At 37.5% G+C, this 57,671-nt stretch carries 53 protein-coding genes; 12 read left to right on the forward strand and 41 right to left on the reverse strand.

All coding sequences use genetic code 11. From position 1 onward, the window contains the following. Nucleotides 1-142: 142 nt before the first annotated feature. From B2R82_RS09170 to zapA, 6 genes are all read right to left on the reverse strand, one after another. Nucleotides 143-1,093 (reverse strand): nuclease-related domain-containing protein, encoded by a 951-nt coding sequence (locus B2R82_RS09170; RefSeq protein ID WP_286924557.1) that lies wholly within the window; start codon nucleotides 1,091-1,093, stop codon nucleotides 143-145. Between the two features lie 542 nt (nucleotides 1,094-1,635). Continuing rightward, nucleotides 1,636-2,049: a DUF350 domain-containing protein gene (locus tag B2R82_RS09175; protein ID WP_010860124.1), complete on the reverse strand. Its 414-nt coding sequence runs from the start codon at nucleotides 2,047-2,049 to the stop codon at nucleotides 1,636-1,638. A gap of 21 nt (nucleotides 2,050-2,070) precedes the next feature. Beyond that, complete coding sequence (locus B2R82_RS09180; protein ID WP_286924558.1) at nucleotides 2,071-4,437, reverse strand: endonuclease MutS2; 2,367 nt, start codon at nucleotides 4,435-4,437, stop codon at nucleotides 2,071-2,073. An 18-nt stretch (nucleotides 4,438-4,455) separates the two neighbouring features. Then, entirely contained in the window at nucleotides 4,456-6,165 is a 1,710-nt protein-coding gene (gene polX / locus B2R82_RS09185; RefSeq protein ID WP_286924559.1) for a DNA polymerase/3'-5' exonuclease PolX, read from the reverse strand. 59 nt (nucleotides 6,166-6,224) lie between these two features. Then, the gene (locus B2R82_RS09190; RefSeq protein WP_054770922.1) at nucleotides 6,225-6,764 is read right to left on the reverse strand and encodes a CvpA family protein; all 540 of its coding nucleotides are present in this window, start codon (nucleotides 6,762-6,764) and stop codon (nucleotides 6,225-6,227) included. Nucleotides 6,765-6,769: 5 nt separating this feature from the next. Further along, a complete protein-coding gene (zapA, locus tag B2R82_RS09195; protein ID WP_286924560.1) occupies nucleotides 6,770-7,030 on the reverse strand; it encodes a cell division protein ZapA in 261 nt (86 codons plus the stop codon). Nucleotides 7,031-7,165: 135 nt separating this feature from the next. On the opposite strand from zapA, the gene rnhC reads away from it, so the two are divergent. Continuing rightward, nucleotides 7,166-8,089, forward strand: coding sequence for a ribonuclease HIII (rnhC, locus tag B2R82_RS09200; protein WP_286924561.1), 924 nt, complete (start codon nucleotides 7,166-7,168; stop codon nucleotides 8,087-8,089). 380 nt (nucleotides 8,090-8,469) lie between these two features. On the opposite strand, the gene pheT is transcribed toward rnhC, so the two are convergent. From pheT to B2R82_RS09215, 3 genes are all read right to left on the reverse strand, one after another. Continuing rightward, on the reverse strand, nucleotides 8,470-10,887 hold the full coding sequence (gene pheT, locus B2R82_RS09205) for a phenylalanine--tRNA ligase subunit beta (RefSeq protein WP_286924562.1): 2,418 nt from the start codon (nucleotides 10,885-10,887) through the stop codon (nucleotides 8,470-8,472). Nucleotides 10,888-10,900: 13 nt separating this feature from the next. Beyond that, nucleotides 10,901-11,938 (reverse strand): phenylalanine--tRNA ligase subunit alpha, encoded by a 1,038-nt coding sequence (gene pheS, locus B2R82_RS09210; RefSeq protein WP_286924563.1) that lies wholly within the window; start codon nucleotides 11,936-11,938, stop codon nucleotides 10,901-10,903. 590 nt (nucleotides 11,939-12,528) lie between these two features. Then, nucleotides 12,529-13,293, reverse strand: a complete 765-nt coding sequence (locus tag B2R82_RS09215) for a TrmH family RNA methyltransferase (RefSeq protein WP_286924564.1) — start codon at nucleotides 13,291-13,293, stop codon at nucleotides 12,529-12,531. Nucleotides 13,294-13,472: 179 nt separating this feature from the next. On the opposite strand from B2R82_RS09215, the gene B2R82_RS09220 reads away from it, so the two are divergent. Beyond that, nucleotides 13,473-13,868 carry a (deoxy)nucleoside triphosphate pyrophosphohydrolase gene (locus B2R82_RS09220; RefSeq protein WP_286924565.1) on the forward strand — a complete coding sequence of 132 codons (396 nt, stop codon included), beginning with the start codon at nucleotides 13,473-13,475 and terminating at the stop codon, nucleotides 13,866-13,868. 68 nt (nucleotides 13,869-13,936) lie between these two features. On the opposite strand, the gene B2R82_RS09225 is transcribed toward B2R82_RS09220, so the two are convergent. The 3 genes from B2R82_RS09225 to B2R82_RS09235 form a co-directional block, all read right to left on the reverse strand. Next, complete coding sequence (locus tag B2R82_RS09225; protein ID WP_286924566.1) at nucleotides 13,937-14,920, reverse strand: sensor domain-containing diguanylate cyclase; 984 nt, start codon at nucleotides 14,918-14,920, stop codon at nucleotides 13,937-13,939. A 13-nt stretch (nucleotides 14,921-14,933) separates the two neighbouring features. After that, the gene (locus tag B2R82_RS09230) at nucleotides 14,934-15,725 is read right to left on the reverse strand and encodes an alpha/beta fold hydrolase (RefSeq protein WP_286924567.1); all 792 of its coding nucleotides are present in this window, start codon (nucleotides 15,723-15,725) and stop codon (nucleotides 14,934-14,936) included. A 159-nt stretch (nucleotides 15,726-15,884) separates the two neighbouring features. Next, nucleotides 15,885-17,234 (reverse strand): FAD-binding oxidoreductase, encoded by a 1,350-nt coding sequence (locus B2R82_RS09235; protein WP_286924568.1) that lies wholly within the window; start codon nucleotides 17,232-17,234, stop codon nucleotides 15,885-15,887. A 189-nt stretch (nucleotides 17,235-17,423) separates the two neighbouring features. Between B2R82_RS09235 and B2R82_RS09240 the strand changes: the two genes are divergently transcribed. From B2R82_RS09240 to B2R82_RS09250, 3 genes are all read left to right on the forward strand, one after another. Then, nucleotides 17,424-18,839, forward strand: coding sequence for a LysM peptidoglycan-binding domain-containing protein (locus B2R82_RS09240; protein WP_286924569.1), 1,416 nt, complete (start codon nucleotides 17,424-17,426; stop codon nucleotides 18,837-18,839). 152 nt (nucleotides 18,840-18,991) lie between these two features. After that, nucleotides 18,992-19,153 carry a YfhD family protein gene (locus B2R82_RS09245; RefSeq protein ID WP_283869106.1) on the forward strand — a complete coding sequence of 54 codons (162 nt, stop codon included), beginning with the start codon at nucleotides 18,992-18,994 and terminating at the stop codon, nucleotides 19,151-19,153. A 12-nt stretch (nucleotides 19,154-19,165) separates the two neighbouring features. Then, entirely contained in the window at nucleotides 19,166-19,357 is a 192-nt protein-coding gene (locus tag B2R82_RS09250; RefSeq protein ID WP_054770918.1) for an H-type small acid-soluble spore protein, read from the forward strand. 184 nt (nucleotides 19,358-19,541) lie between these two features. On the opposite strand, the gene B2R82_RS09255 is transcribed toward B2R82_RS09250, so the two are convergent. Beyond that, entirely contained in the window at nucleotides 19,542-21,701 is a 2,160-nt protein-coding gene (locus B2R82_RS09255) for a bifunctional diguanylate cyclase/phosphodiesterase (protein ID WP_286924570.1), read from the reverse strand. 202 nt (nucleotides 21,702-21,903) lie between these two features. After that, nucleotides 21,904-22,443, reverse strand: coding sequence for an RNA polymerase sigma factor (locus tag B2R82_RS09260; protein ID WP_286924571.1), 540 nt, complete (start codon nucleotides 22,441-22,443; stop codon nucleotides 21,904-21,906). Between the two features lie 210 nt (nucleotides 22,444-22,653). Between B2R82_RS09260 and sspI the strand changes: the two genes are divergently transcribed. Further along, entirely contained in the window at nucleotides 22,654-22,863 is a 210-nt protein-coding gene (sspI, locus tag B2R82_RS09265) for a small acid-soluble spore protein SspI (protein ID WP_286924572.1), read from the forward strand. 212 nt (nucleotides 22,864-23,075) lie between these two features. Further along, nucleotides 23,076-24,455, forward strand: a complete 1,380-nt coding sequence (locus B2R82_RS09270; protein ID WP_286924573.1) for an FAD-binding oxidoreductase — start codon at nucleotides 23,076-23,078, stop codon at nucleotides 24,453-24,455. A gap of 260 nt (nucleotides 24,456-24,715) precedes the next feature. Here B2R82_RS09270 and B2R82_RS09275 read toward each other — a convergent pair whose 3' ends face one another. The 9 genes from B2R82_RS09275 to argF all read right to left on the reverse strand — a co-directional run bounded on the left by B2R82_RS09275 (nucleotide 24,716) and on the right by argF (nucleotide 32,979). Beyond that, complete coding sequence (locus B2R82_RS09275) at nucleotides 24,716-25,228, reverse strand: GNAT family N-acetyltransferase (RefSeq protein WP_286924574.1); 513 nt, start codon at nucleotides 25,226-25,228, stop codon at nucleotides 24,716-24,718. Between the two features lie 42 nt (nucleotides 25,229-25,270). Next, nucleotides 25,271-25,978: an amino acid ABC transporter permease gene (locus B2R82_RS09280; RefSeq protein ID WP_286924575.1), complete on the reverse strand. Its 708-nt coding sequence runs from the start codon at nucleotides 25,976-25,978 to the stop codon at nucleotides 25,271-25,273. Between the two features lie 12 nt (nucleotides 25,979-25,990). Then, complete coding sequence (locus tag B2R82_RS09285) at nucleotides 25,991-26,695, reverse strand: amino acid ABC transporter permease (RefSeq protein ID WP_286924576.1); 705 nt, start codon at nucleotides 26,693-26,695, stop codon at nucleotides 25,991-25,993. Nucleotides 26,696-26,720: 25 nt separating this feature from the next. After that, entirely contained in the window at nucleotides 26,721-27,545 is an 825-nt protein-coding gene (locus B2R82_RS09290) for a transporter substrate-binding domain-containing protein (RefSeq protein ID WP_286924577.1), read from the reverse strand. A gap of 393 nt (nucleotides 27,546-27,938) precedes the next feature. Continuing rightward, nucleotides 27,939-28,214, reverse strand: coding sequence for a glutaredoxin family protein (locus B2R82_RS09295; RefSeq protein ID WP_286924578.1), 276 nt, complete (start codon nucleotides 28,212-28,214; stop codon nucleotides 27,939-27,941). A 13-nt stretch (nucleotides 28,215-28,227) separates the two neighbouring features. After that, nucleotides 28,228-29,229: an LLM class flavin-dependent oxidoreductase gene (locus B2R82_RS09300; RefSeq protein WP_286924579.1), complete on the reverse strand. Its 1,002-nt coding sequence runs from the start codon at nucleotides 29,227-29,229 to the stop codon at nucleotides 28,228-28,230. Between the two features lie 44 nt (nucleotides 29,230-29,273). Next, entirely contained in the window at nucleotides 29,274-30,605 is a 1,332-nt protein-coding gene (locus B2R82_RS09305; RefSeq protein ID WP_286924580.1) for an LLM class flavin-dependent oxidoreductase, read from the reverse strand. Between the two features lie 175 nt (nucleotides 30,606-30,780). Further along, the gene (locus B2R82_RS09310; RefSeq protein ID WP_286924581.1) at nucleotides 30,781-31,680 is read right to left on the reverse strand and encodes a LysR family transcriptional regulator; all 900 of its coding nucleotides are present in this window, start codon (nucleotides 31,678-31,680) and stop codon (nucleotides 30,781-30,783) included. 333 nt (nucleotides 31,681-32,013) lie between these two features. Next, nucleotides 32,014-32,979 (reverse strand): ornithine carbamoyltransferase, encoded by a 966-nt coding sequence (gene argF / locus B2R82_RS09315; protein ID WP_054770936.1) that lies wholly within the window; start codon nucleotides 32,977-32,979, stop codon nucleotides 32,014-32,016. A gap of 231 nt (nucleotides 32,980-33,210) precedes the next feature. On the opposite strand from argF, the gene B2R82_RS09320 reads away from it, so the two are divergent. From B2R82_RS09320 to B2R82_RS09335, 4 genes are all read left to right on the forward strand, one after another. After that, entirely contained in the window at nucleotides 33,211-33,663 is a 453-nt protein-coding gene (locus tag B2R82_RS09320) for a MarR family winged helix-turn-helix transcriptional regulator (RefSeq protein ID WP_286924582.1), read from the forward strand. 13 nt (nucleotides 33,664-33,676) lie between these two features. Beyond that, entirely contained in the window at nucleotides 33,677-34,675 is a 999-nt protein-coding gene (locus B2R82_RS09325; protein WP_286924583.1) for a serine hydrolase domain-containing protein, read from the forward strand. 329 nt (nucleotides 34,676-35,004) lie between these two features. Next, nucleotides 35,005-35,163 (forward strand): hypothetical protein, encoded by a 159-nt coding sequence (locus tag B2R82_RS09330; RefSeq protein ID WP_286924584.1) that lies wholly within the window; start codon nucleotides 35,005-35,007, stop codon nucleotides 35,161-35,163. Between the two features lie 384 nt (nucleotides 35,164-35,547). Continuing rightward, entirely contained in the window at nucleotides 35,548-35,865 is a 318-nt protein-coding gene (locus B2R82_RS09335; protein WP_286924585.1) for a hypothetical protein, read from the forward strand. A 172-nt stretch (nucleotides 35,866-36,037) separates the two neighbouring features. Here B2R82_RS09335 and B2R82_RS09340 read toward each other — a convergent pair whose 3' ends face one another. Further along, nucleotides 36,038-37,126 (reverse strand): M42 family metallopeptidase, encoded by a 1,089-nt coding sequence (locus tag B2R82_RS09340; RefSeq protein ID WP_286924586.1) that lies wholly within the window; start codon nucleotides 37,124-37,126, stop codon nucleotides 36,038-36,040. A 94-nt stretch (nucleotides 37,127-37,220) separates the two neighbouring features. Beyond that, the gene (locus tag B2R82_RS09345) at nucleotides 37,221-37,706 is read right to left on the reverse strand and encodes a dUTP diphosphatase (protein ID WP_286924587.1); all 486 of its coding nucleotides are present in this window, start codon (nucleotides 37,704-37,706) and stop codon (nucleotides 37,221-37,223) included. Between the two features lie 102 nt (nucleotides 37,707-37,808). Between B2R82_RS09345 and B2R82_RS09350 the strand changes: the two genes are divergently transcribed. Beyond that, nucleotides 37,809-38,204 (forward strand): sigma-w pathway protein ysdB, encoded by a 396-nt coding sequence (locus B2R82_RS09350; RefSeq protein ID WP_286924588.1) that lies wholly within the window; start codon nucleotides 37,809-37,811, stop codon nucleotides 38,202-38,204. Nucleotides 38,205-38,246: 42 nt separating this feature from the next. Here B2R82_RS09350 and B2R82_RS09355 read toward each other — a convergent pair whose 3' ends face one another. The 16 genes from B2R82_RS09355 to hflK all read right to left on the reverse strand — a co-directional run bounded on the left by B2R82_RS09355 (nucleotide 38,247) and on the right by hflK (nucleotide 57,476). Next, entirely contained in the window at nucleotides 38,247-38,507 is a 261-nt protein-coding gene (locus B2R82_RS09355) for a DUF1294 domain-containing protein (RefSeq protein WP_286924589.1), read from the reverse strand. 136 nt (nucleotides 38,508-38,643) lie between these two features. Next, on the reverse strand, nucleotides 38,644-39,003 hold the full coding sequence (gene rplT / locus B2R82_RS09360; protein ID WP_025114500.1) for a 50S ribosomal protein L20: 360 nt from the start codon (nucleotides 39,001-39,003) through the stop codon (nucleotides 38,644-38,646). Nucleotides 39,004-39,060: 57 nt separating this feature from the next. Further along, on the reverse strand, nucleotides 39,061-39,261 hold the full coding sequence (gene rpmI, locus B2R82_RS09365; RefSeq protein ID WP_004226312.1) for a 50S ribosomal protein L35: 201 nt from the start codon (nucleotides 39,259-39,261) through the stop codon (nucleotides 39,061-39,063). A 31-nt stretch (nucleotides 39,262-39,292) separates the two neighbouring features. Then, nucleotides 39,293-39,796 carry a translation initiation factor IF-3 gene (infC, locus tag B2R82_RS09370; protein WP_016994853.1) on the reverse strand — a complete coding sequence of 168 codons (504 nt, stop codon included), beginning with the start codon at nucleotides 39,794-39,796 and terminating at the stop codon, nucleotides 39,293-39,295. Nucleotides 39,797-40,207: 411 nt separating this feature from the next. Continuing rightward, nucleotides 40,208-42,139: a threonine--tRNA ligase gene (thrS, locus tag B2R82_RS09375; protein ID WP_286924590.1), complete on the reverse strand. Its 1,932-nt coding sequence runs from the start codon at nucleotides 42,137-42,139 to the stop codon at nucleotides 40,208-40,210. Between the two features lie 355 nt (nucleotides 42,140-42,494). After that, nucleotides 42,495-43,424 carry a primosomal protein DnaI gene (dnaI, locus tag B2R82_RS09380; RefSeq protein WP_286924671.1) on the reverse strand — a complete coding sequence of 310 codons (930 nt, stop codon included), beginning with the start codon at nucleotides 43,422-43,424 and terminating at the stop codon, nucleotides 42,495-42,497. Nucleotides 43,425-43,447: 23 nt separating this feature from the next. Beyond that, on the reverse strand, nucleotides 43,448-44,815 hold the full coding sequence (locus B2R82_RS09385) for a replication initiation and membrane attachment family protein (RefSeq protein WP_286924591.1): 1,368 nt from the start codon (nucleotides 44,813-44,815) through the stop codon (nucleotides 43,448-43,450). A gap of 18 nt (nucleotides 44,816-44,833) precedes the next feature. Then, nucleotides 44,834-45,304 (reverse strand): transcriptional regulator NrdR, encoded by a 471-nt coding sequence (gene nrdR, locus B2R82_RS09390; RefSeq protein WP_283869130.1) that lies wholly within the window; start codon nucleotides 45,302-45,304, stop codon nucleotides 44,834-44,836. Between the two features lie 237 nt (nucleotides 45,305-45,541). Continuing rightward, entirely contained in the window at nucleotides 45,542-46,564 is a 1,023-nt protein-coding gene (locus B2R82_RS09395; RefSeq protein ID WP_286924592.1) for a glyceraldehyde-3-phosphate dehydrogenase, read from the reverse strand. Between the two features lie 237 nt (nucleotides 46,565-46,801). Continuing rightward, nucleotides 46,802-47,404, reverse strand: coding sequence for a dephospho-CoA kinase (gene coaE / locus B2R82_RS09400; RefSeq protein WP_286924593.1), 603 nt, complete (start codon nucleotides 47,402-47,404; stop codon nucleotides 46,802-46,804). A 13-nt stretch (nucleotides 47,405-47,417) separates the two neighbouring features. After that, on the reverse strand, nucleotides 47,418-48,290 hold the full coding sequence (mutM, locus tag B2R82_RS09405) for a bifunctional DNA-formamidopyrimidine glycosylase/DNA-(apurinic or apyrimidinic site) lyase (protein WP_286924594.1): 873 nt from the start codon (nucleotides 48,288-48,290) through the stop codon (nucleotides 47,418-47,420). A 12-nt stretch (nucleotides 48,291-48,302) separates the two neighbouring features. Continuing rightward, nucleotides 48,303-50,930 (reverse strand): DNA polymerase I, encoded by a 2,628-nt coding sequence (gene polA, locus B2R82_RS09410; protein ID WP_286924595.1) that lies wholly within the window; start codon nucleotides 50,928-50,930, stop codon nucleotides 48,303-48,305. 225 nt (nucleotides 50,931-51,155) lie between these two features. Further along, nucleotides 51,156-54,065, reverse strand: coding sequence for an S-layer homology domain-containing protein (locus B2R82_RS09415; protein ID WP_286924596.1), 2,910 nt, complete (start codon nucleotides 54,063-54,065; stop codon nucleotides 51,156-51,158). A 797-nt stretch (nucleotides 54,066-54,862) separates the two neighbouring features. After that, entirely contained in the window at nucleotides 54,863-55,276 is a 414-nt protein-coding gene (locus tag B2R82_RS09420; protein WP_286924597.1) for a DNA polymerase I, read from the reverse strand. Nucleotides 55,277-55,488: 212 nt separating this feature from the next. Then, complete coding sequence (gene hflC / locus B2R82_RS09425) at nucleotides 55,489-56,499, reverse strand: protease modulator HflC (protein WP_286924598.1); 1,011 nt, start codon at nucleotides 56,497-56,499, stop codon at nucleotides 55,489-55,491. Next, nucleotides 56,499-57,476 (reverse strand): FtsH protease activity modulator HflK, encoded by a 978-nt coding sequence (hflK, locus tag B2R82_RS09430; protein ID WP_286924599.1) that lies wholly within the window; start codon nucleotides 57,474-57,476, stop codon nucleotides 56,499-56,501. The genes hflC and hflK overlap by 1 nt, the downstream gene beginning before the upstream one ends. Between the last annotated feature and the right edge of the window lie 195 nt (nucleotides 57,477-57,671).

A 57,671-nucleotide genomic window follows, 5' to 3' on the forward strand; every position in this document is an offset into this window, starting at 1 on the left:
GGGTCGCTGATATTACCTATATACGAACGCTGGAGGGATGGGTGTATTTAGCGAGTATTATGGATCTGAGCGATTTCCCTCCTTGTCTGAGTAGTATCCGATTCTCTCCTACAAATTTTTACCTCACCTAAGCTAGGATTTTTTAATTGCCCTTTAAATAATAGAATGTCTTATTATTACATCCTTCTTTTTTCTTAGAAAATTCCTGTAGCACCCTTTTTGTAAGATGTCGATTCGATAATGCTAAAAAATAGCGTGCAGTTTGTGTATTAATTTTCTCATCAATCAATAAACAAAAATCCTGCAATGCTTGATGATGTGCGAATTTGTCATACATGTTGCAAGCTGGACAAAACCAACTATACTTTTGCCGGATTACTTTTGATTGATTACAATGTCTGCAGAATATCCCCTGTTGAAGAGCTTTGGGGTCAATTTTGTAGTAGGAACATAATGGGGAAGGTTGAAAAGCACGATGATGCTTTAATAAGAGATTTGCTATTTGAGATTTTGGAATCGTTCCTTTGGATTTATTTTCATTTAAATGTTGTCTTAGAAAATAAGACAATTCACGCCTCATTAAAACTGGAAACTTTCCTTGTTCATAATAAATTTCAGCATTATTAAAAGGGAAAACAATAATTCCTGTCACTGCTATTTGGACCTCAAACTGCTTAAAAAAGGAATTTAATCCATAAATATAGTCCTCGAGTTGAATTTCTGGGTGATTAAAAATATGTTTGTCACCATTTTCTAATATACGAACCATCTGTCTCGGGTGATGCTTCAATTCAATCCTCCCACGAATATTTTTACTTTCAATCACTACTACATCATAAGGAGTAATAACTACAACATCAAGCTGAATAGGAATAGGCTCAAACAAGGTAATATTATGCAAAACATAGATTTCCAGTGTCTGTGATAACTTTTGCAATTCATTTATTATACATTGTTCACCAAAATCCCCTGCTTCTAATTGCTGTAATTCTTGCGAAACTTTTATATGTAGCGGATGACTTGAGTCCAAACGATGAATCATTGCACGTAATCCTGGTAGCATTGTTGCATGTTCAAATGGTTTTAATATCATGAAATTTTCCTTTCTTTTTGCTTAGACTATAGCAAGTTTTATCTTCATTGCAAATAGCCTTTTTTAAATTAAAAATTTAATCACTTTAAATTTGCTTAAAAGAATAAAATTAAGAAAATTTGTGGATATTTGACCCTCCCCAGTTAATTTTACAATGGACCGAAGCGGTTCTTAACCATACTTGAGCGACTTTTTACTTTTTTTGGGCGCCTCTTGACCATACCCGAGCGACTTCTTACTCTACCTGAGCACTTCTTGACCATACCCGAGCGTCTTTCTTACTCCACCTGAGCACTTCTCGACCATACCTGAGCAACTTTTTACTCTACCGGAGCCGTTCTTGACCCTACCCGAGCGATTCCACTCTCAAGCTGAGCAATTCTTTTCTTAACGCGCCACCTTAAAACATAACAAAAACGCATCCTCACAAACAGGATGCGTTTTCTTGTTTAAAGGGTCATCATATAATAGACACCGACTGCTAAAAATGCGATGCAGACAACGATTAGAATTTTCGCCAATTTTTCCATGTCATGACACTCCTATGCAATACTTGCCCCAATCACAAACGATAGACCTACTGAAATGGTGAAGGAAATAAAGCCGACTGAGCGATTATCATTCGCAATTTCTTGATCTACATTAAAGCGTGGAGTCATGAATTCAAATAAAAAATACGCCACAATCAGTAATGTAAAGCCAAAAAGACCCCAGCCAATCATTTCGCTTAATGTGCTGTGTCGAGCAATGGAGTAGCGGAAAATATTGCAAATCCCCAAAATTTTCCCTCCAGTTGCAAGTGCTACAGCAACATTGCCATTTTTTATTTCTTCCCAATTTTTATATTTCGTAACGACTTCGAACAATGCCATCGAGACGACTAAACATAACACAACAACACTAAAATATCCTGCCGTTTCGATAATCGGATATCGCCAAAAGCTAGAATTCAGCATTTTCTCCGTCCCCTTTACTGCTTATTTCAATTCCACAACCGTGACGCCAAAGCCACCCTCACCTGCTTCACCAAAACGGAAGGATTTTACACGCTTATGCTTTTTCAAATAGTTTTGAATTCCTTGACGCAATGCACCTGTACCAACACCGTGAATAATCGAAACACGCCCATAATTAGCTAGTAGGGCATCATCAATATACTTTTCTGTACGCAAAATAGCATCCTCGAAACGTTCACCACGGAGATCTAATTCTAATTTCACATGGCTATTTCGGTTTTTAACACCTGCAATACGTTGCACGGGTTCTTTTTCTGGCTTGATGTATTCAAGGTCACTATCCGAAATTTTCATTTTCAAAATGCCCATTTGCACAATCCATTCGGAATCAGACACTTTTTCCAGTAAAGTACCCCGTTGACCATAGCTTAACACCTTTACCTCATCTCCGACAACTAGGTTTTGAGCGCGAGCCTTCACTTGGGCTGCTTTCTTTAGCACTTTATTATTATCTAGAGGCGTCGCATCTTCTAAGCGTTTACGAGCTTCAATAAGCTCATGCTCTTTCACGACCTGGTCCGCATTTTTACGCATTTCACGCAATTCAGCTATGATTGATTCAGCTTCTCTCTTTGCCTCATCGACAATTTTACGAGCCTTTTCCTTCGCTTTTTTATCGAGTGCCTCTTTCCGCTCCTCATAAGCCTGTAGTTTGTCCTGCAGCTCTTTGCGTAAGGCTTCGGATTCCATCAGTAATTCATGAGATCGCTCTGCATCATCCTCGGATTGGCGTCGTGTCTCCTCAAGTGAAGCAATCATTGACTCCACTTCATGACGATCTGTGCCTGTAAAGCCTTTCGCTCTATCTATAATAGATTCTGGTAGGCCAAGACGGCTTGAAATTTCAAATGCATTGGAGCGGCCCGGAACACCAATAAGTAGACGGTATGTTGGACTCAAAGTTTCAATATCAAACTCCACACTTGCATTGGCAACACCAGGACGATTATACCCATAAGCTTTTAATTCTGGATAGTGAGTCGTTGCCATCACACGAGCTCCTCTTCCATGTACTTCATCTAAAATAGAAATAGCAAGAGCTGCACCCTCCTGTGGGTCTGTCCCAGCACCTAGTTCATCGAAGAGCACAAGTGACTCATGATCAAATTTTTGTAAAATGTCTACAATATTCACCATATGTGAGGAGAACGTTGATAGTGATTGCTCAATAGACTGTTCATCACCAATATCAGCAAATAACTGCTTGAAAACTGCTAATTCTGAACCATCAAGAGCAGGTACAGGTAATCCAGCCTGTGCCATCAAAGTACATAATCCAACTGTTTTTAACGTTACAGTTTTCCCACCAGTGTTTGGTCCTGTAATAACAATTGCCGTAATGTCTTTGCCGAATTCAATATCATTGGCAACTGCAATGTCAATCGGTAAAAGTGGATGACGTGCACGTACTAGACGAATATAACCGTCGTTATTCATTTTTGGCATTGTACATTTGTTTGCTTGCCCATATTTCCCCTTCGCTAAAATAACATCTATCTCACCAAGTACTTTCACTAAATTAAATAAATCAGGGGCTACTTCCTCTACCATAGCACTTAAAGCAAGTAAAATGCGTTCAATTTCAGCTTGCTCCTTCATTTTTAGTCGATGAATCTCATTATTTGCTTGTACAACCGAATCTGGCTCGATGAATAATGTTTGCCCCGAAGACGATTGATCATGCACAATTCCACCATAATGATGACGATACTCCTGTTTAACAGGAATAACGAAGCGATCATTCCGAATCGTTACAAGTGCATCTGACAGCATTTTTGCAGCATTACTGCCACGTATAAGGCTTTCAAGCTTTGAACGAACCTTAGCCTCCTCTGCACGCAAAGATTGGCGAATGGAACGTAAAGTTTGACTTGCTGAATCTAGCACGGAACCATTGTCATCAATACAATTGTTAATTTCGTGCTGCAAGCCAGTTAAAACAGGCATTGCCTCCTTTTTAGTGATGAAATGTGGAATCTCAATCACTGCTTCTGATTCAATATCCTCAATGAAATTACGAAGAATTCTACTAGCACGAATCGTACTTGAAACTTCCATCAATTCCATCGCTGAAAGCATACCACCGATTTGTGCACGTCTTGCGGCAGGGCGTACATCAAAAATTCCACCCATCGGTACATTGCTTTTTACACGTAAAATGGAAAGTCCTTCATCCATTTCCTCTAATAATTGTACAACTTTCTCATAGTCTGTCTGTGGTACAAGCTCATCAATAGCTGTTTTGCCAATGGATGAAGTACAGTATGTAGCCACTTGCTGACGTACTTTATCATATTCTAGTGTTTTCAATGCGCGTTCTGCGATCACTGAGAACACCTCCTCAACCTATTTATTTCGTCGAATAAACGCCTCAAATTGTTCCCGCGTCCATGTATTCACAATCATATCCTTTTTCAACCATGCTTTGTTTGCATAACGAACCCCTATATCCATAAAACGTAAATGAGCAATATCATGGGCATCGGTATTAATGGCTACAGGCACACCAGCTACCATGGCCATTTCTAAATGCTCCACACATAAATCAAGACGATATGGATTAGCATTTAACTCTAAAATTTTACCATATTCCTTCGCCCAAGCAATTAATTGTTCCATATCGGGATTATAACCTTGACGATCCTCAATAATGCGACCTGTAGGATGCGCAATCATATGCACATATGGATTTTGCATCGCCGTTAGTAAACGTGCCATTATTTTTTCCTGAGACTGTGTAAAGCTAGAATGGATGGAGGCAATCACAAAATCTAACGCTTTCAATACTTCATCTTCAAAATCAAGGGTCCCATCTGGTAAAATATCCATTTCTGTTCCTGCATATAAATGAAATTCCGAATGTGCCTTATTAAATGCTTCAATTTCAGCACGTTGCTTTATTAAACGTTCAGGCGTTAAACCATTTGCTACCTTTAAAAATTGCGAATGGTCCGTTATAACGCTATATTGATAACCTCGTTCGATTAAAGCCTCGCCCATTTCTGCCACAGAATAGGCTCCATCTGACCATGTTGTATGCATATGCAAATCTGCCTTGATATCCTCTAGTTTCACTAAAGTTTGAATATCCTCAGTTTTATCAAACTCCGTTGTACCAGTGCGTATGCTTGGCGGGATAAACGGTAAATCAAAATGGGCAAAAAACGCTGCTTCATCTTTAAAGGTCAATACGTTCCCGTCTTCCTGCTCAACACCATATTCACTAATCTTCTCACCACGTGCTTTTGCAATTTGACGCATACGAACATTATGTTCCTTAGAGCCTGTAAAATGATGTAAGGCAGTTGCATATTCCGCATCCTTTACTAAACGGAAATCCACACTTATTGGCTCGTCTAAATCTAATACGACAGAAATTTTCGTATCGCCAGCTGCTACCACTTCCTGTATCGAAAGCTTATTCAGCAGTTGCTCACGAACAGCCTCAACTACTTCTGTTACAACAATAAAATCAATATCCTTACTTGTTTCCGCAGCCCGACGGAAGCTTCCAGCAACTGAAAAACGTTCTACTTCCTTCATACTACCTAGAAGTGCTTCTATTTGTAAAACAACAGGCTCCAGTTGCCATATTGGTAAACGCTCTGAACGATTAGCTAAATTGGCAAGCTCCTTTAATATTTTTTCTTCTGTTTTCGCTGCAAAGCCTGCTAGCTCACGAACTTTACATGCCTCACATGCTGCCTTTAGACTTTCCGCAGAATCAATTCCTAGCTCTTGATGAAGCTTGGCTATTTTTTTCCCACCTAATCCAGGTAATTTTAATAAGGGTAGTAAGCCTTTAGGAACAACTTCTTCTAATTCCTTTAATAGACTTGATTGTCCAGTTGTCATTAAATCTTCAATGACAGCGGCAGTTCCTTTACCAATTCCTTTAAGTTTCGTTACATCCTCCATCTCACTTAATGAGCGTTCGTCTCCCTCTAGAGCCGCAGCTGCTTTTCGAAAGGCTGATACTTTAAATGGATTTTCCCCCTGTAATTCCATATATAATGCGATTTTTTCAAGTGTTCGAATAATTGTTTTTTTGTTCAACAGAAGTTCCTCCTATCGTAAAAACACTTCTCTCACAGCCGAGAGAAGTGCAAAGTTTACTATTGCATATAAATATACCACCAGTTTTGAAACATCTTTGTAATAATTGGTGTATGCTCCAAAATAAGACCACTTATCAATGACTTCGATATTAACCCTTGAATAAAATCAACTGGCAATAAAGCAAGAATGTATAGCAAAATAAACATAATTAAATAGTTTTCAATCATGCCAAACAATGCTCCAAGCCAACGATTTAAAGTATTTAACACTGGTAAATACGCTATAAAATCAAAAATCGACGCAATAATTTGCAAGGAAATTTTCACAGCGAAGAAAATAACAGCGAAGGCAATGACACGGTAAAATGTGCTGTCTAAATCCAGACTATCTATGACTACACCAAGACTACCTGAATCTGTTACACCTGGATATGGAATCCAAAACACAAATTTTTGTGCTAATGGCTTATAATAAATATACGCAACAATGATGGCAACTATAAAGCTGACAATATGCATCATCTGAACGATGAAACCTCGTTTTGCACCGATAATAAGTCCAGCTAATAGCACCGCCAATATGATTAAATCTAGCATTCACTTCAACCCTTTAATTTTTTCAATTCTTCTTCTAGTCGCTCCATCTGCTCTTTTAATAGTAAATAATCGTGAACAGTATTTACTGCTGTTAGAACAGCTAGTTTTGTACTATCAAGTGAGGGGTTATGTAAATTCATTTCGCGCATACGGTCATCAACAATTGAAGCGACAAGTCGCATATGTCCAATGGATTCAGAGCCGACCATTTTATATGTGTGACCATATATTTCCACAGAAATTTTATTCTTTTCTTGATTTTCCATAGTCGCACCCTCCTTTTTTCATCTTTATGTTCACGATTTTTTTAGTTGTGAACAGCATCACACAAAAAAGCTATTTATTATCATACCATGAATGATATAAAATTGTGAACAATGAGGACAGAAAGGGACGATTAAATGTCAAATATTGTGCTTTCAATATCACCAAATATACAAAAAGAAGTGATGGCCTTCTATGCAAGCCATTATATAGAGCGAAAGGCACCTGGTGTTATCTTTGCCGCAAAGCTTCCAGATACAGCAATCACCATGTACAAATCAGGTAAATTAATGTTTCAAGGGGGAGGAGCTGAACGAGAAGCAGCTCGCTGGGGCAGTAGCATCCCTAGTCCGCCAAAAGCTTCAGCCATAGGTGCAAAGGGAGATGTTTTGCCTGATGGCTTTGCTACAATGTCAGTGCTCGGCTCTGATGAAACTGGCACTGGCGATTATTTCGGTCCAATGACTGTAGCAGCTGTTTATGTTCCTGCAACGAAGATTGAGCTTGTCAATGAGCTTGGGGTAAAAGATTCAAAAATGCTAACAGATGACTATATGCGTAAAATAGCGCCAGATTTACGTGCTGCCTGTGTCCATAGTGTACTTGTACTGCGGAATGAGAAGTATAATAATTTACAGGCAAAGGGCTATTCACAGGGAAAAATGAAGGCAATGATGCACAATAAAGCACTTAACAATACTCTAGTGAAAATGGCACCAGAAAAACCACAGCATATTTTAATCGATCAGTTTGCTGAACGAGGCGTGTACTATAACTATTTAAAGAATGAGCGAGAAATCGTTCGAGAGAATGTGCTTTTTTCAACAAAAGCTGAGCAATTGCATGTTTCAGTCGCAACAGCCTCCATATTAGCTCGCGCGGCTTTCTTAAAGGAAATGGATCGACTTAGTGAACTGGCTGGAATTGAATTATTAAAGGGAGCTTCTGCAAAAGTAGATGCTTTAGCAGCACGTATTTGGCGTGGTCAAGGTGAGGATTTTTTACGCACTATAACGAAATGGCATTTTGCAAATACCGAAAAAGCAAGGAAAATGATTTAAATCATTTTCGCCCCGGCGTAATTGTAGCTGCCGCTCGTTAGCACATAATGTTGGTCACTCAGTCGCGAGTTGTTGTTGCTTTCGCACAGATAAAAACGTGTTGCTGTCACTTCGCTTTTGCACAGATAAATTGCCATAGGACGTGGCGTTCTTATACTGAGTTCTGCTATTTCAGTAGGTGTTTGGACACCACTGATAAGGAACCAAAACCGCATTCTCTCGCCACTGCTAGAGATGGGAGTCTTCTGTATCTACCGCTGCCACTACACTTACGAGCATAAAACATCTGCCGCTACCGCTATGCTTTCGATACAAGAAACATTTGCTGAATGAAGATAAAAAAAGACTGTCCCGTAAGACAGTCTTCCTAAATAATATTATTAACGTACTTCTGTACCTTCAATTGTTGCAATAGCTTTTAGCACCTTGTTATGTGCTGCAACAACTTCTTCATCTGTTAAAGTACGCTCTGGATCAAGGTAAGTGAGTGAGAATGCAACAGATTTTTTACCTGGCTCCATTTTTTCACCTTCGTAAACATCAAATACACGAACGTCTTTCAATAATTTTACGCTAGCTGAGTGGATAGCTGTGATGACTTCTCCTGCAGTTGTAGCACGATTCATGATTAAAGCGATATCACGAGACATTGCTGGGAATCGAGGTACCGATGTGTAGGTAAGCGATTCCTCTTGTTCAGTGGCATTTAATAATGCTACTAAATTCATTTCCATGACATATGTGTCTTTAACACCCCATGCTTTTTGTTCTGCGGGATGTAAACCACCAATAATGCCGACCTGCTCCCCATCTAAAAGAATGCTAGCTGTGCGTCCTGGATGCAAGCCATCGACTTGTGCTTGCACGAATGAAATGCGATTTTCTAAGCCTAGCTTACCAATAACGCCCTCAACAATGCCTTTTAAGACAAAGAAGTCAACTGCTTTTTTCTCACCCTGCCAAGCATGATCTAACCATTTTCCTGTTAAAACTGCTGCTACATGCTCTTCCTCATATGGCTGCCCTTCTTCTAGTTGACCAAGGAACACAGAACCAACCTCATAAAGTGCCACGCTTTCAGCTTGACGTGCTACATTATAAGCAGCTGCTTCAATTAAATGTGGAATCAGACTCTGACGTAAAGTTGAACGTTCTTCACTCATAGGCATTAACAAACGAGTGACTGGCTCAGCCTTCAATGCGAAGCGCTGTGACAATGCCTCAGATGTTAATGAATAGGTTACAGCCTGATAAAGCCCTGCTCCCTCCATAAAATTACGGACTACACGACGATGTGCTTGATATGGTGTTAAACCACCTACTTGCGTAGCACCCTCTGGTAATGTCATCGGGATTTCATCATAACCAAATAAACGAGCAATTTCCTCAACGATATCCTCTTCAATTTTAATATCTTGACGACGGGTTGGCGCATCAATTATTAACAAGCCGTTCGCTGCCTCTACACTGAATTTCAGACGTTCTAAAATAGAAAGCATATCCTCTAAAGAAATTTTCATTCCTAAACGCTCATTAATAAAGTCTGGGGACACAACAACACGGGCTGGTGTTTTATCCAGTTCATCGACAAGACATGTGCCTTCCAACACTTCCCCACCAGCAAGTTCAGCTAATAATGCTGCTGCACGTTCTGCTGCAGGTAAAACACGGTTAGGGTCAACACCCTTTTCGAAACGAGCAGAAGCATCAGAGCGCAAGCCAAGACGACGTGAAGTTTGGCGTACAGTTAAGCCATCGAAATAAGCAGATTCAATCACAACTGTTGTAGTAGACTCTGTTACCTCAGAATTTGCGCCACCCATTACACCTGCAATAGCTACTGGTTCCTTACCATTAGTAATCACTAAATCAGTCGCTTTTAATGTACGTTCTTGGTCATCTAAAGTCGTAATTTGTTCACCCTCTGTTGCTTTTCGGACAACGATTTCACCTGTTGCAAGGCTATCATAGTCAAAGGCATGAAGGGGTTGACCGTATTCCATTAAAATGTAGTTCGTTATATCAACAACATTATTGTGTGGACGAACACCCGCAGCCATTAAACGATTTTGTAGCCACATTGGTGATTCTGCAATTTTTACATTTTTCACAACTTTAGCAACGTACATTGGGTTTGCTTGCAAATCTTCTACTCGAAGCTTTAACCTGTCTTCCGCTTTTTCAGTAGATGTGTTATAGGAAATTTCCGGATATTTCACTTCTTCAGAAAGAATTGCACCAACTTCATATGCCACACCTAGCATTGACAGTGCATCTGATCGATTTGGTGTTAAACCTAGCTCTAGTACTGTGTCTCGTAAACCTAAAATAGCAAGGGCATCTGAACCAATTTCAGCATCAGCAGGAAGTACATAAATCCCCTCAGAATATGCTTTAGGAACAAGCTTCCCTTCGATACCTAGCTCTTGCAATGAACAAATCATACCATTTGATTCATGTCCACGAAGTTTCGCTTTTTTTATTTTAATGCCACCTGGTAAATGTGCACCTGGACGAGCCACAATAACTTTTTGTCCCGCATCAACATTTGGTGCACCGCAGATAATTTGTTGTAGCTCTGCTTCACCAACATCCACTTGGCAAATATTTAATTTATCCGCTTCAGGGTGTTTTTCTTTTGATACGACATAACCCACTACAACTTTATCCATTCCGTTAGCACGATCAATTACTGCATCCACCTCAATTCCAGAGCGCGTAATTTTTTCCGCTAACTGCTCAGGCACTAAATTCTGTGTACTTACATAATCTTTTAACCATTCTAATGATACTAACATTATTAATCCTCCCTTACGCCTCTGTTCGCTCGAATTGTGATAAGAAACGTGTATCACTTGTGTAGAAATGACGAATATCGTCGACACCATATTTTAACATTGCGATACGTTCTGCACCGATACCAAATGCAAAGCCTGAAACTTTTTTGGGATCATAGCCAGCCATTTCAAGCACATTTGGATGTACCATACCAGCACCTAAAATTTCAATCCAGCCTGTACCTTTACATACATTACAGCCTGAACCACCACATTTAAAGCAAGAAATATCCATTTCAACAGATGGCTCTGTGAATGGGAAGAAACTTGGACGTAAGCGAATTTCGCGATCGGCACCAAACATTTTCTTTGCTAAAGTATCTAAAGTACCTTTAAGGTCGCTCATGCGAATATTTTCGCCAATCACTAATCCTTCAATTTGCATGAACTGGTGTGAGTGTGTAGCATCATCATTGTCGCGACGGAATACTTTACCTGGGCAAATAATACGAATGGATTCACCTTTTTTCTCTTCCATTGTTCGAGCTTGCACTGGAGATGTGTGCGTACGTAATAATATTTCCTCGGAAATATAGAACGAATCTTGCATATCACGAGCAGGGTGCCCCTTCGGTAGGTTTAGTGCTTCAAAGTTATAGTAATCCTTCTCCACTTCAGGACCTTCTGCAATTTCATAGCCCATACCAATAAATAAATCTTCAATTTCTTCAATGACACGTGTCAATGGATGACGATTTCCTACTTTAATTTCTCGGCCTGGTAAAGTGACATCAATCGACTCACTTGCTAATTTTTCAGCAATTGCCGCTTCCTCAAGCACAGTTGCCTTTTCCTCTAAAACAGCTGTTACCTTTTCACGAACTGTATTCACTAAGGCACCCATTTTAGGGCGTTCCTCTGCTGATAATTTCCCCATCCCTTTTAATAAATCTGTAATAGGTCCTTTTTTTCCCAGATACGCTACACGCACATCATTTAACTCTTTTAAAGTTGCTGCTGCTTCAATTTTAGCAAGTGCTTCTTGCTCTAATTGCTTTAATTGCTCTTCCATGTGTAAATCCTCCTTGTTCAAATCAATTTCACTTTGGCATTTTTGTAGTTATCGCTTAGCCTTCACTACAGATTCTGAATTGTCCTATACCATGTTTCACTTCCGCTACAGGATAAATGTCAGCTTTTTAATGGCATAAAAAAACTCGCCCCTAAAAAAGGGACGAGGACATATTCGCGGTACCACCCTAGTTATTGCAAGACAAACGCCAAGCAATCACTTCATTGACATAACGACTAGATTAAAGCCGGCTTACCTTTACAGCATTTTGCTGGTCCCGGTAGCTGCTCGCGGGCTGAATTCAAAACTGCATTGGTTCTGCGCTGGCTCTCAATCTCCGGCCCACGCTCCCTGTCGTCCATTCACAATCTTTACTACTTCCCGGTCAAAGCATTCTCATATTCAAGTTTACAATTTAAAAGTGATTATACAATACTATACTCATGCAAATCAAGGGGCATCTTCCCATTATTAAGGATATTAATGATTCCAAAGTTTTTGAACCCTTCAATATGACAACGCATCCATTGATTTGAGCAATCTATCCTTCACTTTAGTTATTCTATCCATCATTTTGATAGTTCTATCCGTTATTTAACAAAACCATATAATACAATTCCTGTTGCCACCGCTACATTTAATGATTCTGCCTGTCCAAAAATAGGAATTATAATATTTTGATCGGCCATAGCAAGCAATTGTGGGTGGATGCCGCTGCCTTCATTGCCCATCATGATGGCAAAAGCACCTGTATGCTGAATATCGCTGTAGATAACCGCATCTTCATCTAATGCCGTTCCAAATACTGGTACACCATTTTCCTGTAGCTGCTCTATCCAATCCTCCAACTCACCTCTAAGTACTGGAATGTGAAAATGTGAGCCCTGTGCAGAACGAAGTGTTTTAGGATTATACATATCTGCACAGCCCTTGCCTAATATAACTGCATCCAAGCCCGCAGCATCTGCCGTACGAATCATCGTTCCTATATTCCCAGGATCTTGTACAGCATCAATCAGTAATACCTTACGCCATGAAGCCATTACATCTTCCTTTAGTAAAGGCTGCTTACAAACGGCAAATACTCCTTGTGAGGTCTCCGTTTCAGCAAACTCCTTCGCAACAGCTACAGTCACTTCAATGATGGCAATATCGTCAATTGGCCAAAGCATTGGTAAATCTACACCTTCACGCACAATAAGCTGCAATACCTGCTCTTTATTTTTTAATGCTTCCTCTACTAAATGGAATCCTTCGACTATAAATTCTCCAGAACGTTCACGCTCTTTACGTGTCGTCGCTAGTTTCTTCCAGTATTTCACTAATGCATTTTGCGTAGATTCAATTCTTTTCATCGTACCTCGTACCGCCCTTTTCCTATTTACTGTTTTTTATTATACAGTAGAAAATAACAATTTACATCGTCATGGAAACTCTGTTTTTAATGAAGACAGCTTTTATTTTAAGTAACAAAAATTTCAAACTACATGTTATAATCTACAATATTTCATAAAAAAATTTTAGGATGAAGAAAATGAAAAAACATATACACGTAGTAGGCGCAATTATTGAAAATGACAAGAATGAAATCTTTTGTGCATTACGAAATCCTCACATGGTACTCGCTAACTACTGGGAATTTCCTGGCGGTAAAATAGAAGTAGGGGAAACGTCGAAGCAGGCATTGGCCCGTGAAATATTAGAGGAATTTAATTGCTCTATAGAGGTGAATGAAAAAGTAGAAGATACCACATATGAATATCAAGAATTCATTGTGCGCCTAGAGACATTTAAAGCCACGATAATTAGTGGAGAACCACTTGCTTTAGAACATACTGAAATCAGATGGGTAGCTCGACACCAACTGTTAGAATTAAACTTCGCTCCAGCGGACATCCCTTCTATAAAAAAATTGCTAGCAGAAAAATAACAACAAGATGGCAATTAAGTAATTTTCTTAATCGCCATCTTGTTCATAAAAATCCCCTTTATCCCACTCTAAATACTTGTTAAATCTATACTATGTGTAACGCGGTTTCGACCATTTTCCTTAGAGGCATATAGAGCCTTATCAGCTCTTTGTAAAATGGTAGTCTCATTATCCGTTTTGATAGCAGTGGCAATACCGACGCTCACTGTAATTCGCCCAGTTTGCCACTTTGCTTGTTCTACAGCTTGTCGCAATTGTTCTGCAATAGCTTTTGCCTCGTTCTGATCGGTTTCTGGTAAAATAACAACAAATTCTTCTCCACCATAACGTGCAACGATATCTAAAGAACGAGCTTGATTTTTTAATAGTTGTGCTAATTGTGCAAGAACTTCGTCTCCTACTTGATGACCAAATGTATCATTTACCTTTTTGAAGTGATCAATGTCTAAAATAAAAAGTGAGAAAGGTGAAGCTGATTTTTCATTGTTGGACAATTGTTCTTCTAGTTTCTCTTGAAAATACCTTCTATTTTTCAAACCGGTTAGCTTATCTGTTTCAGATAATTCTATTAATGTTGCATTCATTGAAAGCAACTCAGCCTGTTTTTGTTCGATTTCTAGATGAATTTGCTCTAATTTTGCTAAAGCTTGTTTTTTCTCAGTATAGGCAGCTTCCATTTGTTTTTTTGTTGAACGTAATTCAAGTTCATAATCAATTCGCTTTTTCATCTTCACTAGAATACAATCTATATACTCCAACTTATTTTCTGTAAATAACTTAGCATTCAATAAAAACGGAATAGACAATCCATCATGATGCTTCAGGCTAATAAAAAGCTCATCGATATGATTGTTTAGATTAATGCTTGGATAAAAATAAGAATGAAATATTAATTTATTTGGAGTAGACATAAGAATTTCTATATGTTTATTTATCAAATCCGCCTGCTTATAGCCCATCCATTGAAGAAAGGTTTGATTTATATCTGTGATAATCCCTTCATGGTTGATAGAAAGAAAACCACAAGGCGCATAGTTCAATCGTTTTTCCATTTTACATTTCCTTTCACAAAAATTCTGTGATACAGTGAATTGTTTCGTCTGGATGACTAATATGTGGGTAATGCCCCTTCGCCTTCATTAACCGAAATGTACTATTTTTCAGGTGACTATGTAAATATTCCCCTACCTCAATAGGTACTATGCTATCGTCTGAGCACTGCATAATAAGTGTAGGGATATTCATTTTTGCTAGGTCATCACGGTAATCTGATAAGAAGGTCACTTCTGCAAATTCTCTAGCAATCACAGGATTAGCAGCGATAAATGTTTGCTCTAATTCCTGCGATAATTTAGGAACCTCAGGATTGTTCATTGCAATTGGTGCCATATAGCTTGCCCAGCCAACAAAATTCATCTCCATCATATCCAATAGCTCTGAAATGTCACTTTGTTCAAAGCCGCCACGATAATCACCATCATTTAAATAACATGGGGATGGTCCAATCATTATTATTTTTTTGAAATATGCAGGTTGTTCAATGGATGCTAACATGCCTATCATCGAGCTAATTGAATGTCCAACGAATAGAATATTGTTCAAATTTAATGCTTCGATAATGTCTAAAATATCTTGAACATATCCCTGTAAAGAACTATATTTTTCAGAGTTATACGCGTGTAAATCTGAATTACCCGAGCCAACATAATCAAATAAAATTACTTGATAATTATCTTCAAATGCAGGGGTAATGAACCGCCACATATCTTGATCACAGCCAAAGCCATGAGCAAAAATAATAGGCTGATTCCCTTTACCAATTATTTTTACATTATTACGAACAATTACATCAGTCATCGCATTTACTCCCTTAGAAATATATGTAATATCTTCATTTTGACGTGCAGAACACTAATTATCAAGATAATTATTCATGCAAAAGGACAGCATGCATAGCTAATTTTCAGCATGCTACCCTTTTTATCTTAATTCAGCAAATGATTTTTGTATCGTTGATTAAAGCCATTTTCGATTAGGTGGGATGCTTTGAGGAAAATGAAATACATTCAATGGATCATATTTTGACTTTACCTCTCTTAATCTACGAACATTTCGGCCATAATAAGCAGTCAGCCAATCTTTAATAAAGCGATCAGGGAAATTGACATAATCCCCAGTAGTATAAGGAGACAAAGCCCGTCTGACATTTTCCACCCATCGAATGTTTTTCTCTTCTTCTTTAGGTTTTTTCCAAGATGTATTGTACTCCTGTGCCATTAAAGCATTTCTATAATAATAAGCAGTACGATTGGGTGCAACTTGACCTACAGCGCCTCCTAAAGATTGCTGCCAAATCGTTGTATTTCTATTTGGTGGTTTTGCTAAGAATTCCTTCATTTGTACAATGGCGGCATGTGGAAATGGTCTTTCAATAAAAGAACCAGATCTTTTACGAAGAGCTGGCTGGTTGCCACTTGGAATATCAAAAAATTCTACAGCCTTTAAATATGGGACTTCCTTTATCCAAATATTTCTGGGTGTTCCTATTTTCCTTAAAGGCCGTAGTAATTTCTTTAATTCTGAAGCAGAACCGACGAACTCTCCTTGTGCAACAATCTCATCTATCTCCTTTGATTTAAGCTCAATCTGGGACGTTAAGCGTTCATCTGTATATGGTGCCCATTTTTGCCATGCATCAAAGGCACGTTCAAAATCCTCCCAACCCCATGTAATAGAAAAAATAGCAACATGGTTAATTGGATGTAGTTTAAAGGTAAGTGATGTTACGATACCAAAATTGCCACCTCCACCTCCACAGCTAGCCCACAATAAATCACTGTTTTTTTGCCTGTTTGCTTGAATGACTGTTGCTCCTTCATGACCACTTACACCCACCATCTCAATTTCAATCAAATTGTCACATGTTAACCCAAATGGACGAGATAGCATACCAATTCCTCCACCAAGTGTTAAGCCCACGACGCCTACACTACTTTCGGTTCCGGCAGGTATTGTTACACCTTGTTCTCCTAATACATGATAAACGCTCCCAAGATTTGCCCCTGCTTCAATTTTCACTGTCATTTCCTGAAGATTGAGTTGAATGTCATTCATGTCACTAATATCAATAACAAGACCTTTATTTAATAATGAATAATTTTCATAGCTATGTCTGCCACTTCTTATTCGAAATGGTTCATTATTTTCCCTTGCCCAGTTTAATGCATTTATAACATCCTTTGTATCTTGACAAAACACAATTACGCTGGGATATTTCGGATTATTTAAGTTATTATTTGTTCTTGCCTGTTCATATCCCGGATCATCAGGAGTAACAATTCTTCCAGTGAGCTTTACTTTTTTCAAAAGCCAGCTCCTTTCTCAAATAATGAATGCATATGCTCTATCCTATGCATATTGATTGGAAAGAATATGAACAATAAAATATTTATTATGCGTTGTTGAATCCACAGAAACAGAAGGCTCTTCAGAAAAATACTCATTTTCTTCCTTAATACATATGATGCAATATGAAAACTACTTTGGAGGTGTCCAATGATAATACATGTGGTGAGTGCTGGTGAAACACTGTGGCAAATTGCAAATCACTATTTTGTACCTATTCAGGAGATTATTCAATTAAATGGATTATCTAATCCAGACCAATTAGTAATCGGACAATCACTCGTTATTCCCTCTCCCTATACAACTCATACAGTGAAAAAAGGAGATACTCTATGGTCGATTGCACAACAATACAACGTATCAATTCAATCTATTATCTCTGTTAATCATTTAACTAATCCTGATTTGCTAACGCCTGGCACTCAATTAGTAATTCCACCCGTTATTCATATCGTCCAACCTGGAGAAACGTTATCCCAAATTGCTTATCAATATAGTACTACTGTTCAAGCTATTGCTGTTGAAAATGGCATTTCAAATCCAAATCTGATTTATGTAGGTACACACTTAATCATTCCAAGAGCAAAGCCTTTAATTGAGGTGAACGCCTATACGTATGAAAAGCCAAAAGAAGCTGTTCAATCTATAAACGCCATTGGCCATCTTCTTACTTATTTTAGTCCTTTTGCTTATATGATAAAGGAGGATGGAACTTTAGAGCCGCTTGATGATCAAGAAATGATTGCAGCTGCCAATGCAAAAAACATTACACCTATGCTAACCCTTACAAACCTAACTTCTACTGAAACAGGCTCTAACTTATCACATGTTATTTTATCAAGCGCAGCATTACGTGAAAAAGTGATTACTAATACTCTACAAGTAATGCAGGAGAAGGGCTATAAAGTTTTAAATATTGATTTTGAATACGTCCTTCCAGCAGATCGAGAAAATTATACTGCCTTTCTTCAACTCGCCGTTGACCGTCTTCATCCGTATGGCTATCTAGTATCTACAGCACTTGCACCAAAAACAAGTGCAGCACAGGTAGGAACACTGTATGAGGCTCACGATTATGAAGCACATGGGAAGATTGCAGATTTTGTAGTATTGATGACCTATGAATGGGGGTATCGACTTGGCCCACCACAAGCAATATCTCCAATTAATGAAATGAGGAAAGTTGTTGAATATGCATTAACTGCTATGCCTGCTGAGAAAATACTTTTAGGCTTCGAACTTTATGCTCGTGATTGGCTTTTACCACATGTAAAAGGACAAGAAGCAGAAACATTCAGTTCTCAAGAAGCTGTTAATCGGGCAATAAAATATGGCGCAACCATTCAATATGATCTAGTTGCACAGTCACCATATTTTCGTTATGTTGATGAACATGGGAAGCAACACGAAGTTTGGTTTGAAGATGCTCGAAGTGCACAAGCTAAGTTTGATATGGTGCAACAATATAACCTTAGAGGAATTAGCTATTGGGCATTAGGTTTCCCTTTCCCACAAAATTGGGTGCTATTAAATAATGACTTTTCTATAAAAAAGGTCTCGCTATAAAAACGCTTGTTTCTTTTAAGGTTAACGATTTCTCCAAAAATAATTCGTAACTGTTTTACATTAAATTTTTTCTGTTCCCTAGATTTCCCCTTGATAAAAATTCGATTCAAAAGCCATATTAAGAAATATCAAAAACGAAAGGAGAAACAATCATGGGAAGAGACAATAAACAAGGACAAAGCGCCAACAAAGGATCTTTACCTCAAACGCCAAAAAACCAAAAAATAGCGCCCAACAAAGTGAGTGAAGAATTTTCAAAAGAGTTTATGGAACTTATTCATTCCGTTACCAAAGAAGGTAAATCAAAAAAATAAGGGGGACTTCAAGTGGATTTTAAACGTGCACAAGAAATAGTCGCCTCACCATTAGAATATGAAGTCAGTTATAATGGCGTATCTATCTGGATTGATAAGCTTCATGACGATGGAAAAACAGCAACTGTTCATTTACGGCGTTCTTTAGAGGAGCGATCAGAGGTGGATATAGGAGAATTAAAGGAAGAGTATCTGATGCATTAATCAATTATACCCCAGCATCATTGCGTTCGGATTTTTTCGAGCCTCATCAAAATCCGTGACATCTGCTGGGGTTTATTTTATTTATGCACCCACTAAATAGGTTAAACGCTATAATTTTTCCTTTTTAAATTGTAGCGGATTATAATTGTTGAGACTAGCCTATTGTTATTCATTATCTTTATCTCTAAATAATGTAGTCTTCTACATATGTAAATTGTGTTAAAATGTCTAAAGCATGTATGTGTAATTCGTTAAAGTTATTAGAGATTTGTTCTGCTGAAATCGGCTTACTGAATAAATATCCCTGGATATAATCGCAATCTCCATCAATAAGGAACGCAAGCTGCTCAACTTCCTCAATTCCCTCTGCAACAACCTTCAGTCGCAAATGCTTGGCCATCGATAAAATCATGGACACAAGTGCTTCATCATTTGGATTATGCTGAATATTTCGAACAAACGCGCGGTCAATTTTTAAGCAATCAATCGGAAAATCCTTTAAATAAGAAAGTGAAGAATAGCCAGTCCCAAAATCATCCACAGCAATTTGAATACCTAATGCCTTTAATTCATACAGCAGCTGTGTCATTTGATCAATATTCATCGTCATACTTTCCGTGATTTCTAATTGTAAATGCTTTGGTTCTAATCGTGTACGCTGCAAAATTTCCTGTACCATCTGCACTAAATCCTGCTGGAACAATTGTCCAAGCGAAAGATTTACGGCTACCTTCATAGGTGGTAATCCTTGCTCCTCCCAAGCTTTAGCTTGAGCACAGGCGGTTTCTAAAATCCATTTTCCCAACGGAATGATAAGACCTGATTCCTCAGCAATGGCTATAAACTGATCTGGAGCCACAAACCCTCGTGTTGGATGACGCCAGCGTACAAGTGCTTCTACAGATTCAATTTTACCCGTTTTTAAATTTACCTGTGGTTGAAAATCCAAATAAAATTCCTGATTAGCTAGTGCCTTATGTAAATCCTGCTCAATTAGAATACGATCAGTAACTCCGTTAGACATATAAGGTTTATAAAATAAACATCTTTGAGGGAGCTGACTCGCTTCTCTCATTGCTAATTGTGCATGCATTAGTAGTTCTTCACCCGTACAATCTTCTTCATGTAGGGCAATACCTATATTAAGATTTCCATTAAGTGAAAATAACTGTACCTGTAAGGGCTGTTTCATCACATTTCTTAAATTTAAACAGAATTGTAATAGCTCTTCTCTTGTTTTGACATGATTAATATAAATAATAAATTGGCCTTCATTAAGTTTTGTTGCAAAATAATAAGGCGGTAATATTCCTTGTATCCTTTCAGCAACAAGCTTCATCATCTTATTGGAATAGCTAATCCCTATTGATGCACGAATTGCTGCTAATCGATCAATTTCGATGGCTATAATTGCCTTTTGATGGTTATTTGCATGTAAGCTTTCCTTTAAGGTTTTCAATAATAAGTGCTCATTTGGAAGCTGTGTAATATCATCATGGTAGGCTTGAAAATGAAGCTCTTGCTGTGAATGCTCCAAATCCTGCTTGATTTTCAAAAGCTGCTGATAAGGTTTTTCTACAGTTGTATAATAAATGGCCTTTAAGAAAAAATAGAATGCAAAAAATTGATAAATAAGTGCTGAAAATCCCCAAATTGATTGCCAATCCTTACCGATAACAAAGAAAATATCACTAAAAATTAAATAGATGGCGGCACAAATAAGCCACATTACACGTTTAGGTACCTTTTTAAAATATTTACTTAGAATTATTATTGTGACAATCTGGAAAACCGCAGATGATAAATAAACAATATCATTTATTTTATTTAACTGATTCTCAAACAGTAATTGCCTTGAAGATAAATAAACTAAAAAAAGGGTAAGTAATACTAATATTAAGGAACTTCCATATGTATAATAACGATATTTCATCGCTATATTTTGTTTTGGCTTTACAATAATAAATAAAAAGCCAATAGCCAAGCATAAACGCATTATGATATGTATACTCATTACCGCATAGTGCGAATGAACGGAATAGTTTTGTTGAATAACTAAACTAGCTAATTCCAAAAATGCGGTGATAAAAAACAAATTACCTATGTATAATGTTTGATTTGATGAGAGATGTGAAAAAACAAGCCAAGATTGAATGGCAATTGCCATTGTAAAAACAATAATGAGTATTTTTATAACTAAATTCAAATAAAGATAACTTTCTTCCTTAAAAATACCATATACCTGATTACTAAAACCTAATAGGGGTACCACTAGCAATAACGGTAATACTATATACCAAAACTCCTTCTTTTCAATTTCTAAATGATTAAACCAATTTTCCAATCCAAACCCTCCATACTAAGTATATATCTATAAATTGTATAGGTAAATTTATCTACCTATCGAAAATATCATTTTAAAAATTGTATATTTTTTTGACTTCTTACAAATCATAGCATTTTTCTTGGAAGTTGTATGCAAGTATTGAAAGTATGCTAATATTCTGTGTATTTAGATATTAGCATACTTTTGTTATTTTATCCCTTTATTTTACTATAGAGGACCTCAGCCCACGTAGTTTTGTCATGATTCTAGTACGCCTCTTTTTTATGGCTGATACTGATAAATGTAATACTTGAGCGATCTCCTCATAAGTATAACCTTCTACATAATAAAGTAGTAAGATAGCTCTTTCTTCCTCCTTTACTTCAGCCAATAAAGCTTCTAAAATCATAGGACTTTTCGGACTTATTTCAAAACCTTTAACGTAATTTATAGTTTCATCATCCATAGGTGCATGCAATTCTTCAAATGTCACCTCTTTTGTCAGCTCCTTCATCAGCTCTCCCTTAACGGTTGTATAAATATAAGCTGAAAATTTACCTTTCAATGGATCTACTTTACACCAAGCCTCCCATACTGCTATCGAAGCAAGATGACGATAATAATCATAATCTTTATAAATATGGAGCTTTAAAAAGATCGACGTTATCATTGGTTGGACTTTTTCTAATACTTCTTCAAATGACTGTTCAGGTGATAGCTTATTACATTGCGGCATCCCATTTTCCTTACGACTATGCACAGTCCTTTATTCCTAGGTGCCTTTATCTTACTTATTATACTACGAACATGGCGAATACCCTTTTTGTCGATATGATCAGAAATTTTGTATAAATCCATACTATAATTCATTCAGAATCGCTATAAAATAATAAAAAATCCTATCTTTATCTGTCCTTCTATACATATTTCTTCAAAGGCTGGACAAATTATCACTAAGGAGGCGAAATAGATGAATTTTCAAATAAGAGATGCGATCACGACAAACGTACATGGTCAAACAGCGGCTGAATTTAAAGATATTGTTGAAGATGCGATCAGTCGTGGGGAAGAGCATTTATTACCTGGGCTTGGTGTATTTTTTGAAAAGTGGTGGCAGCAATCTAGTCCTACTGAGCAGGATGCATTTGTACAAAAGCTAGAAAAAGCATTTGCTCACTGATTTCAGTAAACAATGTAGGCGATGCAGTTTAGTGACCAAACACTCAAAGGTATAGAGGAACAAAGATTTTCTAAATTCTTTTAAAGGGTGATTGGTCCACATTGTTTGGGCGGTAGCTACAACAACATCAAGGCAAAATGCTAAACATTTCATTCCATTTCCAAGAAATGCATGATAAAGTTTTACTTATCAGAAAATTTGGAGGGATTGGAATGACTGTTGCTGTAGAATTAATCATCAATCAACTAAAAGAGGCTTTATTAGAAGAACAAGTATCGACAAACGAAACAGTGCGACAGCTTCATGGGAAGGATGAGTCTCATCATGCAATGAGCTTACCAGATATCGTTGTCTTTCCCCGTTCCACAGCAGATGTCAGTGCCATCTTGAAAATCGCGCATGCGGAACGTGTACCAGTCGTACCTTTCGGAGTTGGTTCAAGCTTAGAAGGAAATGCAATTCCCATTGCCAATGGTATTTCTATCGATTTCTCTGAAATGAATGCTATTTTAGACATTCGACCAGACGACCTATTGGTGAAAGTACAGCCGGGTGTAACTCGTGATCAATTGAATAAAGAATTAAAAAAACATGGACTTCAATTCACTGTCGATCCTGGTGCTGATGCAACATTAGGTGGTATGGCTGCTACCAATGCTAGCGGGACAACCGCAGTACGCTATGGGGTTATGCGGGATCAAGTTCGTGATTTAGAGGTCGTACTAGCGGATGGCTCGGTTATTCATACTGGGAGCCTTGCCGCTAAATCATCTTCTGGTTATCATTTAAATAGCTTATTTGTTGGCTCTGAGGGTACACTTGGCTGCTTTACAGAATTAACGTTAAAGGTCTATGGAATTCCTGAATTTGTAACTGCAGGGCGTGCAGTTTTTGCAACAGTTGGCGATGCTGTTAGTGCAGTAACTGCATTATTGCAGGTCGGGATTTCAATTGGCCGTGTTGAGCTGGTAGATGAAGCCTCTATTAAACAGGCAAATATTTATAATGAAACGTCTTATGAAGAAAAACCTACATTATTTTTAGAATTCCACGGTAACGAAGCTGGTATGCATGCTGACATAGATTTTGCGACAGAGATTTTCAAGGATTTCGATTGTCTTTCAGTTGAATTCGAGCATGATACAGCAGCACGCAATAGGCTCTGGCAGGCTCGCCATTCCTTAGCCTATGCATATATTCATGCTTACCCTGGGAAAAAGCTGATGTCGACTGATGTATGTGTACCCATTTCAAAACTAGCTGAAACCATTTTATATGCGCGTGAGCAACTGGAAGGCGTTGGGCTGGCAGGTGGTATTGTTGGCCATGTTGGAGATGGTAACTTTCATGCATTGCTTATGCTTGATCCAAATGATTCTGCCGAACGCGCACAAGCAGACCGCTTTAATGAACATATTGTGCAATATGCCTTACTCCGAGGTGGAACATGTACAGGTGAGCATGGAGTTGGAATTGGCAAAATGAAATATCAATCAACGGAGCATGGTACATCCCTATTAGTGATGAAAAGCATAAAGGCAGCCCTTGATCCCCATAATATTATGAATCCAGGAAAAATTTTTACTATGTAATCTTGCAAAAAAACACGATCTCGTCATTAAGACGGGATCGTATTAGTTTTTATAGGGATCTCCCTCTTAATGTCATAGGGGAAGTAGCCTTATGACCGTAGGCAAAACATGTGTAAGGTGATGAGCAATTCCTTGAAAGTAGTTGCCTTAAACGAAATAGGTTACAGCAGTATTGAAGCTCCTCAGGAAGCAACGTACTGCTATGCCACGTCAATAATCATTTAAATAGATTATTTGTACTGAAAGCCACTTAAATACTTTTATAAATCATAACGGAAACCTTTTACAAGAATATCTCCCTTACGAAAATCCTTAGATTCATCACGTACAAAACCTAATGATAAGTAAAGATTAATGGCAACCTGCATGATATCACCCGAATGTAAATATAAAGCTTGATCCTGACGAGCGCGTGCGAAGGCAAAGCTTTCTTGTAGTAATTTTTTCGCAATGCCTAATCCCCTTCCCTTAGGATGCACGCCAAGTAAACGTACAATAGTAGAATATATAGTAAGCTCTGGCAAACCATAAGCCTTTTCAGAATCCGTAAATAGCTGAAGTCCCCCTAAAATTTCATCCCCCTGCTTTGCCACTAAAATTGTTGCTGCATCAGGATTACCTACGGATGCACGAATAGCACTTAAATATGAAGCCCAATCCTCTGGGTTATGATATTCTTTCTCATATTGTAAATAGCTCTCTACAAGAACTTCTACATAACGTGCATGGTCTTCCTCTTTCAATTGTTCAATCACTATTTCCACTACTGTCATTGTTTATTCCCCTTTCTTTTTTGTCGAACCATAGGTATTTCGTCAAATGCCGCCCTTATTATAGGCAGTCACTTTTCTTTCAAGGCGATGGGCAAGCCATTCAACGACGGCTGAAACGCCCCAATAGATAAGACCAACAGCGATAAATGCCTCCAAAAATTTTAAATTTTTAGAGGCAACAATATTCGCTACACCTGTTAATTCCTTCACTGAAAGAAAAAAAGCTAGCGATGTGGCATGTAAAAAGCCTATAAAAACATTCGTAAAATTAGGAATTGATTTACTAAATGCCTGAGGTAATATATACCGTCGCATTGCCTGAGAAAATGTTAAACCAACTGCATAAGCTGCCTCTAGCTGCCCCTTAGGTACACTTAAAATCCCTGATCGAATTATTTCGGAGGCATAGGCACCCGCACTCAATGTCAAAGCAAGTAAAACAAAAAATAATATAGGAATAGAGCTGGATTGAACATTTAACTTTAATGCTTTCGCAAGAAAATCCACTATGATAGGAACCCCAAAATAAACAAGCATTATATGCATAATAATGGGTGTACCTCTAAAAAAAGATACATAAAAATTTAACAACGGTGTGAAAAATTTAGTTTGCTGGAGTCGAACAAAGGCAACAATAACACCGATGATGATGCCCAATAAGACAGGTGTAATTGTCATAAACAAGGTTAACGGCAGTACCTTACTAATTTCTTTAAAAGCTTCAAAAATAAATGCAAAATCTATGGTCATAACTTTTACCTCCTAGCTAGATACAGCTTCCTTTGGCATATAGCGATTTAGATAGCGCTCATTAGTCTTTAAAGCCCTCTCTAGCAGCATCACAATGACATAATAGACAATCGATAGTGCCAAATAAATCTCTAGCGCTCTTGTGGTAGAGGCAATAAGTGTTTCTCCTCTCCCCACCATATCCATGACACCAATTGAAAATGCAAGAGATGTGTCTTTTAAGGAGCTAATCATCGTGTTCGCTAGATTGGGAAAGGCAACACGAAGAGCCTGAGGAAATACAATCCGCACAAAGGCCTGTGTACCATTTAAGCCTACTGAATATGCAGCCTCGATTTGCCCTCGATCCACCGTTAATATCGAGGCTCTAAAAATTTCTGCAAATGCAGCAGCATTACTGAACGTGTAGGTAATAATAACAAAATACATGGCATCCATTCTTGTTACATCAATATGCACAATCTTTAATAATGCAGGTATGCCATAAAACACTAAAAATAATTGTACTAATATCGGTGTACCACGAATAAACGAAATATAGATTGTTATTATTTGTCTCAAAACATTGATATGGAGTAGCTTTGGTAAAGCAATACCTATTCCAAGCAGTATGCCAAAAAGAATCGAGAACACTAAAATTTCAAGTGTTACCGGTAAATACTGAAGTAATATTGGAAGTATTTTTGCTATAAGCACGAAGTCAAAGTCATTTGCCATACTTCCTTCACCCTCTCTGTTTTATTTAAAAGTCCACGGTATAATCATCACCTAACCATTTTTTACTTAGCTCGCTAATAACACCTTCTTCCTTTAATTCACGAATAGCATCATCAAGTCGTTGCTGGAGGATAATCTCATCTTTATTTAATAAGAAATACACTTTTGAATTTAATAATGCGTCTCCCACTACCTTTTGCTGTGCTTCATTGTTTTCGTTATAATACTTCACTGCAAATGGTGTTGTTATAATAGCATCCACACGCCCCGTCACAAGTTGGTTATTAACATCAACTGAGCCTGATGAATAGATAATATTTGCACCTAAATCGTGTTCCTTATTGTATTTCTCAATAAAGACAGCTGAATTACTAGTTGGAGAAACACTCACATTTTTTCCCTTTAAATCGTCAATAGATTGAATATCATCGTTTTTTGCATTAATCGTTACCTTTAATGGGAATACATTATAGGGCTCTTTATTAAATAGAAACTTCTCCTCACGCTCATCATTGACTTCCATTTGATGTGCAACAAAATCAATTTTTCTTGTTTCCAAACTTAGCAATAAATTTGAGAATTCCATTGTTTTAAATTCAAACTCATAATCTGGTAGCTTCTCATCAATTGCACGAACAAGCTCCACGTCATAACCAGTCAAATTTCCTTTGTCATCTAAGAAGCAGATATTTGGAAATTGTGTACCTGTACCAACAATCATTTTTTGAACTTTCTTTCCACTCTGTGCTGTATCATTCTTACTTGTATCTCCTTCAAGCTTTTCAGTACCTGCACAAGCGGTTAAAAGCAACATTAACAGTAGCAAACTTAAAAGTGTTATTTTTTTCATAATATCCCTCGCTTTTATCAATGTAAACTTAGCTGAATAGTAGCATTTATAACAAAGTGAAATTTTTTTAATGCCAAATTGGGCTTGGTAGCTCTTTTTTTGAGAACAGGCTTTTGCAAAACGCTCTAATTGGTCATTTTGCAGGAAACACAGCCTGCTCAATGTGTTGTGTTGTTAATATCCGTCTAGTTTTTATATTTGGTAAATTATTATTCAAATTACCACTGTGTAGCGATGACCAGATAAATGTAATAACTGCAATTAGTAAACTTGCAGCTGTTTGAACTACATTTGCAGTTAATTGTATCCATCAGCTAGTAATATTAACGTTATGGTGGGATAAAAAATAAAAAAGGGCGCCATTAATTTAAAGATGCTTTCATTTTATACGTTTTATGACTGTATTTTTTCTTCAGCTAGTGCTGCCTTTAAATGCTCCAGACCAAGTTCTGTAACGGCTTGATAGATACCGTCTTCACTTGAGCCAATTTCTACGACAGGTACATAGCGAATTCCATATTTTATATCGAGAATATCACGGAAAGCATCATTATGCGTTACATCCACTGTCTTATAAGGTATACCCTCCTCTTGTAAATACGTTTTTACCTCATTACAGTAGCTACAGCCTTGCTTCGACCAAATTATTACATCTCTATTTTTTGTCATAATGTTTTCCTCCTTAGCTAACCGCTTCTTTTAAATGTACTGGACTCAATAGCTCAAAAGATCGCTCACGCTCAAAATCCTTTAAGACAGGCGTATGCAAAATAAATTCATCGATTTGGTAGTTCACATGGTAGTCATCTAAAATGACTTTAATTTCTTCAGCTGTACCGTATAAAATATCAGCCTCATACTGCTCGACCGTATATTCCTCTCCAGATTCCTGACCAAATTTCTCTGCTAGCTCTACTGATTGTAGTGTCAGGCTTCTGCCACTTGCTAAATGCACCTTTGTAATTTTTTGATCACCTACCAGCTCTTTCGCTTCCTCTTTGCTTGGGGCAGCAAGTGCGGCAATGGAAATCGCAAAATGGCCGTTTGGATGGTGACTGCGATAGGTTTTAGCTGCTTGTGCCAAAACATTATTATCACTATTAATAAATCGAGCAAAGACGAATGCAATTCCTAGTTTACCTGCAAGAGCAGCACTTTCTGGGCTAGCACCGAGTAAAAATAATGTTGGCTTTATCTTCGGAATAGGCGTTGCTTGTATGCCATATAATTCGTGCTCTTTTGGTATTGATTGCTCAATTAATTGCTGTAAAAATAGTAATCTTTCCTCAAAATCTCCTCCATTATTGAGCGTGCCATATTGGAGGGCCTTTGTAGAAAGAGGTAAGCCTCCAGGTGCCTTCCCAATACCCAAATCTACTCGCCCCGGCTCCAAGGATGATAAAACATGGAAATTTTCCGCTACTTTATAGGGACTATAATGCTGTAGCATAACCCCACCCGATCCAATGTTGATTGATTTTGTTTTAGCTAGTAAATAAGATACTAATACCTCAGGAGATGTTCCTGCTAATGAATCTGTATGATGGTGCTCCGATACCCAAAAGCGTGAGTAGCCTAATTTCTCAGCTTTTTGTGCGAGTGCCACTGTCTTTTGCAAGGTCTGCTCATTTGTTGCACCCTCGATAATCGGACTTTGATCTAATATGCCTAGTGAATAGCTCATATATTGCCTCCTTAACTTTTTATTCAGATCAATTTTTCTAGGTTTTAAGAGACAGTATGTTTGACATAACGGCTTTCCTTAAACGGTAAACCTAAATTGCCACGTAATGTATCCGCCTCATACTCTTCACGATAAAGCCCTCTTGCTTGTAAAATTGGTACAACCTTATCTATAAAATCGTCAAGTGCCCCAGGTACTGTTACAGCAATAATAAAGCCATCCGCTGCCTCCTTTTCAAACCATTCCTGCACTAGATCAGCGACTTGCTCGGCTGTTCCGAAGAAAGCTGTTTTTGGTGTTGCCTCACGTAAAGCAACTTGTCGTAATGTCAGTCCTTCTTGTTTGGCATATTTTTTTATATAATCGGTTGTACTTCTAAAGCTATTAGCTCCTATATCACCAAGCTCTGGGAATGGAGCATCCACATCATACTGTGTAAAATCATGATGATCAAAGTATCGTCCTAAATAAGCAAGTGCACGTTCTATGGATACCAGCTCCACGATTTCCTGATATTTAGCTTCAGCCTCCTCCAGCGTTTCACCAATAATCGGAGATATTCCTGGGAAGATTTTAATTTCCTGTGGATTACGTCCAAATGCAATAGCCTCTGTCTTAACCCTTTGATAAAATTTCTGTGCCTCATCTAAAGATGCACCATGTGTAAAAATTGCATCTGCATCCTTAGCTGCTAAACGGATACCTGCATCAGACGAGCCAGCCTGAAAAATAACAGGCTGACCTTGCCTAGAGCGTGCAATATTAAGTGGTCCCTGTACAGAAAAATATTGCCCCTTATGGTGTAAGGTATGTAGTTTATGTGGATCAAAAAACACATCCTGTTCTACATCTGCAATAAAAGCATCATCGTCCCATGAATCCCATAAGCCCTTAGCCACTTCTAAATATTCTTCAGCAATTTGATAGCGCTCTGCGTGACTAGGATGCTGTTCTATAGTTCTATTGTAGTTTAAGGCAGTGCTTTCTAAAGGAGTTGTCACAACATTCCATCCAGCACGTCCCCCACTTATATGATCCAATGAGGCAAATTGACGTGCAACTGTAAAAGGTTCACTGTAGGAGGTAGATACTGTGCCAACTAGCCCAATGTTTTTTGTTGCTACTGCTAATGCTGATAAAATAGTTATTGGCTCAAAGCGATTTAAAAAATGAGGAATTGATTTTTCGTTGATAAACAAGCCATCTGCAATAAACACTACATCAAATTTCCCTTGCTCTGCCTTTTGTGCCTGCTGGATGTAAAATGGTAGGCTTACACTTTGATTACTTGCTACCTTTGGATGACGCCAGCCTGAAATATTACCACCTACACCGTGAATAATTGCTCCAAATCGAATTTTGTCCTGTCTCACCATATTCATTTCCTCCTCAAACTTTATTTTTACTAAACATAGTGGTTAAGTATGTTTTTAATAAAAAAAATAATACTCCATAAATCAATTAGGGTTGAGGAAGATATTACAGCTCAACGCTGCAATATGCAATAGGCTACATAATAGAAAAAAATTTACTGTTTGATAAAATATTTTATCAATCTATCTTTTCATAGCTACTTTCAAATTGCTCAGCAGTTTCTATTACCTTTTCCCAAAAGGCTGGAGCTAGTGTATCCTTATTGTTATAAGTTAAAAAAATATGTTGATTCATATCCAGTAAGTGCTTGACATCAATCTCTACAAACTCACCACTTTCAAGCTCCTTTTTTACACAGAGATGCGGTAAAAAACTCATATATCCTTGCGTCCGAATAAATTCTTTCGCTACTTCTAAATGATCTGTACGCACTTCAATATTTGCAGTGACGCCCTCCACCTCAAATAGCTTATGAACATAATTCCAATCAAAGGCCCCACATTCAAAAAACACCATTTTTTGCTGAGCTAGTTCTCTTACTTTAATTAGCGTATTGTGCTGAAAAGAATGTTCGCGATGCATCACGAGTTTAACAGCATTATTTAATAATAGCTCATTGCTAATCCCTTCTCGATGCACATATTGGATAAGGCCAAAATGGATTTGATGACTTTGTAGCTTTTCTAATATTATATTTGTTGACCCCGTTACAATTTGAAAGCGTAAATGCGGATAGCTTTCCTTCCATTTTGGTAAAGCGTACGCTAAAAAATATTGGGCTGTCACTCCATTAGTACCAATGCACACTTCATCCGTCTCCTGAGTTTCCTCTAACTGCTTTTTTCCCTGTTGGAAGGTTTGCACAATTTGTGTCGCGAATGGTAAAAAATCCTTGCCCTTATCTGATAAAATTACACTTCGCCCATCTCGATGAAATAATTCAACATTTAGTTCTCGTTCTAATGATTTAATGCGCGCAGTTACAGTCGGCTGAGATAAAAATAACGCATTAGCAGCCTTATGGATACTTTTATAATGCACGACATATAAAAATGCCTCGATATGATCGATATTCATTTGAAGCCCTCCCCTAATTATTTATTTATCCCATTATATAGATAAATACTTTTATTCTCTATAATAAGATTGGAAAACTAGGTAATATACTTGTTTGATTTGCAATGAAACAGAGATATCACAAAAATAACACAACAAAAAAGTAACCTAGCGTCTCCCAGGTTACTTTACTATGTAGCGATGTGGCCATCCATCTTGACAACGTACATCGCGCGTGGCTTACATCCCTCTGTCTGTAGACCACTGTTATGTTATTCACATTGACACCCTCTGTTATTAATGTGAACTCTGTATATATCGTACTTCTCAACCCGAGAAGCATATGTCAAAAATTTAAGCTAAAATAGATGCAAGTACTGCTTTTTGTGCATGTAGTCTGTTTTCTGCTTGCTCAAAGATGTAAGAATTAGGGCCATCAATAACAGATGTCGCTACTTCCTCTTCACGATGTGCAGGTAAGCAGTGTAAAAACATATAATTTGGCTTTGCATAGGAAACAAGTTCATCATTAATTTGATAACCCGCAAAGTCTTGAAGACGTTTTGCTGCTTCTTCTTCTTGTCCCATGGATGTCCAAACATCTGCATATACTACATCTGCATTTAACACCGCTTCTACTGGATCATTTGTGATTGTAATGGTACTGCCATTTGCCGCTGCGATAGCTTGTGCTTTTGCGATAACCTCTGTATCACATTCATAGCCAACAGGCGTTGCCACTGCCACGTTCATTCCTACATGTGCAGAAGCGACTACTAATGAGTGCGCCACGTTGTTGCCATCTCCAACATATGCAATTTTAAGTCCTTTTAGTTCACCTTTATTCTCAGCGATTGTTTCTAAATCCGCCAATGCCTGACATGGGTGATATATATCTGTTAGTCCATTAATAACTGGGATAGTTGCATGCTCGGCAAGCTCCTTCACCATAGCATGGGAATTTGCTCGAATCATAATACCATCTAAATAGCCTGACAGTACGTGTGCTGTATCATAGATTGATTCACCACGTCCAATCTGCAAATCACGCGCATGCATAAACATACCTTTTCCGCCCAATTGATTCATGCCTACCTCAAAAGAAATACGAGTACGAGTTGAATGTTTTTCAAAGATCATGCCAAGTGTTTTACCTTCTAATAGCCTTGGACATTTTCCTTCTTTTGTTATAATTTTCAGTTGTGTTGCTAATTCCACTAACTGCTGAACCTCTTCACTTGTATAGTCTAACAAAGTTAGTAGGTCTTTACCCTTTAAGCTAGACACTAACTTTAACTGTACTTCCTCAAGTAATTTCATAGCCTTCGCTCCTTGTTCTGTTGCTGTTGAAATAAGTATAACATGCATAAATATAAAATCAACTGAATTTTTATGTTTATTTTCAAAAATTAGAAATCTACAATAAAATATGTCAAAAATGCGTCTCTTTGAATATTTATGCATATTTCTATTTTCATTCTAAAAATATTTGTATTATCATTAATCTGCATTTATAATTAATATACATTAACTATTTAGGCGGTGAAATAAATGGAGAAAGAGCTTATGCAACTTGTAAAAGAGCTGAACCAAATAGAATATGAAACAAATGTAATGCTAACAGAAGAATTCTCCACCCTGTTAGACGAAACGTTAACTACAAAGCAAGCACTATTCTTAAGTCTTCTTCAAACACATGGTCCCTTGCAAACCTTCGAATTAGCAAAACTGATGGGAACATCTGCTAGTGCTGTTAGTCAATTAGTAGGAAGATTGGAACAGGAGGGCTTTATAAAAAGATCCATAAGTAAAAAGGATCGTAGAGAAATCATTATCGAGTTGGATACGAGAGGTCATGATTATTTTCAGAAGCAGGAAGAAATTGAGCTAGCCATTATCAATAAATACTATTCACAGCTCTCTAAAGGAGATTTGCTGCAATTAAAAGAAATATTCATGAAATTACATGCTATTGTCTCTAATGCACAAAAAAATAGCGATTAAGGGAGGAATATTTGTGAATTTAAATGATTTAAAAAAGGATATTTTTAAAATTGCTTATCCTTACATAAAGCCTCGTCCGAATGTAACCTTATCCATTGGTGTTTTTTGTCGTGACCAAGACGCTACTTTTATATTCAACGGCTCAAATGTCACATATGATAAAAAGCCCTATATCTATGAAATTGGGTCAATCTCTAAAGTTTTAACAACATCCATGTTTGGGGAAATGATACAAGAAGGGATCGTGAAGGTTGAAGACTCTATCGGCAAATATTTTTCTGCAATTCCTGATAATCACCCTGTTACTTTGAGGCATCTGGCAAATCATACATCTGGTCTACCGGGGATAGGTGTATTGAAGAACATCTATAATCTTTTTGATAGCCAAACACCTCGTGACCCTTTTTGTCCCTACTCATTGAATGAGACCATACATTATTTTAAAACCCATACATATGAGCCTAAAGCTAAGTTTAGGTATTCTAATGTGGGAATGGGACTTTTAGGATATTTATTAGCAAATGAACTTCATACTGACTTTGAAACAGCTATCACACGTAGAATCGTAGAGCCTTTAAATTTAACCAACACCTTTATTTCTATCCCCTCCTCTAAAGAAGATGCCATATTAGAGGGTTACTCTGTTCGTGGACATAACAAGCCTCCACTTCAAATGAATGAATTTATGGCAGCGGGAGCTATTCGATCCACAGTTGATGATTTATTAAAATTTATAAAAATACATGTTGGCAATCAAAATTCAGGCTATCAATTAACACACCAAGCTACCCATACTATTTCAAAAGATATAAGCATCGGACTAGGATGGTTGCTTGAAGACGATATTTTTTGGCATAACGGGTCAACGAAAGGCTTCTCTAGTTATCTAGGATTTAATAAAAAACAGCAAACAGGAGTCGTGATTTTATCCAATTATCGATCCCCTATACTAGCAACAAATCCTGTTCATATGGGGAAAGATATCTTACAGCTTTTACAAAATTCTTTATAGAGAAAATGGGGTGTTTCTTGAATGAAAAAAAGGAATACCCTATACTTCACAAGAACACTCTTGTAGCTCCTATACATAGCGTGACATCTGTCAACTCCTTCACTTATTCTCAATAGTTCATAGGCTCGTTAAACGCTTCTAGAAGCTAGCTATGGTTTTTGTCATAAGCTAACTTAACATACACAAGCTGTTACTTTAGTTCATGTAACGATCAATATTACTCGTTAGATACTTCCCATTTACCTACCAATTAATACGCCACCATGTTACGATTTCTATAAGGGATAATTTTCAATCGGTTATGATAAGGGCAATTTTGGAGGTTAATTATGCAAAGTTATTTAGTTTACACTCTATTACTAATCTTAATTTTTATTGCAATGGTTAGCTCTTGGGGAAACTCCTCTAAAACGGTATGGTATGTAATAGCATCTACAAGTATTATCTGCTTAATGATTATGAAAGCAATTGAACGAAAAAGACACTGAATAACAGGGCAATTATCGCCTATAAGCATCAGTCAATATCATTTGTACCATATAGTTACTCCCCACATCACTATTTGTGAATTCTCTACACTTTAACAAAGGAACGGTCAACAAAATGGCAGGTAAAAAAACGAAAAGAGGGGAATGTATGATAAAGAAAAACATTCGATTTGCGTTGTTATTTTTCATAGTAACAATTGGGTGTAAATTAATTTTTCAAAATGACATTAAGTGGGGAGAAACTATAACAATCGCAATTTTAATATTTCTGTTTGCACTGTTGTATGATTGGTCAAATGTCCCATATAAATGGAAGAAACAACAATAGAGTTATACCCTGAATTCCCTTATTAGATATAGGAATAAATGAAAGGAGATTACAGTATGGAATTATTCACGGAATTTATAGGTATTGTTCTACCCATTGCAATAATTGGAGGAATTGCGGTCTTTGTTGTTAAAAGGCTTGAGCAAAAACATAAGCAGGGGAAATTAGGTAAGAAAAAATCAAAAGGCGCACAAAATTTATTAGATAGTTTAATACCATTAGGAATGCTTGTTGGTTGTGCAAATGGTTTGATTCTTAGCATGTTTTTCTCCATTTCATTATTATCTTCAATAAGTTTCGGCTCAGGAATAGGCTTACTACTTGGCTATTTTGCTTATGAAATTTATGGCAATAGAGAGGAAAATTATTCATAAGAAACTTTATTCCTTAATAGGCCACTTTGACTTGACTTGTGTTTTTGATTAATCTTCATAATCGCAAGTCCTTTTTTATTCTTTTACAAAAAATAAAGCGAGTTATTTGGTCTTGGAATCGTGAAAAAAGCCTCCTAACATTTTGTTAGAAGGCTAAACCCTATTAGCAGTATCAGTCAAAAATAATTTGATTAACTGCATCTCTGTCTAATTTTTTTATAACTTCTACCACTAATTTTACGGCATTATCATAATCATCACGATGTAGAATACCTGCATGTGAGTGGATATAGCGTGTTGCAATACCGATTGATAGTGCAGGTATGCCGTTAGCTGTTACGTGAATAGAGCCTGCGTCTGTACCGCCACCAGCCATTGTCTCGAATTGATAGGGAATATTATGCTCGTCAGCCACATCTAATACGAATTCGCGTAAGCCACGATGGGATACCATTGATGCATCATAGACAACAATTTGTGGACCAGCGCCCATTTTACTTGTTGATTCCTTCGCTGTTACCCCTGGCGTGTCCCCAGCAACACCTACATCGACAGCAAAGCCAATATCAGGCTGGATTTTATGAGTCGCCGTTTTCGCACCACGTAGACCGACTTCCTCTTGTACATTCCCTACGGAGTATAGGATGTTAGGATGTTTTTCATTTTGTAACGCTTTCATAACATCAATAGCAATTGCACAGCCAATACGGTTATCCCATGCCTTTGCTAAAAGATACTTGTCGTTTTTCATAACATTAAATTCAAAATATGGTGTTACCATATCACCAGGACGCACGCCCCATTCAACCACTTCTTCCTTAGAAGCTGCACCCACATCAATAAACATATCTTTAATGTCTACTACTTTGTTTCGTACATCTGCTGGTAAAATATGTGGTGGCTTTGAACCAATTACCCCGATAATTTCATCACCTTTACGAGTTGTAATTGTCACACGCTGTGCAAGCATTACCTGGCTCCACCAGCCACCTACAGTTTGGAATTTAATAAATCCTTTATCATCAATTTGTGTAACCATGAAGCCAACTTCATCTAAATGCCCTGCCACCATAATTTTTGGACCATTTTCATCGCCCACTTTTTTTGCGATAACACTACCTAAGTTATCTGTTTCTACTGAGTCTGCATATGGTGCAATGTATTTTTTCATGACCTCGCGTGGTGCACGTTCATTCCCTGCTATTCCATTCGCATCCGTTAAATCTTTAAACATTTGTAATGTTGGATCTAGTTGTGTCATCCTTTTGCCTCCTACTTCTAAAATCCTCTCTATTATACTTCGTTTACCGAAATATTCCTAGTATAATCGTCTGAAAATTGATGTATTTCTCACATTAATATCCTGAACGCTGGCGATTATAATTTTCTTCATTCTTTTCTATATACGCTGCCACAACGTCCTCAAACGTTAAGCCTAAATTATACGCAAGTAAACTATAGCATTGCCAAATCCTTAAATATCTATCCTCTGATGGCTGGTGAATAAAGGCTAAAATATAGTCCTGTGTCAATAAGAAAATTTCTGTTAAATTTCGCTTTTCTTGAATTACTGGCCATTTTTCTAGCTTTGTGTAACCCTTTAGTAGACCAAGGGATAATATAAAATGAATTGAATCCACATACTCCTCTAAAATAACAGAACGAGCTGAGGGTCCCTTTGTACTCCAAAATTTAAAGCAGCGTGTTTCATTAGCTAGTTCTGCTAATTCAACCATTAATGCTAAACCTTTTTCTTTAAAAACATCCTGTTCAATTTTTTGTGTTTTCTCGATAAAATCATCAAGCCCTTGCTGCATTTTAAACAATTGTTGTAAATTCATTTTTTTCTCCTAAATTTCTAAAATAATTTATAAAAAGTGAAACTAATTTCCCCCTTCAATCGTATAGGGAAGAATAACCTTTATTCAAGGGGGAAATAAAACATGTTGCCGTTACTAATTCGACTTGCTGTAATTGCGCTTATAATCTATGTATTTTACAAAGCGATTCGTTATATAACCGATCCTAAGCGAAAACTTGATGAAGCCTATGAAAAAGGCCATTATTATTTTTACGATGATGTTAAAAATGTCCGAAAAAATTTCTTTATATCCTATAAGGGTGCACTTTTTGAAGGTGAAAAATACCTCGGTACTACTGAGGAAGCCTTTGAGGTTGTGACAATTTTCGTTGGTGCTCGTGATGCTGCGACATTGCAGGGCTTCAAAAAAAGTGATTTTGAATATTTACAGCAAGAAATCCTATTGAATTATCCAAGCGCAAAAATTAATTGGAAGCAGCCCATTGAACAGCTTATGCGCAACACATCCTCCTCATGAGGATGTGTTTTTAATTAACGTATTTTTTGTGTCTCCTTACTCTCACCATAGCTGTACAACGATAAAAATTTGAACAGCGGCTAACAGTGGGAAGCCAAAAGCAAAGCTGTTATGGCGTGTTTTATGACGAAATAAATACATTCCCAACACGCCGCCTATTGCCCCTCCAGCAATGGCCAACGTAAAAAGCGAACGTTCCGCAATTCGCCACTCATGCTTTTTTGCTTTGGATTTATCCATGCCCATCATTACGAGCAATACTATAGAAACAATTGCCATATAGGCTACTAATGCTTGTCCCATTGAAGTCTCCTTTACAAGTGATTTACTACTAATCTAACATAAAAAAGACTGACGGATACATCCATCAGTCTTGAGAAAAATTTTGCACCTGTCGCTTCGCCTTCGGTGCAGAAATAATTTTTAACTTCGTCAAAATTTATTTAGCAACTGCTTTTTTAGCAGCATCTGCTAATTGAGTGAATGCTGTTGCATCTGTTACAGCTAGATCTGCTAACATTTTACGGTTAACTTCGATACCAGCAACTTTTAAACCGTGCATTAAACGGCTATAAGAAAGACCGTTCATACGAGCAGCTGCATTAATACGAGTGATCCATAATTTACGGAAATCACGTTTTTTCTGACGACGGTCACGGTATGCATATTGACCTGACTTCATTACTGCTTGGTTAGCAACTTTATATAATGTATGTTTTGAACCATAGTAACCTTTAGCTAATTTTAATACTTTTTTACGACGTTTGCGCGTCACTGTTCCGCCTTTTACGCGTGGCATATGAATTACCTCCTGCTTTTCATTAAAAAATGAATGTTAGTATTTTTTTGTAGTCAATTATTTCATGTAAACAAGTAAAGATTTGATGCGTTTGAAGTCACCAGATGAAACGATGTTTGCTTTACGTAAGTGACGTTTTTGTTTCGTAGATTTGTTTGCGAATAAGTGGCTTCCGTAAGCGCGGTCGTATTTTAATTTACCTGAACCCGTTTTTTTGAAACGTTTCGCAGCTCCACGGTGAGTTTTCATTTTTGGCATGTCGAATTCCTCCTAAACTGTTCGTCTAATATTATTTCTCGTTCTTTGGTTGAAGAACTAAGAACATGCTTCGGCCTTCCATCTTCGGCTTTTGTTCTACCGTCGATACTTCAGCACAAGCTTCAGCAAAGCGATCTAGCACACGTTGACCAATTTCTTTATGTGTAATCGCACGACCTTTGAAACGTAGGCTACATTTAACTTTATCGCCTTTTTCAAGGAATTTAATCGCATTACGTAACTTCGTTTGGAAATCATGTTCATCGATTGTTGGGCTCAAACGAACCTCTTTCATGACGATGACCTTTTGATTTTTACGAATTTCACGGTCTTTCTTTTGCTGTTCAAACTTAAATTTACCATAGTCCATGATACGAGCGACTGGCGGCTTGGCTTGAGGGGCCACAAGGACAAGATCCAAGTTTACACGAGCGGCGATTTCTAGCGCTTCATTACGTGTCTTTACACCAAGCTGGTCACCATTGTGATCGATTAATCGAAGTTCACGTGCGCGAATGCCTTCGTTTACATACATGTCTTTGCTAATAGTAATCCACCTCCAAGTAATTGTCGCGAATACATGGTTTGGGCAAAGTCTTGCCCGGTTGAACGGTACATCCTCTTGTCATGTCCATAAAAAAAGGACGGACACTTTGAAGATGTCCGCCCGCTATATGTGCATGCGCAAGTCTGCGCAAAACAATTCAACGTGTCATACCTGTTCACAGCCTAGAGCGTTAATCAGGTGAGAAGCGGGCAGCCTCTACTTCAACCACAAACTTTGTATTCATTAACCTTAATTATATTAGCATGTATATAAAAAGCTGTCAAATATTTATTTTCTTATCCCTACTAGATTGACCTAGAAAAAAATATTTTATACAAAAGCAAGATTCACTTTATACAGAAACCCTCACTAATACAAGCGAGGGTTTCTTGTGAATGCTTATTTAGTAATTTCTGCTTTTATAGTTGCTAGGAAATCTTCAAAGCTAATTGTTTCAGAATCTTTTGAGCCATAACGACGTACATTCACGCCATTTGCCTCAACTTCTTTATCCCCAATGACAAGCATATACGGGATTTTTTTCATTTGTGCTTCACGAATTTTATAGCCTAATTTTTCTTCACGGTCATCCATTTCTACACGTAAGCCTGCTGCTGTTAATTGCTCTTCAATTTGTTTTGCATAGTCGAAGTGGGCTTCATTCGATACTGGAATCACTTCTACTTGAACTGGCGCTAACCATGTTGGGAATGCGCCTTTATATTCTTCAATTAAGAAGGCTACGAAACGTTCCATTGTTGAAACAACACCACGGTGAATAACTACTGGACGATGTGGCTTTCCATCTTCACCAACGTAAGTTAGATCAAAACGTTCAGGTAATAAGAAGTCTAGTTGAACTGTTGATAAAGTCTCTTCTTTACCAATCGCTGTTTTTACTTGTACGTCAAGTTTAGGGCCATAGAACGCAGCCTCACCTTCCGCTTCAAAGTAATCTAAGCCAAGCTCATCCATCGCTTCTTTTAACATGCTTTGTGCTTTTTCCCACATTTCATCATCATCGAAGTATTTCTCTGTATCTGCTGGGTCGCGGTAAGATAAACGGAATGAATAATCATTTAAATCGAAATCTTTATAAACCTCTAAAATTAACTGCACCACTTTTTGGAATTCTGCTTTAATTTGGTCAGGACGAACAAAGATATGGGCATCGTTTAAAGTCATACCACGTACACGTTGTAGGCCAGAAACAGCTCCTGACATTTCATAACGGTGCATTGTACCAAGCTCTGCAATACGCAATGGCAGATTACGATATGAATGCATGCTATTTTTGTACACCATCATATGGTGAGGACAGTTCATTGGTCGCATAATTAATGTTTCATTGTCCATCTCCATTGGTGGGAAAATAGAATCTTGATAGTGATCCCAGTGACCAGAAGTTTGATAAAGCTCTTTTGAACCTAATACTGGTGTATAAACATGCTTATAGCCAAGTGATAATTCTTTATCGACAATATAACGTTCAATGACACGACGAATTGTTGCACCATTTGGCAACCAAAGTGGTAAACCTTGACCTACCTTTTGAGAAGTTGTGAACAGGTCTAATTCTTTCCCAATTTTACGGTGATCACGCTCTTTTGCTTCTTCAAGCATTTGTAGGTGGTGTTTTAATTCCTCTTTTTTGAAGAACGCTGTCCCATAAATACGTTGAAGCATTTTATTATCAGAGTTCCCTCTCCAATAAGCGCCCGCTAAAGATAGAAGTTTGAATTCACGAAGCTTACCAGTGGCTGGTACGTGAATACCACGGCAAAGGTCGAAAAATTCCCCTTGATAATAAATAGAAACTTGCTCATCTTCAGGAATGGCTTCCAGTAATTCTAACTTATATTCGTCGCCAATTTCCTCATAGATTGCTTGAGCCTCAGCACGGCTTACATTTTTGCGTTCTATTTCTAGGTTTTCAGCAATAATTTTTTTCATTTCTTTTTCAATGGCTGGTAAGTCTTCAGCAGTGATTGGTGTAGGTGCATCAATATCATAATAGAAGCCTCCTTCAATCACTGGACCAATACCAAGCTTCACCTCTGGGAATAGACGTTTAATCGCTTGCGCAGTTAAGTGAGCTGTTGAATGTCGTAAAATCTCAAGAGCTTCCTTATCATCTTGTGTAATGATAGCAATTGTTGCATCCTCTTCAATTGGTGTTTTTAAATCCACTAATACACCATTAATTTTACCCGCATAAGCTTTTTTTCGTAGACCTGGGCTGATTGATAATGCTACGTCATCAGTTGACGTGCCTTTTGCAAATTCCTTTACAGCGCCATCTGGAAAAGTTAATTTAATCATTTCTGACATTTTGTTTGCACTCCTTGCAGTTTTGTTATGATGCATGATGAAGTTTCGGAAACTAAAAAAGCCCCGTCCCTCACAAAAGGGACGAAGCATATGCTCGTGGTTCCACCCTTCTTCCTTCCGACGTTTCATAGTCAGACGAAGCTCAAGGCTAGCTAACGGGCTAGGGACCGGCGAAAGATTATCCCTTTCGCTGCTCAGTAGGTAGTAAATAATATGTTCTAACTAGGAAGCTTGCAGCCAATGACTTCCCTCTCTAAAAAGTTGATACACAAAATTCTTATCCTCATCAATGCATTTTATTAATTATTATATGTGACAGTATACGCTCGATTGTCGTAAAATGCAACTGGCAATGTTACATCCGTCGATTTTTGCCACGCATTTCAATCGGCTCCGTTAAGGCCTTAATACGTTCCATAATCCGTCCTGCTTTAACTACTTCGATATCACCTTTTTGTGATTGTGCTAAATGATGTTCCAATTCATCATAATTAAAATTAGAAGTGATAAAAGTTGGTAATTGCTCAGCCATACGATAATGGAATATAGTTCCCAAAATTTCATCCCTCGTCCAAGTGGTCATCGTTTCGGCTCCTAGGTCATCAAGCATCAGCACAGGTGCCTTTTTCACATAGTCTATTTTTTCATTCAATGTATTATCACCAATGGCATTTTTCATTTCTCGTAAAAATTCTGGCACAAAAACGACTACTGAACGTATTTTGATAGCAGCTAATTCATTAGCCAAGGCACCCAATACAAAGGATTTCCCTACACCAAACTTTCCGTATAAATAATAGCCCTTTGCAGGGAGCTTCCCTGATTCCACAGTAGCCTTGACAAATTGTGCCGCTTTTTGCGCAATCATAACGCGAGATTCGTCGTCAATCATTAAATCTTGAATGGTTGCTTGAAGAACATCTTTGGGCATATGCATACTCGCAATCATATTGGCTACATCCCTGCGCTCATCCTCACGTATTTTTTGCTCACAACGCACATAATCCATTTCAACAGTATTTCGAACGACACGTAAAGTTGGAATAAAACCTTTTAAATAGTTTGTACAATGATCTGTATTGTCACAGCCACAGCAAACAGTAGATTGACTTATAAACTCATGAAGCTTCGGTAAATTACGCTCAATGGAATCATAGCTTAACTCATTTGCATGCGCTGCTAAAAAATCTTGCACACGAGGGTTTTCTAAAATTTCTCGACGCATCGCTTCGTAACGCTCTTGAAATGATGGTACATTAACTGCTCTTTTTAATGGTCCATTAATTTGTTCGATTGTCGTTCACCCTCCTATTTATCACTTTTCCCTAGCATTTCTAATATTTTTTTTCGCTCTTTTTCAAAATCCATCGTGCTTGAGGTGCTTTCCTCCTGCTGCTCATTACGCTTGTAAAACCATTCAGGTACCTTCTCTTCTCGTTGCTTTCCTGAACGTCCTTTGACATTTTGACTGCTTTTACTCGGTGTCTGGGGTTTATTTTTCCAAGTAGTGTATTTATCATGCTCCTGACGCGCAAGCTCCATTGCTTCCTTAGCAGTTTGAATATTTTTGCGAACCCAATGATCTGCAATTGTCTCTACATACTTTTTAGGTAGCTTCATATCCGTAGTAAGCATTACATATTCTAAAAGAGCATTGACAACTCCTACTGGCATGCCATGCTGAACAATTAAACTTTCAGCAAGTTGGACAGAGGTTTGTAGAGGCTCTTTACCGTTATTAATATCTCGTAGCACTTGAATAGGAGGTGTGGTTTCTAGGTATTGCTGTAGCTCCTGATCCTTTGTTTTATGTCCTGCTCCTTCTACAGGGGCTGGCTCATTTACTCGCATCAATTTTGGTGGCTCTTTTGAGACCGTTAGCTTATAAAAATCAGCCGCAGCCTTACGAAGCCGCTCCTGTGAAATGCCCACATCATCATCTAAAGCTAGAATCACTATTTTTTGCATATCTAGTGCAGTTAAATGATACAGGAATGCAAGCTTAGCAATTGTTTCACGAACATCTAATGTAAGTAAACTGGCAGGCACTAATTGCTCAGATAACCCTGCTTTAAGAAGCTCAAAATCAAACTGGTCAAAATAAAACGGATATATTTTTGACTGATTATCCTTGCTACTCTTACTAGCTTGTAAATCATCCGGAATATTTGAATTTACAGGCTTATAAACATCAATAAAAGCGCGAGATACGTCTTTAAATTCAGCATCTCTTGCAGGAGCTATAAAGCGCTGTCGCAGCCTCCGATAAGCTTGCTCTCCAATTTTACTAAATAAAAACATGGATAATAGCGGGTCTTTCATAAAACTATCTGCATCAAGTGGACGAATCAGTTCGTATAAAAAGCTTCGTTCTCCCGTATTTTCTTTCTTCCATGTACGTAATAGGCCAATCGCTTCAAGTGCTATTCGTGCCTCAAATATTTTACCAATCGGAAGCCCTAAAACATTCATTAAATAATAATGTGTCATTTGCTGACCTGGCATCTGCTCAGCTTCTGCCCAAAGTGTTAAATAAAGGCTAATCGGCTCTGCCCCAGTTAATGGCTGATAAAATAATGTTACTAATTGACGTTCCTGTGTAGAAAGTGCATGAGGTAAACGAATGTCAAAAGAATCAGCAGGCTGTAATTCCTTATACAAATGTATCAACGACATTCACCCTCTCTGTATTACTTAAGATTTTTGCTCTGTCTGACGTTGAATAATATCTTTAATTTCTTCAATAAAGACATTGATGTCCTTAAATTGACGATAAACCGATGCAAAGCGTACATATGCTACCTCATCAATTTTCGCTAGGCGGTCCATTACCATTTCCCCAACATCCTCAGAGCGTACTTCTGAATTACCAATACGACGGAGGTCTTTTTCAATCGATAATACAAGTTGCTCAAGTACATCTAGGGCAACTGGACGTTTTTCACAAGCACGAATAAGCCCACGAAGTACCTTTTCACGACTAAACTCCTCACGTGAACCTTCTTTTTTTACAACAACAAGTGGTGTCTCTTCAATTTTTTCAAACGTTGTAAAGCGAAAGCCACATGACTCACATTCACGACGTCTTCGAATTTCTTTATTATCATCTACTGGCCTCGAATCCACTACACGCGTTCCGTTAAATTGGCAAGATGGACATCTCATATCTTTACTCTCCTGATTTCACAACAATTTAATATTCCTATTATAACAAATTTCCCACATGTAAGAAAAGCGCATTCACACTAGTGTGCTCATGATAAACCCTGAAAGCAGAAAGTACAAGTATAGATGGCAACAATTTTTCAAGTAAATTCCCTTAAAAAGCTAATGTAAGAAACTATTACTCTAACAAAAAAGCACATTGAAATCCTGGTGATTTCAATGTGCTTGGTATAATAATTAGGCGTTAACTGTTTCTAAAGCGTTTGCCACTTTTTTCACAAGATCTACTACACGTGCAGAATAACCCCATTCATTGTCGTACCATGCAAGTACTTTTACTTTGCGGCTACCCATTACCATTGTCGAAAGTCCATCAACTGTAGAAGAGTAAGTTGTTGTATTGTAATCAGAAGATACTAGAGGCTCAACTGAGAAGTTTAAAATTCCTTTCATTGGTCCTTCAGTAGCAGCCTTCACAAATGCAGCATTAACAGAATCTACTGTTACATCTGTGTTTAAATCCACTACAAGGTCCACTAAAGATACGTTTGGTGTTGGAACACGAAGTGACATACCATGAATTTTTCCTTCTAATTCTGGTAATACCAACTTTAATGCTTTTGCAGCGCCTGTAGATGTTGGAATGATTGACTGCGCACAACCACGTGCACGACGTAAATCTTTATGTGGATTATCTAGGTTCTTTTGATCATTTGTATAGGCATGAACAGTTGTCATTAAGCCATTATCGATGCCAAATGTGTCATTTAATACTTTCGCAACTGGTGCTAAGCAATTTGTAGTACAAGATGCATTTGAAATAACATCATGTTTTGCAATATCAAGTTTATCGTCATTTACACCTAAAACAATGGTTACGTCCTCGTTTTTACCTGGTGCTGTTAAGATTACTTTCTTTGCACCTGCATCTAGGTGCATCGCTGCTTTTTCACGATCATTAAATTTACCAGTTGCTTCGATAACAATATCTACACCCATTGTAGCCCATGGTAATTTTAAAGGGTCACGCTCGCTAATAATTTGAACACGTTTACCATTTACAATTAAAGCATCGCCTGCTGGTTCAACCGTACCTTCAAATGTTCCGTGATTTGTGTCATACTTAATCAAATGTGCTAACGTTTCTGCTGGATAGCTCGCGTTAATAGCCACAATATTTAAACCCTCTTGTACGATCGCTTGGCGGAAAACCATACGTCCGATACGTCCGAAACCATTAATAGCAATTGATACTGTCATTTATAAAATCCTCCTGTGAGTACATACTCAGATTAATTATATACTTTATGGTGATTAGTATAACACAATTTTAAAAAAGATGAACATTATATACTCATAATATTAAAGTTCTTATTTTCTGAAAAATAATTTTGTCAAATTTTATCCCTATTATGGCGTAAGCAAACATAAAAAATGCGTAGTAAGATATGCTTACTACGCATCAGGCAATGAAAAAATGTCTTTATTTACAGGATTTTAATTAGCATCTAAAACATCCCATTTTGTAAGAATTTTTTTCAACTGCTCCTCTGTTTGTCCTAAATTTTCATTATTGTAAATAACTGCATGTGCTCCCTTTTCCTTCACTGACATCGGGAGCTGTGAATGCATTCGCGCTAATGCATCCTCCTTCGACAAATTGTTGCGCTCCATTAAGCGGCGAAGCTGGACTTCCTCGCTCACAGAAACCACAATGATTCGCTCAACGAAATGCTGTAGCTTACTTTCAAATAGGAGTGGGATATCCATTACGACATGCTTGTTGCCAGCCTCTAAATAGGCATCGCGCTGGCGCAGCATTTCCTGACGAATAGCTGGATGCATAATATCATTTAAAATTTTGCGCTTTGCAGGCTCATGGAAAATAATATCGCCAAGTTTAGCACGATTTAAAGTGCCATTTTCCAGCAGAATATCTTGTCCAAATTGCTCAGCGATTAATGCTAGTGTTTCCGTTCCTGGTTCCACAACATCGCGCGCTACTATATCTGCATCGACAATTGGCAAACCAAGAGCTGTTATCATTTTCGCAACGGTACTTTTTCCACTCGCAATACTTCCTGTTAATCCGATAATCATCGCTTATTCCCCTTTAATGTTGACAATTTGGGCAAAAGACAGACGTGCGCCCACCAATTGTCATTTGGCTCGTTGCCGTATCACACACTGGACACATCTTTTTCCCATACATCTGAAGTCGATTTTGCATGCTTCCAGCCTCACCATTAATATTACGATAATCTGAAATCGTTGAACCTCCTGCGTTAATGCTTTGACGTAAAACAGTAACAATCGCTTCAAATAGTGCACGTTTACGCTTTTCACTAATACGGTTCATTTTGCGAGCTGGGTGAATTTTTTGAGCAAATAATGCCTCAGTTGCATAAATATTGCCACAACCCGAAATTACCTGTCCATCCATAATAACTTCCTTCACGGATTTATTCTCATATTTTGGAAATTTTGATTGAGCAATAAAATAATCACAAGCTATTTCATCGAATGGCTCTGGTGCCATTTTTGTTAACGGTGTATGGTCTTCAATTTTTTCTAAAAAACGAAGTTCACCAAAACGGCGAATGTCTGAATAAATTAAAAAACCGCCATCTGACATTTTGAAAGTAGCATGTATATGCTTTTGAAATTTTGCTTCATTGATTTCCTCTGGCGAATTTACCACAAACCATGCACCTGTCATCCCTAAATGACTAACAAGCACATAGGGAACATTCTCTTTACGCATATGAAAAAAGATATACTTTGCACGTCTCTCGATTTTTGTAATGGTCATTTGGGTTAAGGACATTTCAAAGGCATCAGGCTCAGCTTGCTTGACAATACATTGTTTTCCTTCCCCAAAGGAAAAACGAATGACCTCAGAAAGCTGCACCTGTTGGATTGTCCGTCCCTCCATTTTAGGCTTTAATGCCTGGACGACACCTTCAACCTCTGGTAATTCAGGCATTTAAATCCCTCCTTATTTTGCTTCGTACCAAGTTGCTCCATGATTGAAGTCCACTTTTAACGGTACGGTAAGCTCTATGGCATGCTCCATAACCTCGGGAACAATTTTTTCAAGCAATGCAACCTCTTCCTTAGGCGCTTCAAAAATTAATTCATCATGCACTTGTAAAAGAAGCTTTGCCTGCATATTCTCTTTTTTCAAGCGAGCATCCATATCAATCATTGCTTTTTTAATAATATCTGCAGCGCTTCCCTGAATAGGTGTATTCATGGCAGTGCGCTCTGCAAAGCTACGTATATTGAAGTTGGAGCTTGTTATATCAGGTAAATATCGACGTCTATTTAAAATCGTAGTGACATAACCATTAAATTTCGCATCCTGCACAATATCATCCATATACTGTTTTACACCTGGAAAACTTGCGAAATATTTTTCAATAAATGTTGCTGCTTCCTTACGAGTAATATCTAAGTTTTGTGATAAACCGTAATCACTAATTCCATAGACAATTCCAAAGTTAACTGCCTTTGCTGCACGACGCATATTACTATCAACCTCATCAGCTGATACATGGAAGACATCCATTGCTGTACGTGTATGAACGTCCATCCCTTCACGGAAGGCCTCTACAAGGTTTTTATCTTCTGACATATGTGCCAGAACGCGTAATTCGATTTGTGAGTAGTCAGCAGAAAACAGTATCCAGCCCTCTTTTGATGGGACAAATGCTTGACGGATTTTGCGTCCCTCCTCTAAACGAATAGGAATGTTTTGCAAATTTGGATCCGTAGAGCTTAGACGTCCTGTAGCCGTTAATGCTTGCTGGAAACGGGTATGCACCTTGCCGTCCTCGTTATGAATTTCTTTAAGCAAGCCTTCAATATAGGTTGATTGTAATTTACCTAACTGACGATATAAAAGAATATGCTCAATAATCGCATGCTCGGATTTTAATTTTTCTAACACATCTGCTGCCGTTGAGTAGCCTGTTTTTGTTTTTTTAATAACTGGCAGTCCAAGCTTATCAAATAAAATAACCCCTAATTGTTTTGGTGAATTAATATTAAAGGCTTCTCCAGCTTCCGCATAAATCTCTTGCTCAATAACAACTAATTTGTCATTCAATTCTTGTCCCATTTTCTCTAAAGTAGCACGGTTGACTGTAATTCCTTCACTTTCCATCTCGCCCAATATAGAAGCTAATGGGAGTTCTAGATTTTTATATAAATCATATTGTTCGTTTTCCTTTAGCAATGTCTCAAGCTTTGGCTGTACTGACCACACAGCAAAGGCTTTGCGGCTAGTATGCTCTGCTAGTGTATCAATAGCAGGTATAGCTCGTTTGGCACCCTTACCATAAACGGTCTCATTTGCCTGCACATCACGGTAGCCAAGTTCCTTCGCAAGTGTTGCTACATCATCTCCACTTAGCCCAGGATTATTGATATAAGAAGCAAGCAATAAATCAAACTCAACTCCTGCTAAACGAATCCCTGCACGTCTTAATGCCGCTTGGGCTGCCTTTGAATCTGACATATACTTTATTTTTGTCGCATCCTCTAGCCATAGACGAAGAACATCTGATTTAGCCACTCTATCAAAAGGTACGTAAATTGGTTTCGCTCCATCAGTTAGAGCTATGCCTAGTTGCTGACATGTGTGATAATGTTCGTCCGCCAGCTCCAAATGCACTGCCATAACATCCTTTAAGTGTTCTTGCTTTACTTCCTGCACAATTTCATAGTCAAATGGTGCTTGTTCTTCTTCTTGGACAGAAAAATCACTTTTTTCTAGCAGTGATTTAAAGCCAAGCTCACGCCAGACATTTATTAGCTCTTCTTCATTCGGACCATTATAAGCAAGATCAGTAAGTGCAACCTCTATCGGCGCATCCGTAAAAATGGTTGCAAGCTTTTTACTCATGATTGCCTGCTCTTCATTGGCTACTAATTTTTCTTTCATTTTCGAAGCCTTTAATGTATCCATCGCTTTATATAACGACTCTACTGAACCATGCTCTTTCAGCAATTTAACAGCCGTTTTTTCACCGACACCAGGTACACCAGGAATATTATCAGAAGCATCCCCCATTAGCCCTTTCATATCAATTATTTGCGATGGGGTTAAGCCATATTTTTCTTCAATATAAGCTGGTGTATTTTTCTCAATTTCAGTTATACCTTTTTTAGTAATGTACACAGTTACCTGCTCTGTGGCAAGCTGTGTTAAATCACGATCTCCAGAAACAATGATGACATCGATATCCTGTGATGAAGCTTCTTTTGCAAGTGTTCCAATTATATCATCCGCTTCATACAGTTCTAACTCGTACTGTTTAATACCGTATGCGTCAATGAGCTTACGTAAATAAGGGAATTGCTCAGATAATTCTGGCGGAGTCTTTTGTCGCCCACCTTTATATTCCGTAAAGGTTTCATGGCGGAATGTTGTTTTCCCAGCATCAAAAGCCACTAAGATTTTTGTTGGTTGTTCTTCCTCTAATATTCTTTGTAGCATTGTTGTAAAGCCGTATACAGCATTAGTATGAATGCCACTATCATTCGTCAACAATGGCAACGCAAAAAACGCGCGATACGCTAAACTATTACCGTCCAATAATAGTAATTTTTCCTTTGTCATGATTTTATCCTCCTGCGCTGTCTTCTACTTAATTGTAAAACGAAAACGTATGTTTGAAAATGCTTCTTCTTTCTACTTTATCGAGAAAACAGCCATTTTGCCAACAATAACAATGCATTTCACAAAAAAACCTTATGGGTCTCATTGTGCTATCTTAGTCCCTCAGGGTTACCATTCCTATCAAAAAAGCCAACCGCTCATGGCGATTGACTTTCTTACTTACTATCAAACGTTTGTGTTTTCCATTGTAAATGGTTCTTTCAAAAGGTTATGTTCAGGTTTACTTTCACGTTCAATGTGTATAAAGGTTGCAAATAATGGGACAATACCATCAATTCGAATGATTACACTATTTCCTGTACTGCTACTTACTGTTCCATACAGCGGGGTTAATGAGTCATTTATCATAAATATAAATTGCTCTCCCTCTGGTATCTCGATATTTGAAGAGAACGTGAGCCTTATATTCTCATTATCTATATAAGAGACCTCATTAATGATAAGCGGTTGTGGTTCTACAAGTGTCAGTTTTGCTGATATTGCTGGTACAAGCTCTGATGTTTGACCTGTCACAGGATTTGTATATGAAATGGCTTCATTTAATGGAATCGTTACTTGATTGTCAATGATTTGAATGTGATATTTATACTCCCTTAACATGGCAATAATTAATTCCTGCTCCTCAACAGTTAGAGGCTCTTGTTCAAGTTCGAATTCGTTCCTTAACAATTGTTCTATCGCTTCATATAATCTGCCCACAGTTACTTCTTCGATGTCTGGTATGCTCGTAATCTCTTTGCCATTTAACAGGCGTTGGATTGTTGCTATCTCTTTCAACCCATTAATTGGTTGTAAATTCATCAGCTTCTCTAATTTTTCTGCCATATGATGAATATCTGTTTGTGTGTTAGCTAGTAAAATATTCGTATTTGTTAAAGAAGCGACTCGCTGGTAACCCATTGGTCCTTGAGCTACTTTAGCTACCATTGCTTCAGCTTCAGTTATTGCTGCTTGCAGTGCGTCTGTTGCTTTTTTAGGTATCCATTGCTGTGCATGTGGAATATCAAAGCCATTTTCAGATATAGGGTGATCTCCATTTTGCACGGCTACAAGTCGTTCCTTCGCATTACTAATCATTTTTTTAAGGGTTGTCGTATCTACAGGTGTTGTTGTATTTCCTCCACCTGTGTTATTACCACCAGAACTACTTCCACTGTTACTACTTGAACCACTGTCTGTAGCCTCTGCAGGCATTGGGTTAAAAGGTGTTTGTTGGCCCTTCGCAGATATTAATGTTTTAATTTGCCCTTGACGAACATTTGTGAATATTGCAAGCAGCGCTTCTCTAGAAATATCTGTCATCATATTATGAATGCGGACATCAGGTCCAAGAGTGAAGGTTGAAACAGCAGGTGATGGTACAATGATATTACCAATATTTATTGTTCCATTAATTTGTAAAGCAGTCTTTAATAGATTTTTAAAATCTTCATTTTGTTGTTGCAGCTTTCTTGACTCTTCTTGTATCTGTCGTATTCTTTCTTCCACTTGTGTTGTTAGTTCGACTGAAGGGAATAATCCTGGCAAATTGGGTATTCCTGCTGGGTTATTACTAGATTGCTGCTGGTTTGATCGTACTCTTAGAGAAAGTAGCTCATTTTCTATCTGTTGCAATTTTTGTCTTAATAGAGCTAATTGATTATCTTGTATTGGTGTCCTTTTAACCTTTGTTAAATCATTAATCTGCTGTTGCAAGCCTACTGATTCAGTTGTTAAATCACTTATTTTAGTCAATATTGCTTTTTTCTCTTGCTCCTGCAATTGCTGCTGATCTCTTAAAAAGACTTGACTGGCTTCAAGCTGCTTTTGCATTCGCTGTAACCTAAATTCATATTCAGCACCAATCGTGACTGTTCCAATATCTGCATTTCCGCTTAATTGTGAGCCTTCAGGTGGCGATTCCCAATTAAGCAGCCCTATATTAGGTGCATTAATCTGTAAATTACTTCCCAAATGAGTTACGACTGGTAGTGATGAATCTGAGTTAATAAATGCAGTTCTTTTTACAAGAAGAGCTACAAATTCACTTCTAGTCATTTCAACCGTAATAGGGTTGTCATTAATAACGGCTACTTTGTTAAGTGATGCCGTTTTTGAAGCTTCACCTTCTTCTAGGTATAGCTCCCCTTTTACCTTTAGTTGATTCAGTGCTATAGAAGTTGTTCGCCCTAGGACACGAATATCCCCTGTGACAACCATATTTTTCAGCTCAACAAAATCTGCATGAACTACGATATTGCCTATAGAGGTATTGCCCCCATCCAGCACAACTTTTGCACCTTGCTGTCCAGATGTGTATAAATCAATCGCTAATACCTCACCGATTTCACCATTCACCACAATAACATCTAGCTGTGCATTTTCTAATGCAGCAGCGTTTTTAGCATTTAATATAGTCTTTGCATTTTTGCCAATTGGCCATTCTCGCCCCCCAATTGTAACCTTGTTGTTGTGAATGTGCTCCACTGTAACGGTCGCCCCTGCAATACCTGTATCTGTTGAAACTTGCTTTATGATCTGCTCAGCTCTTACAATAAATGAAGCAAGCTGTCCCCTTGTCACAAACTTGCCCCCACTAAATGTAGTGGCCGATGTTCCTTTTGTAATCCCATATTCAAATAGTGCTGTCACTGCCTGCTGATGTTCTGCCGACACATCTGTAAAGGGTATTGACACATTACCGGATGCAGTAAGCCCTAATGACTTCGTAATGACCTTTGCCATGTCGTTGCGTGTAATAGGATCATTTGGATTTAATGAGCTATCCATAAGACCTGCTGCTTGCAAAGCTACCCATTCTTGTTCATCACTAGCATCTAAATTGAGTATACCCGCAATGATTTTCGCTGTTTGCTTAAATGTGACAAACTCATTTGGCTTAAATGTGCCATCTGGGAAACCATGAATAATATTACGCTGTGCTAAATCCATAATGGCTGTATAATGACTATTTGCCTCTTGTACATCTGAAAAATTGGTCGTTGCTGCTTCTACAGTAGTGCTTATACCTGTTATTATAGTACTTACTCCAACCGCAGTAGTAGTCGCTACAATAAATAGCTTATTTTTTTTCATAATTTTCCTCCTAGCAAGATAGTAAAGGAATAGGCCATCCCCGTTATTACGTAGCATCTTCAAGTTACTCTGGCTAGCATTTATTTTTTTAAGTTGGTGAATAAAATCTTTTTATAATAAAGTGGCGGCTTTTTTCCTATTTAATTCTATAAGTTGTGCATTAGACTCAGAGATTTGATGAAAAACCTCCCTCTCCGTCATTCCCTCATAAACTTTTTAAGGTTATATACAATTGGAAAATCCTCATCATCATACATAATAAAGGTTAAATTTAGGTTAAAAAAATATAATTTCTTAAAATGAACGCTAATACTTGTGGCGCTATTCGACAGCAATTTTTTGTCATAGCATAATTCCCTTCATTAGCTCTGGTTGCACAGGATGATGAGTACTTAAAAACTTTCTCCTTTCGCTCTTTTATCCATTATCCATGTAATAATTACTTATAGCTGAAAGTAAATACTTCCTAAATGTACTATAGATAAAATGAAGACAATACTGATGAATGTTAATATTTCACTTTGAGCGCTGACATTAGAAAATAAGATTTGATGAAAACACCATGACCTCAATCTGTAGTCACTCATAATCAATTAAGCCCATAGCGTAATTTCGTCAGGATTTTTTCAAGCTCCCCCGAAAAGCTCCTGTTCAAAATACGTGACATCCAACAGAGGCTTTAGACCAACACAATGGAGCTAGTGTTTGTATGCCCTGCTGAATCAAGATAAATAAATGAAAAAAACTTTCATTCAAAAGAGACAATCCTTTGAATGAAAGTTCATTAATGCATGCTATTAATTTGATGTACGATAAAATATTTCTTCATAGATAATCGTTAAGATAAACGCATTCATAAAAGCAAACACTAAAAATAAGGGCATCCCACCCAATTGTGGCTGTGTCAGCTCTTTACTAAATACCATCACCATACTAATTTGTGCTAAAAAGAAAATAAAACCAATACCAACTTGCCAAATAGGACGCTTGACCTTGCGTTTTTCATACCAAAATATTCTTTTACATATTTTGCGGACATCCTCAGCAATAATTAAACTTACTAAAAACAAAATGACAAAAAATACTGGTATATGATAAACACTTTTCGTTATCCATTCAAAATCTGATAGACGGAAGAAAAGTGTAAGCAACGATGCAATACTACTGGCTATACCTAAATTTTGTAGCCAGGTACTAATTTGTAATTTCACAGCTATTACCCCCATTTTTTCATTCTAAACATCATTATTCTATCAGATTATAGTAATCTACGATATAGAAATTTATAAATTTCTATTATTTACTTACTATACAAATTAATAATAATAAAATTTTATAAGTTTACACATTATTAAAAACAGAAAAGTCGCCATACCAAACTGGTAGGCGACTTCTTATTTTAACCCCTGCAAGGATTACAGAATTATTTGATATAGCCAGATAATACCTTTGCATACGGTGAAGTAGATGGCAAAATAATAACCGTATCTTCACCGATCGTTTTCTTATAGGATTCTAATGTACGATAAAGTGAATAGAATTCAGGATCTTGCGAAAATGACTTATTATAGATTTTCGCTGCCTCCGCCTCTCCTTCTGCTTGAATTAACGCGGCATCCTTTTTAGCTTTTGCTAGCATTTCTTGCACTTTCTTATCTGTTTGAGCTTCAATACGGCGCTTCCCTGCATCACCTTCTGATAGGTATTTTTGAGCGATTGATTCACGATCTGAAATCATATTTGTAAATACGGCTTGCTCATTTTCTGTTGGCAAATCAATACGACGGATTCGAACATCTACAACCTCTATGCCATATTTATCTTTTGCAAGCAATTCATTCACACGTTCAGTAACTTGGTCATTAATACTTCCACGAGAAGAATTTTCATCATTAATAATTTGTGTATATTCTATTCGTCCAAGCTCAGAGCGAATAACAGAATAGATAAATTCCTCCATACGAGACTCTACTTTTTCAATAGTACCTGCATTTGAAATTAATAACTTTGGATCTGTAATACGCCATACCGCATAATTATCAATAATAATTCTCTTTTTATCCTTTGTATTAATTTCCTCTTCTGATATTTCATAAGTCATTTGGTTTTTTGGTAATCTCGTTACACTTTGAATAAATGGAACCTTCATTTTAAGACCAGGCTCACGTTCAAATTTCACCACTTCCCCAAACTGCCTTACTACAGCATACTCTGATTCTTTTACAATATAGATATTTGCAAATAAAATAATGGCAATGGCAAAAACGGCTGTTAAGGTTACAGTAATAGAAATATATTTCTTTGGATTCATCGGACCCTTCTTCGACATCTTGATTACATTATCCTCCGAGTTTCCTTCCTTTGGAGTAGTATTTTTGGATTTGCCCGATAAAAAATTTAAGAATTTTTCAAGATCCTTATTTTTTTGATCCATTAGTTACCACTCCCTTCTTTTTTCTCTTCTTGTTTCTGCTCTTGCTTCTGTTCTATGGGTTGTAGTGCTTGAAGAGGTAAGTATTTCATTGTGCTGCCATCATCATTCATAATGTAAATTTGTGCTTTTGGTAACACATTCTCAAGTGTTTCTAAGATTAAACGCTCACGTGTAATTTGCTGATTTCCTTTATATTGCTCATACATTTTATTAAAGACAGCTACATCCCCTTGAGCCTGCTCGATACGGGCAGTTTTTTCTCCCTGTGCCTTCGAAATAATGGCGTCTTTTTCACCTTCAGCCTCATTTGTACGTTGATTTTCATATTTTTCTGCCTGATTGATTTTTGTATTTTTCATTTCACGTGCATCTGTTACTGCTGTAAAAGCCGCACGTACATCAGCATTTGGTAATTCCACATCCTGTAATTTAACACCCAAAATACTTATCCCAATATCATATTTTTCAATTAGAGAAACAAGTAATGTTCTTGTATTTGCCTCTATGTCTGCTTTTCCCTCTGTTAACGCGGCATCGATTTTGGAGCTTCCAATAATAGATCGAATTGCACTCGATGTAGCGCTATGTAAAATCTCTTCTGGGTTTTGTGCATTAAATAAGAATTTGTTCGGTTCTGTAATCTTCCATTGAACGACAAGGTCTGTTAATACAATATGTTCGTCTCCTGTAATCATTTTCGTTTCAGCATCATAAGCTTCTAATTCACCTTTTTTATTTTGCTTATAGCCAAACTGTAAACTAAATGTTTCCTTTGATAAAACCTCAACCGATTGGACTGGCCAAGGTAATTTAAAATGTAAGCCTGGTTCTGTTACTGTATCATCGGCACGACCGAATGTTATAACAACTGCTTGCTCTGATTCATCTACTGTGTACCAAGATGTAAATACAGCAATAAGTGCAACAATGCCGAAAATTCCAAGACCCACCATCATTAGTGTCCTTTTCACACTCATGTTTGTTCCTCCCTTATGCTTAGTACTATTGTATACGGAACACTTTTTAAAAGGTTTCAAAATATTTTAATAAACTAATATTTTATTGTAGGCAGTTTGACATATATCCTGCTTCATCCAATTTTGAGTTTGACTCTAGCTTGTTTGTAACCAAGAGTCCTTGGGCATTCACCTCCATCTTAAACAAAAAATCCT

This window comes from Lysinibacillus sp. UBA6686 (assembly GCF_002455205.1).
Classification (GTDB): Bacteria; Bacillota; Bacilli; order Bacillales_A; family Planococcaceae; genus Lysinibacillus; species Lysinibacillus pakistanensis.

Bases quoted from the DNA above. Each gene is read 5' to 3' on its own strand.
- B2R82_RS09170 (WP_286924557.1), bottom strand. From the start codon at position 1,093: ATGATATTAAAACCATTTGAACATGCAACAATGCTACCAGGATTACGT.
- B2R82_RS09175 (WP_010860124.1), bottom strand. From the start codon at position 2,049: ATGCTGAATTCTAGCTTTTGGCGATATCCGATTATCGAAACGGCAGGA.
- B2R82_RS09190 (WP_054770922.1), bottom strand. From the start codon at position 6,764: ATGCTAGATTTAATCATATTGGCGGTGCTATTAGCTGGACTTATTATC.
- zapA (WP_286924560.1), bottom strand. From the start codon at position 7,030: ATGGAAAATCAAGAAAAGAATAAAATTTCTGTGGAAATATATGGTCAC.
- rnhC (WP_286924561.1), top strand. From the start codon at position 7,166: ATGTCAAATATTGTGCTTTCAATATCACCAAATATACAAAAAGAAGTG.
- pheT (WP_286924562.1), bottom strand. From the start codon at position 10,887: ATGTTAGTATCATTAGAATGGTTAAAAGATTATGTAAGTACACAGAAT.
- pheS (WP_286924563.1), bottom strand. From the start codon at position 11,938: ATGGAAGAGCAATTAAAGCAATTAGAGCAAGAAGCACTTGCTAAAATT.
- B2R82_RS09215 (WP_286924564.1), bottom strand. From the start codon at position 13,293: ATGAAAAGAATTGAATCTACGCAAAATGCATTAGTGAAATACTGGAAG.
- B2R82_RS09220 (WP_286924565.1), top strand. From the start codon at position 13,473: ATGAAAAAACATATACACGTAGTAGGCGCAATTATTGAAAATGACAAG.
- B2R82_RS09225 (WP_286924566.1), bottom strand. From the start codon at position 14,920: ATGGAAAAACGATTGAACTATGCGCCTTGTGGTTTTCTTTCTATCAAC.
- B2R82_RS09230 (WP_286924567.1), bottom strand. From the start codon at position 15,725: ATGACTGATGTAATTGTTCGTAATAATGTAAAAATAATTGGTAAAGGG.
- B2R82_RS09240 (WP_286924569.1), top strand. From the start codon at position 17,424: ATGATAATACATGTGGTGAGTGCTGGTGAAACACTGTGGCAAATTGCA.
- B2R82_RS09245 (WP_283869106.1), top strand. From the start codon at position 18,992: ATGGGAAGAGACAATAAACAAGGACAAAGCGCCAACAAAGGATCTTTA.
- sspI (WP_286924572.1), top strand. From the start codon at position 22,654: ATGAATTTTCAAATAAGAGATGCGATCACGACAAACGTACATGGTCAA.
- B2R82_RS09270 (WP_286924573.1), top strand. From the start codon at position 23,076: ATGACTGTTGCTGTAGAATTAATCATCAATCAACTAAAAGAGGCTTTA.
- B2R82_RS09275 (WP_286924574.1), bottom strand. From the start codon at position 25,228: ATGACAGTAGTGGAAATAGTGATTGAACAATTGAAAGAGGAAGACCAT.
- B2R82_RS09280 (WP_286924575.1), bottom strand. From the start codon at position 25,978: ATGACCATAGATTTTGCATTTATTTTTGAAGCTTTTAAAGAAATTAGT.
- B2R82_RS09285 (WP_286924576.1), bottom strand. From the start codon at position 26,695: ATGGCAAATGACTTTGACTTCGTGCTTATAGCAAAAATACTTCCAATA.
- B2R82_RS09290 (WP_286924577.1), bottom strand. From the start codon at position 27,545: ATGAAAAAAATAACACTTTTAAGTTTGCTACTGTTAATGTTGCTTTTA.
- B2R82_RS09295 (WP_286924578.1), bottom strand. From the start codon at position 28,214: ATGACAAAAAATAGAGATGTAATAATTTGGTCGAAGCAAGGCTGTAGC.
- B2R82_RS09300 (WP_286924579.1), bottom strand. From the start codon at position 29,229: ATGAGCTATTCACTAGGCATATTAGATCAAAGTCCGATTATCGAGGGT.
- B2R82_RS09305 (WP_286924580.1), bottom strand. From the start codon at position 30,605: ATGGTGAGACAGGACAAAATTCGATTTGGAGCAATTATTCACGGTGTA.
- B2R82_RS09310 (WP_286924581.1), bottom strand. From the start codon at position 31,680: ATGAATATCGATCATATCGAGGCATTTTTATATGTCGTGCATTATAAA.
- argF (WP_054770936.1), bottom strand. From the start codon at position 32,979: ATGAAATTACTTGAGGAAGTACAGTTAAAGTTAGTGTCTAGCTTAAAG.
- B2R82_RS09320 (WP_286924582.1), top strand. From the start codon at position 33,211: ATGGAGAAAGAGCTTATGCAACTTGTAAAAGAGCTGAACCAAATAGAA.
- B2R82_RS09330 (WP_286924584.1), top strand. From the start codon at position 35,005: ATGCAAAGTTATTTAGTTTACACTCTATTACTAATCTTAATTTTTATT.
- B2R82_RS09335 (WP_286924585.1), top strand. From the start codon at position 35,548: ATGGAATTATTCACGGAATTTATAGGTATTGTTCTACCCATTGCAATA.
- B2R82_RS09340 (WP_286924586.1), bottom strand. From the start codon at position 37,126: ATGACACAACTAGATCCAACATTACAAATGTTTAAAGATTTAACGGAT.
- B2R82_RS09345 (WP_286924587.1), bottom strand. From the start codon at position 37,706: ATGAATTTACAACAATTGTTTAAAATGCAGCAAGGGCTTGATGATTTT.
- B2R82_RS09350 (WP_286924588.1), top strand. From the start codon at position 37,809: ATGTTGCCGTTACTAATTCGACTTGCTGTAATTGCGCTTATAATCTAT.
- B2R82_RS09355 (WP_286924589.1), bottom strand. From the start codon at position 38,507: ATGGGACAAGCATTAGTAGCCTATATGGCAATTGTTTCTATAGTATTG.
- rplT (WP_025114500.1), bottom strand. From the start codon at position 39,003: ATGCCACGCGTAAAAGGCGGAACAGTGACGCGCAAACGTCGTAAAAAA.
- rpmI (WP_004226312.1), bottom strand. From the start codon at position 39,261: ATGCCAAAAATGAAAACTCACCGTGGAGCTGCGAAACGTTTCAAAAAA.
- infC (WP_016994853.1), bottom strand. From the start codon at position 39,796: ATGTATGTAAACGAAGGCATTCGCGCACGTGAACTTCGATTAATCGAT.
- thrS (WP_286924590.1), bottom strand. From the start codon at position 42,139: ATGTCAGAAATGATTAAATTAACTTTTCCAGATGGCGCTGTAAAGGAA.
- B2R82_RS09385 (WP_286924591.1), bottom strand. From the start codon at position 44,815: ATGTCGTTGATACATTTGTATAAGGAATTACAGCCTGCTGATTCTTTT.
- nrdR (WP_283869130.1), bottom strand. From the start codon at position 45,304: ATGAGATGTCCATCTTGCCAATTTAACGGAACGCGTGTAGTGGATTCG.
- B2R82_RS09395 (WP_286924592.1), bottom strand. From the start codon at position 46,564: ATGACAGTATCAATTGCTATTAATGGTTTCGGACGTATCGGACGTATG.
- coaE (WP_286924593.1), bottom strand. From the start codon at position 47,404: ATGATTATCGGATTAACAGGAAGTATTGCGAGTGGAAAAAGTACCGTT.
- mutM (WP_286924594.1), bottom strand. From the start codon at position 48,290: ATGCCTGAATTACCAGAGGTTGAAGGTGTCGTCCAGGCATTAAAGCCT.
- polA (WP_286924595.1), bottom strand. From the start codon at position 50,930: ATGACAAAGGAAAAATTACTATTATTGGACGGTAATAGTTTAGCGTAT.
- B2R82_RS09415 (WP_286924596.1), bottom strand. From the start codon at position 54,065: ATGAAAAAAAATAAGCTATTTATTGTAGCGACTACTACTGCGGTTGGA.
- hflC (WP_286924598.1), bottom strand. From the start codon at position 56,499: ATGGATCAAAAAAATAAGGATCTTGAAAAATTCTTAAATTTTTTATCG.
- hflK (WP_286924599.1), bottom strand. From the start codon at position 57,476: ATGAGTGTGAAAAGGACACTAATGATGGTGGGTCTTGGAATTTTCGGC.